The organism is Ruegeria sp. BHSB196, assembly GCF_059613135.1.
In genome coordinates this window covers 1-56,716 of record NZ_JBXWRY010000013.1, presented here as the reverse complement: position 1 = coordinate 56,716, position 56,716 = coordinate 1, and the positions used below count along the sequence as shown (strand labels likewise).

Genomic DNA, 56,716 nt, shown 5'->3' with positions numbered 1-56,716 from the left:
ATTCCGTCGACATCGCCCGCATGACGTCCGGGCTCGAAGTTTTGGGGATCGCCCCGGCCGGTATGCCGGACCGGAGTTCGAAAGCACCGGCCAGGAAACTGTTGCGAAGTCCCGGGTTTTCCTGTTGGTAGCCGATCTGCTCCAGCGCATCTGCCATCAGGTCGCGCCCCTTTTGGTTGCCCGGTTCGGCAAGAACTAGTTTGTTGAGGATTTCGACCGCCATCTTGTAGTCGCCTAAGTCATAAAGCACCTCGGCTTCGGAAATGACCTTGGCCGCGCCACCCATCATGCGCACGTAGACGGGCGCGGAGTCCTCAGGCGACGGGGGGATCAGAGTGGCGGGGTTGCAGTCCCAATAGCCCAGATAGCGTTGGATCACACCGCGGGCGTTGTGCTCCGGCGAGCCATGGTAGCCGCGGACATGCCAGTGTGACTGCAACTCATCAGGCACTGAATACACGTTGTGGATCTGGTTGATCGTCACGCCGTTGTTTGCGTGGTGCAAAACCTGATTGTGCATGTTCGCATAGATGTCGCGCTGTGCGCGCAGCACTTCCTGAATGCGGTCGTTGCCCCAGCGCGGCCAGTGATGCGCAGCAAACATCACCTCCGCCTCGCGGCCGAACCGGTACAGTGCCTCGGCAATGTATTTGGACCAATTCAGGGCGTCCCGTACGGGCGCGCCGCGCAAAGTGTAGATGTTGTGAAGGCAATGAGTCACGTTCTCAGCCATCCAAAGCGCCTTCATGCTCGGGATGTAGGTGTTCATTTCCGATGGCGCCTCCGTATCGGGCGTATTCTGGAACACCATCGGAATACCATCGACTTCAAACTCCTCGAATGCTTCGCTGACGGTTCGTGTCGGCGCGATCAATGTGACCGTGCCGCGCGAGGTGGCCTGGCCGAGGCCCTGCGTCACGTACCCGTAAGGATCGACGGGAAGGAGGATGCCATACTGATAGAACGCCCGCCGGTTCATCGCGTTTCCGGCGTAGACGTTTTCGGCCACCGTGTTTTCCATGAATCCCACCGGCGCGATGATCTCCACCTTGCCGGCACGAACGTCTTCCTCTGACACCACGCCTTTGATGCCACCCCAGTGATCGACATGGTTGTGCGAATACACCACGGCTGTGATCGGGAGATCGCCACCGACATGCTTGCGGAAGAGCTCAAGTCCGGCGCGCGCAGTCTCTGCCGAGATCAGCACGTCAAAGACGATCCAACCCGTCTTGCCGCGCACGAAGGTCATTTGAGAGAGATCGAAGCCGCGGATCTGGTAGATTCCGGGAATAACCTCGTACAAGCCGTAATCCTGGTTCAGTTTGGCCTGCCGAAGAAGCGATGGATGGATACTGTCGAACGCGTCGGATTCATCGATGAAATCGAACCTGGCCATGTCCCACGCATCGTTGCCAGCATCCGCCGGGATCTTCTTTTCATCCATTCTGGCGATCAATCCCCGCGCGCATTCCTCGAAGTCGCGCTTGTCATGGAAAGGCAGCGTGGACGCCGCGGCCTTGATCACGGCACGCGTGTGTTCTGTAGGCGTTTTGCCTTTGGGGTGAAAATGTGCTCGGTCGGTGCCATGAGAAGTGGTCGATGTCATGTGTCTGGCCCTGCAAATGAGTTTTTGTGATAGACGACAACACCGGCACTTGGGCCGATCCTCAAGTCGATCTCAGACTAGAGGCAGTATTGACGACTGTCGTTGGCGGATTGCGACGTATGGTGCAATTTCGGAGCGTTTAGGCGTTCATTTTCCGATACGCTCGCGGTTGTTCCAAAAACAAGAACAGGAGTGGCTACGGCCTTTGGAGTCTCGAGCCCCCGATCTCGGTGGCCACGTGACACTCAAAAAGAAGCCTGCACACCGATCATCGGGCCGCTTAGATCCAGGGTGACATCCCGGCCGCTGAACTCTTTCTTGATGGACAAGTGCCGGTATCCGAACTGAAGCGACCATGTGTCGTTGAACTGATACCCGGCCCCGGCATAGGCCTGCCACGAAAGGTCGGATGCGCCGCTGATGCCAAATCCGCCGACATCCGCAAAGGCGACACCGAACCAATCGTCCGAGATGTCGAACCGGACGCGAGCGCCCAGCAGCGGATCAACCCATGTATCCGAAAGCGAGAGTGTCGTTGTCGGGGCGATGTTGCCCGCAAGCAGCACGTCGATGCTTGCGTCGTTGTATCTGAATCCGACCCCTGTATCCAAGCGCAGGTCGGCTCGTTCCACGACACTGTAGGCGGCGTATGCGCTGAACAAGGTGAGACGCGTGTCAACCTCGGCTGAGCGAAACGCGACACCGAATGGTGCGTCTTGCGTTGATCCGAGATCGGTGTAGATCAGGTTTCCAATCAGCGCCCAGCGCCCGTTCCGCGCTTCGAAGCTGCCGAAAAACGCCATGTCCAGCTTGTCCCAGACTTGGGAGAAGTCCAGATCCGTTTCCACCGTACCAAATCTGGTCTCCACACTGCTTTCCAGGCCGGAAAACCATCCGGAAACGGAGGCCGTGTACTGCCACCGAGCGTCTTGGGCCGAAGCCGGCAAAGCCCCCATCGCGAAACAGATCGTAAGCGCCTTGCATTTCATGTGTCGGACCTCTTGTGGAGCGATTGATCGCGGCAATCGCGCGGGTGGAAGGAACCGGCCACCAGCAGCTGAAAAGGGCAGCCTATCGGCCATGACCACCGAACCGAGCAAAGGTGTCTGAGAGTCTTCGGGCGTGGTCGGTCACGCCGTCGGAAAAGAGCCAAGCGAAGCACGAAGGTTCAAATGCAGAAGCGATCCGGGTTCGAACGTATTGGTATGTCATCGCGAACACTTTCTTGACCGAGGCGAAGGGTTTCGAGCACCTTGAGCGTTGCGTCAATCCAACACACATCCGGCCGAAAGATTGCTGCAGACGCGACAATCTTTGGCAAATGAACCGCGCCCGTGGAATGTGATTTCACTGGCGCTGGGCCACATCGACCCACCAGGCGCAAGCCTGTTGTTTCGTGGCCAACTCGGTGAACCGCGAAACCGTGTTTGCGGTTCGGGCCAGTTTGTTCACAAGGTTTAAGAAGTGACCTGGCATCGCGGAGAGGTGATCGACAAGTTGGCAACCAGATCAGCGGCGTCGATCTTCGGTGCTCAAAGGCTCGTCCGCACTCAAGGGTTCATCAGCGCCGCTATGCTCTTCGCCTTCGTCCGATGGTGTCGCGTGCGACTTCGATCCCTCCTTCGCTACGACGCTACCGCGCGGCGGGTAGTCGAGTGTTCCTTCGAATCCATCGAGTTCTTCGGCCGAGTAGCGGGGAAACGGCAGCCTCCCGTTTTCCCGCCATTCCCTGACCACCGTTTCCGCAAGTTCCGCGCGCTCGGTGTCCACCCCTTGGTCACGGCCGAGATACAACGTCTGTGAAGGATAGGCGAAGCCAGTGCCGGCCTCGGTCACAAGGTCGTACACCCTGAGGAAGATGTCCTCTCGAACCGCAAAAAAGTCGTTCCACTCGCGGGTTTCGACATAGACCCTTACATCGATGTCCAGAGAACTCGGGCCATACCCTGCGAACCGAACGCGAACCGTTTCATTGTCTATCCGGGGATGTGCGTGGAGCATCGATCGCATCTTCGCGAGCAAGAACCGCAGTTGATCCGGAGTCGTCTCATAGCGAACACCGATGATCGTATTCAGCAGCATCAGATCGCAGTGGGCAAAGTTCACGATTTGCAGGTTTGCGAATTGGGCGTTCGGCACCGTGATGATCGTTCGGTCCAGGGCTCTCAGTTTTGTTGATCGAACCCCGATGGCCTCGATCGTGCCCATCTGGTCTCCAAATTTGCAGAAATCGCCGACACGAACCGGCCGGTCCAGGTAAAGGATTACACTTCCCACGAGGTTTTCCAGCGTAGGCTGCAGGGCGAGCGCCATGGCCAGCCCGCCGATACCCAATCCGGCAAGGATGCTGAGAATTGGCAGTCCGATCGCCTGTCCCCCAAAGGCAAGGATGACGACCGTGCCAATGACTCCAAAGACATTCGAAACCAGCCGCAACAGATTGGCATCCAGACTTGCGTCGGGAATTCGTGGTGACAGGATGATCCACTCAAACACAATCCGAATCGAAACCCAGAACAGCCAGGCATAGGCCACGTAGCTCAACATCGTGGAGACCGTGCTGACGAGGTCGGCAAACCGTCCGGAAGGGTTGATCTGAAACGTGAAGGCCGGCAGCACGATGTTTGTGACCAGCAGAATGGCAAGAGGCAAGACCGCTTGAACAAGCAGCCGACCAAATCGCGCTGTTTTGGCAATCCCGACGAGAAGGCGCTGAGCCGCGACCACGAGGAAGGCCATTGTCACCAACGCGAGCGAAACCACGAGCACCTTCCACGCGGGGGTGTCGAGCCAAAGAGTTCGCAAAGAGGGCGGTATGGCGGCGACGACTCGGGGAGGTATGAGTGGACCCGTCAGCTGCGGCCCCAAGCTGCTCAGGCTTTCGATCGGAAGATCCGTACGCAGGGGAAGTGCCTGCAACGAGCGAAAGAACCTCGGCGCGACGTTTACTGTCGAGTGGACAAACAGGTACTCGCCATAGCGCTCGGCCTCGCCTATTCGCGCGATGTAGATTGGAGTGCCCGGGATACGGGTGGTTGTTGTTCCTTCAGCTTCCAATTGAGCTGTGTCGGGAATCGTGGCTGGATCGATTGGCGGAATCCGCCCGAAGATGTCCATAAGGTAGGTCATCGTCCGAATGCCGACCTCGCGGCGAGAGGAGGCAGGCTCTGCCTCAAGATCGATCAGACTGTTCATTTGGTCGGACAAAAGAGCGAGACGCGAAACGCCCGCCAAGGTAGCGTTGGCAATGTAGTCTGACAGTGCGGTTTCCATTTCCGCACTGAGGCGCAGGAAACTCCGGAACGTTTCGCGTGGATCGTCCGTACGAACGGGGGAAACCATATTCGCCACCGACAAGTCGGAAACTTCATCGGATTGCGCGACCGCCCGCGGCGCAATGACGGCACAAAGTACGGCGACGACAAAGAAGACGGTTGCGAGCAGGTATCCGATCGAGTGCGTCGCCCTTGGTCGCTCCAAGTCGCGACCCGTAAGAAAAACCATGTGGGTCTCCTTCAGCGCATCCCTGACTTACTTTAGACGCGGTCTCGGAAACTCCATTTCTGCAGCTTCGCGTCACGGAACCCTGCTAAACTATGTAGGTACTGTCAAAGGAAACCGTCTTGTTTGGAATAGGAGGTTTTGCAACGTCAAACTGAACTGCTGCATGTGCGGTGCGCTTCTGAGCCAGCAGAAGTTTGACAAAGAAGGCGGGTTTCTCCACCCACCCGGCATTCATGGTTGTTTTCGTTTCCCAGCTGCAGCGAATGCCCAAGTCGGCGGGCCGCATCGCAACGTCCGTGTTTTGCATTGGAGCGACCGCTAGGGCCGAAGTTGGAACACTGCAAATTGCAAGGATCAGATCAATGCAGCGAACTTTTTTGAGCTGCGAACATACTGCGCGTTGCACACGGCTTTTTTTAAGTAGCTCTCTATTTTCGGTCCTGGATTGAGGTCGTTCGACAAAGGCCAAATCCTGCTCCCGCACCCAAAATCCCAAAAGAAAACAGCCGTTTGGCAGCCTCGCGAACGGGGGCACTTAGCGTCAACGACATAAGCGCGCCCGACGCGCCCGAACCGGACAGGGTGGACAAAGCCTCCGCGATGGTCGGGAAGACCATTAAGGAGGGGGGAGCGTACGCATGGCAAAAAGGATCCTTGACGGAACGGGCAACCTTGCGACACAGGCGTTGCGCGAAGCGCGGGATCTCGACAACGGACACGGCTGTACAAAGCTCCGGGCAGTGCGTTCCAGGAAGAACCGCGGGCAGAAAAAATCACCCGATCACCGGACACCCCAACGTGCGTTGCAGGGCCGCCACCAGCTCTTCCACCGTCTCGGTCGAAACATACAACCCGCCGGTCTCGTCCGAAAGGCACCGCGCCACGGTGGTCGTGTCTCGCGGATCCTGTTCGGGATTGTTCCAGGCGAAAAAGTCAACCACGGCACGGAAGCCGATCACGTGGATTGTCAGGTCTCGGGCCGTAGCGTTCAGCGCCTGCGCCATTGCGCAGGGTCGGCCGCCACAGGTCTCGTTGCCGTCGGTGACAAGCACCACGACGCCCGCGCTGTTGCGATAGTCCAATGCCTCTGCCGCCTGCCGGACGGCTTCGGTCAGCGGTGTCAGGCCATCGGGTCTGAGAGCCTCGACGGCGTCAATGACCGGACCCGCAGCATCGGCAAGCGGGCCGAAGCGCAGGTCGAGGTTCTGGCAGGCGCCTTCGGGCCCGGGGCCATAGATCAGCAACCCGACGCGCCGGAAACGCGCGATTCCAGGCATCGCGCGCCGGATCGCCTGCCGCGCTTCGACGATACGGGTATTGGGGCCGGTCTCCAGACTGATTTCGTCCATCGAAGCCGAGCCGTCGAAAACCAGCATCGCATCGACCGAGCAATCGCCGACCCGAGCCACCGGCGCACCGACGCCGATCGCAAGCGCCACGGTCGCAAGCAGCCCGGTATCAAATAGTCGTCTCATCGGGGCAGTCTGGCACCCACGGCCACACTTGTCCATTTGTGCAGGGCGACACACATGCCGCATCTTCCCCAGCCGCTGATTGCTTCTCAGCAGTTTGTGGTTTCAGACCACCCCATGTTCCACAACCTGTTCGGGATGCGAGTCCGCCCAGTCGGCAAGAAAGGCGGACATCTCGGGCGCCGTTGCAAAACGCGGGGCCTTTCTGGGCAGCGCCACGCCCTTTTCAAGCGCCATGCGCGCGCATTCAATGTGATCGCGGCGCGCTCTTTGCGGGCAGTTTTCCGACCCGTGGATGATGGTCGACAGCAGTGTGCCGCCATAGGCGTTCGTGTGATCGAGGTCCGGGTTCTGGTCCAGAAAATACGACATGACATCGGACATCCCCTCCCAGCCGGCAAGGTGGAGCGGCGGCATGCCCATTTCGTCGGCCAGGTTGGGGTCGAACCCGATCTCGACCAGGCGCTGCATGTGCGGCAGGGTGCCTTCGCGCCAGACGAGGCGGCACAGAAGGTATTTCATCTCTTCCGACAGGTCATCCATGTCTATCCGGTCACCCGGTTTGGGGTCGCCGTCCGCTGCACGTGCAAGCTGCGCCTCTGTCGGCGAAAGCTGCGTGGACGCGCCCGCCTGTTCCAGAACTGCCGCCACCTCGCGGTTTCCGAAGATGCGGGCAAAGGCATAGGGCGTGTGACCGCGGCTGACGGCGTTTGGGTTCGCGCCGTGGTCCAGCAACAGCCGGGCGATTTCGCCCGAAGCCAAGCGTCGGGCCGCCTGATGCAGGGCCGGGATCACCAACGATGGTTCGCCCGACGGGTGCGGCGCGATGCCTTCATTCGGGTCCGCGCCGTGTTCGAGCAACAGGCGAACGGCGTCCGTGCTGTCGAAATCAATTGCCCGCGGCAACGCGTTCGTGCCACGTGGATTTGCGCCATGCTCCAGCAACAACCGAAGGCCCTCGGTATGGCCGAGTTCGGTGGAATGGTAGAGGGATTCGTTGTCGTCAGGATCCGCGCCATGGTCCAACAACCATCTGGCCAATGGCATATTGTCGGCATGGCCTATGGCCCCGTAGAGCGCGGACAGACGATGCTCCCCTTCTGGGTCGAACGCAAAACTGTCATTCACGTCGGCGCCGTGCGCCACCAGCAATTCCGCCATGGCCAGCATGTCATCTCTTTTTTCGGGCGCGGCCTTGATGTGTTTCGAAAAGGCCAGATGGCACATCGGGCGCCGTGGCGGATACTCGCGCGTCGCGACGCTCGGATCCTGAGCCAGAATCCTGCGCATCGCATCGACCTCGTACAGCGCAACGAGCAGAGGAACCTGTCCCTCTGCAAGATCCGGGTCTTCCGCAAGCAGGTGCGCAACCGTTTCCGGCGAGCCGTTGTAAAGCGCCCAGCGCAGCCGCCCCTGTTTCTGCGCGCGGTCCATGCCTTGCGTTTCAACGGCCAGCTTCAGTGCGGGCCAAGAAGCATATCCCGTCTCGCGCGCGATGACATGCAGACAGTCGGCGTGTTTGTAGACCCCGTTTCTGGGCGTTGGAACTATGCCTTGGACGCGCAGTTTCGCACCTTCATCGCCCGCGGTCAGGGCTTTGCCCAGGGCCTTGGCGTCACGGCGCAGCTGGTCGAGTGATTTGGTCATCGGTCTTCCCTCCGCTGCCCGACGGTCCGCTTATTCGGGCTGAGAAACCGATGTGGTTTTCATGCATTCTCTGCGAGGCGCCGATGACAGCTTTCCACGGACCGGGTGGCCGCCTCGACCGGCCTGAGGAAAGAGTATCGCGTGCCGTTACATCTCGCAAGCGGGGCGACCGGCAGGAAGGGCCGCCGGCATCGTTTCAGCATCTGCCTGAACCGCTCAACCGGGGGCGACGACATCTCAACAGGCTTGCGCCCGGTGCGTGTGGAGGCGGGCAAAGTGCCGGTCGCCAGCGTTGCCGAGCTGGTCGGCGGCCCGTCTGGCCTCCATCCACAACGCCTCGTGCAGGGGTTCGGTCGGGGGACCGATCCGGCGTGTGGGGCGGGCGCGGTAGATCAGGCAGATCTTTTCCGCCCACAGATCGTATTCCGGCATGTAGGCGAACCGGCGAAAGGCGCCGACGCGGCGTGGCGCGGCGATCAGCCACCCGGTTTCCTCGAAAACCTCGCGGTGCAGGGCCGTGACCGGAGACTCTCCAGGGTCTATGCCGCCACCCGGAAGCTGCAGTTCCGGGCCGGGATCGAGCTGACGGGTGAGCAGCAGGTGAGGGCCCTTCGGCAGCAGGGCATAGACGCCGACGCGGCGCGTGTATGTCCGGCCCGGTTCGGGGGTTTCACCGAAACGTCGGATCATGTATGGCCCCTTTCAACGACTTCAGTTCGACCTATATGGTGGCGGTATGCCAACCCGTGGCGTTTAAGGAAACCCCATGTCTCTTGGAACGAAAATCGCGTGGGACGACGTTGTCCTGCCCTTTCAGCTTGACGTGTCGGACATGCGCGGGCGCGTGGCCCGGCTGGACGGCGTGCTCGAAGGAATCCTCAAGCAACACGACTATCCAAGGCCGGTCGAGGCGCTGGTGGCCGAGATGGCATTGCTGACCGCGCTGATCGGCCAGACGATCGCCCTGCGCTGGAAGCTGTCGCTGCAGGTGCAGTCCAAGGGTGCGGTGCGGATGATCGCGACTGACTATTTTGCGCCGAGGACCGAAGGCGAACCGGCCCAGATCCGCGCCTATGCCAGTTTCGATCGCGAGCGGCTGACCGACGGCGCACCGTTCGATCAGGTCGGTGAGGGGTATTTCGCCATTCTGATCGACCAGGGCAAGGGGACGCAGCCCTATCAGGGCATCACGCCGCTGGCGGGAGAGTCACTCAGTTCCTGTGCCGAAGCCTATTTCGCCCAGTCCGAGCAGTTGCCGACCCGGTTTTCGCTGAGCTTCGGCAAGTCCACCGAACCCGGCGTCGGGGAACACTGGCGCGCGGGCGGCATCATGCTGCAACACATGCCGAAAGCATCCCCTTTCGTGGCCACGGGCGAGGGCACCGGGGAAATCCTCACCGCGCGGGATCTCGTGGACGGCGAAGAAGGCGAGAACTGGGGCCGGGTCAACATCCTGCTCGACACGGTCGAGGATCTGGAGCTTATCGGACCGTCGGTGCAGCCCACCGAACTTCTGGTGCGCCTGTTTCACGAAGAGCAGCCGCGCGTCTATGACGCCCAGCCGGTGGAGTTCGGCTGTACCTGCTCGGAAGACCGCGTGCGGCAGAGCCTGTCGATCTATTCGGCCCAGGACATCGAAAAGATGACCACGCCCGAAGGCACCGTGACCGCCGACTGCCAGTTCTGCGGCGCGCATTACGTGCTCGACCCGAACTCGGTCGGGTTCGATGCGGATCCCCAGGACGGTGCGTGATCCGGTCGCCGAGCTGTTGGCGGCGTTGAACCGCCCCGGAAACGGGTCGAGCGATTTTGACCTCAATCCGGATGCGGTGCTGCCGCCGGGGCGCAGGTTGCGCCCGGCAGGTGTCCTTGTAGCAATCTCGCTGGCCCGCGACGCGCCCCGCGTGATCCTGACGAAACGGTCGTCGGCGCTGAAGCATCACCCCGGCCAGATCGCATTTCCCGGCGGCAAGAAGGACGAGGGCGACGCGGACGTGACCTCGGCCGCCCTGCGCGAAGCGCAGGAGGAAATCGGATTGCCGCCGGGCCACGTCCGGGTGCTGGGGCATTTGCCGGCGCATGAAACCGTGACCTCCTTTTTGGTCACGCCCGTCGTCGCGGTGTTGGAGAAGGACTTCGATCCGGTCCCCGAACCGGGCGAGGTCGACGAGGTGTTTGCGGTTCCGTTGGACCATGTGTTGAACCCGGAAAACTACCTTGTACAATCCAGACAGTGGCGGGGGCAGAGGCGGTACTATTTCACCATTCCGTTCGGTCCCTTCTATATTTGGGGTGCGACGGCCCGGATGCTGCGCGGGCTTGCGGCACGGATGAGGGAATGACACGGATAACCGACGCCTGGGTCAGCGATCCGGCGACCCAGGCTGTTTGCGAGGCGCTCACCAGGGCTGGTGCGCAGGCCCTGTTCGTCGGAGGTTGCGTGCGCAACGCCTTGCTGGGTGCGCAGGTTGCGGACATCGACATCGCCACCGACGCGCGCCCCGAAAGGGTGGTCGAACTGGCCAGGGCAGCAGGGCTCAAGGCGGTCCCGACCGGCATCGACCACGGCACGGTCACGGTGATCAGCGGCGGCGTACCGCACGAAGTCACGACCTTTCGCCGCGACGTCGAAACGGATGGCCGCCGAGCCGTCGTGGCCTATGCCGACACGGTCGAGGAAGATGCCGCGCGGCGCGATTTCACGATGAACGCGCTCTACGCGCGCCCGGATGGAACGATCCTCGACCCGCTGAACGGGCTTCCGGATCTCGAGGCGCGGCGCGTCCGCTTCATCGGCGAGGCTGAGGATCGCATTCGAGAAGATTACCTGCGGTCCCTGCGCTATTTCCGGTTTCATGCCTGGTATGGCGATGCCGCCTTGGGCTTTGATGCCGATGCGCTGTCCGCCATCGCGTCGAATCTGGATGGCTTGTCGCGCCTTTCACGCGAGCGGGTGGGGGGCGAGCTGTTGAAACTGCTCGCCGCGCCCGATCCGGCCCCGTCGGTTGCGGCCATGCGTTCGACCGGCGTCTTGGCTCAGATCCTGCCGGGTGCGGACGATCGGGCGCTGGCGCCGTTGGTCGCGCTCGAAGCGCAGGCTGGAGTGGTGCCCGACCCGATCCGCAGGCTGGCGGCCCTGGGACCGCGGGCCGAGGTATCGACGTTGCGCCTGAGCCGCACCCAGATGCAGCGCCTGACACGGTTGCTTGATGCCGCGACCGGCTCAGCCGGCGAAGCGGAACTGGGGTACCGGCACGGCGCCGATGATGGCATGAACGCCGCCTTGTTGCGCTGTGCCTTTCTGGATCGGCCATGGTCCAACACTGTCGGAGATGCCGTTTCAAAGGGCGCCAAGGCGCGTTTTCCGATCACTGCGCGGGATCTCATGCCGACCTATTCAGGCCCGGCGCTTGGCGCCAAGTTGGCGGACTTGGAGGCGCAGTGGATCGCCTCGGATTTCTCTCTCAGCCGAGCGGAACTGCTGTCCGAAATCGGGTGATCCGCAAAGGGGGTGACAGGCCGGCATCTTTCCGGCTAGGGTGCGCCTGTCACATGGACGGAGGGATGCGAATGTATTACGGGATCTGGTTCGGCTGAATCCGGAACGACCGGCCCCGTGCGGGTGGTGTTCCGGCACTGCCTTTTTCGCATTTCTGACTCTTTTCGCTCGGTTGGAGCACCGCCCATGTTTCGCTATTTCGAAAACCTCGTTGACCCCTTTGTCGCCTATCCCGAGGACGACACGCCACCGACGCGCCTCTGGCCGTTCCTGAGGGAATATGCCCAGCCCTTTCGCCGGGTGTTCATCTGGACCGCGTTGCTGTCGGTGGTGGTGGCGGCCGTCGAGATCCTTTTGATCTACTACATGGGCCGCATCGTGGACATGATGGCCGGCTCGCCCGCAGAGGTGTGGGAGGCGCATGGAACCGAACTCTTGCTGGTCGGGGCCTTCATCCTGCTGTTCCGTCCATTGCTGCACGTCGTGGATGTGCTGCTGCTGAACAACGCGATCCTGCCGAATTTCGGTACGCTGATCCGTTGGCGGGCGCACAAGCACGTGCTGCGGCAGTCCGTCGGCTGGTTCGAGAACGACTTTGCCGGGCGGATCGCCAACCGGATCATGCAGACGCCGCCGGCAGCGGGCGAAGTGATCTTTCAGGTCTTCGACGCGATCTCGTATTCCCTGGCCTATCTGATCGGGGCGGCGATCCTGCTGATGGCGGCGGATGTACGGCTGATGTTGCCGCTGCTGGTCTGGTTCGTACTGTACGGGTTCCTTGTCCGCTGGACGGTTCAACGGGTCGGACCCGCGTCGCAGGCGGCGTCGGACGCGCGCTCGACCGTGACCGGGCGTGTCGTGGACAGCTATACCAACATTCACTCGGTCAAGATGTTCGCGCATGACGATCACGAACTGGACTATGCCCGCGAGGCCATCGAGGAAACGCGCCGCACCTTCCAGGTCGAGATGCGGATCTTCACGATCATGGATGCGGTGCTGGTTACGCTGAACGGTCTTCTCATCGTCGGCGTCGTCGGTTGGGCGATCCTGCTCTGGATGCAGGGGCAGGCATCTGCAGGGGTGGTCGCGGCAGCTTCGGCTTTGACGCTCAGACTCAATGCCATGACCGGCTGGATCATGTGGGCCTTGACCAGCTTCTTTCGCCAACTCGGTGTCGTTGCCGAGGGGATGGAAACCATTGCGCAGCCCATCGCGCTGGTGGACGCGCCGGACGCCAAACCGCTGAAGCTGACCGAAGGCCGGATCGAGCTGCGTGGCCTGTCGCATCACTACGGCCGCGAAGCGGGCGGGCTGGACCGGATCAACCTGACCATAGAGCCCGGAGAAAAGATCGGCCTGATCGGCCGGTCGGGCGCCGGCAAATCGACCCTGGTCAAGCTTCTCTTGCGGTTCTACGACGCCGATCACGGCTCGGTTCTGATCGACGGTCAGGACATCTCGAAGGTCACGCAGGAAAGCCTGCGGCGCAATATCGGCATGGTGCAGCAGGACAGCGCGCTGCTGCACCGTTCGGTGCGCGACAACATCCTTTACGGCCGGCCGGATGCGACCGAGGATCAGATGATTGCCGCAGCCAAGCAGGCCGAAGCGCATGAGTTCATTCTCGATCTCGAAGATCCGCAAGGCCGCCGCGGTTATGACGCGCATGTGGGCGAACGTGGCGTCAAACTGAGCGGTGGGCAACGTCAACGGGTGGCTCTGGCGCGCGTGATCCTCAAGGACGCGCCGATTCTGCTGTTGGACGAGGCGACTTCCGCGCTAGATTCCGAAGTCGAGGCGGCCATCCAGGATACGTTGTACGGCATGATGCAGGGCAAGACAGTGATCGCGATCGCGCACAGGCTCAGCACCATTGCCCAGATGGACAGGATCCTGGTTCTGGACCGGGGACGCATCGTCGAACAGGGTGCCCATGCCGAGCTGCTGGCGCATGGCGGGCTCTATGCGCAGTTCTGGGCGCGGCAGTCGGGCGGTTTCCTGAACCCCGAGGCCGCGGAATGAGGGTTGCCGATCTGATCCACCCCTTTCGCACCGTCCAAACGCCGCCGCCGCGAACGCTGTGGGCGTTCATTCGCTGGTGCCTGACGGGGGCCTGGCCGATGCTGTTCGTCGCCGCATTCTTTTCGGCCACCGCCGGCGCGATGGAGGCGGGAACGGCGTGGATACTCGGGCGCGTCATCGATGTCGCGACGGCCAGCGGACCTGAGCGCTTCCTGTCGTCCGAAAACCTGTGGATGATCCTGGGCGCCGTGGCGTTCTTCATGCTGTTGCGTCCGATCCTGTTCGGGCTGTCATCGGTTTCGAACAACTACATCGTGATGCCGAACATTCCACCTCTGGTCCTGTCCAAGCTGAACCGCTGGACGCTGGGCCAGTCGGTGACCTATTTCGATGACGATTTTGCCGGGCGCATCGCACAGAAACAGATGCAGACCTCGAATGCGCTGACCATGGTCGTGTCGGAAACCATCAGCGCGATCGTCTTCGCCCTGGCCTCATTGGTCGGCTCGCTGGCGTTGTTAGGGTCGATCCACCCGCTGGCGATGCTGCCCTTTGCGCTGTGGTTGACGGTATATTTCGCGCTGATCCGCTGGTACCTGCCGCGAATCCGGAAAAGATCCGGGGCAAGGGCGGGCGCGCGGGCGACGGTGACGGGCCAGATCGTCGACACGATCACCAACATCAAGACGGTCAAGCTGTTCGCCCATGCCGAACACGAAGACATGGCTGCGCGCGACGCGATGGAGGAACTGCGCGAAAGATCCCTGGAATTCGGGAGCCTGTCGGCAAGTTTCCGGTTCATCCTGATGACTCTGGCCGGGGTCTTGCCGGTCCTGCTGCTGGGCGTCACCTTGCTGCTGTGGCAGTCCGGCAAGGCCAGCGCGGGCGACATCGTGGCGGCGGGAACGGTATCCATCCGCATCGCCCAGATGACGGGATGGGTCAGTTTCACGCTGATGACCATGTACGCCAATATCGGCGAAGTCGAAAACGGGATGAGGACGCTGGCCCAGCGCAAGCGGGTCGAGGACGCGCACGATGCCAGGGAACTGAAGGTGACGGGCGGGCGGATCGCGTTCGACAACGTGACCTTTGCCTATGGCCGGGAAGCGGGCGGCGTTCAGGGGCTATCGCTGATCGTCGCGCCCGGCGAAAAGCTCGGGATCGTGGGGGCGTCCGGCGCTGGGAAATCGACGCTCGTGTCGCTGCTGCTGCGGCTCTATGACAGAGAAAGCGGCACGATCCGGATCGACGGTCAGGACGTGGCGAAAGTCACGCAGGACAGCCTGCGGCGTCAGATCGGCATGGTCACGCAGGAAACCGCGATGTTCAACCGATCCGCACGCGACAACATCCTTTATGGCCGCCCGGACGCCAGCGAAGCCGAGGTGATCGCGGCGGCCCGGAAGGCCGAGGCGCACGAGTTCATCCTGGGGTTGGAGGACGCCAGGGGGCGACGCGGCTACGATGCCCATCTCGGAGAGCGCGGCGTGAAGCTCAGCGGCGGCCAGCGCCAGCGGATCGCTTTGGCCCGCGCCATTCTCAAGGATGCGCCGATCCTGGTTCTGGACGAGGCGACCAGCGCATTGGACTCCGAGGTCGAGGCGTCGATTCAGGCTGCCCTGCACCGCGTGATGGAGGGAAAGACCGTGCTCGCGATCGCCCACCGCCTTTCCACTCTCGGCGAGATGGATCGAATCATCGTCTTGGACGACGGACGGATCGTCGAGAACGGGACACACGAAGCCCTTTTGGCCAAGGGCGGGCTGTACGCCCAGTTCTGGCATCGCCAGTCCGGCGGTTTCATCCGGACCGAGGCGGCGGAATAAGGCTTTCGTCCTTTGCCCGGCCCCGGTATCAGGCCGCTCATGCGACGGGAACACACCATTCTCAGGCTCGGCCACCAAGGGGACGGAATCGCCTCGGGGCCGATCTTTGCCCCTCGAACGCTGCCCGGAGAGGTGGTCAGCGGCGTATTGGATGGCAACGCGCTGCGCGAGGTGCGGATCGAAACGCCATCGGCGCATCGCGTCAGACCGCCCTGTCCGCACTACAAATCTTGCGGTGGCTGCCAACTGCAACATGCTTCTGACGCCTTCGTGGCGGATTGGAAAGTCTCGGTGGTCGAAAACGCGCTTGCGTCACAGGGCTTGAAAGCGCCGATGCGCCCTATCCACGTTTCGCCGGAACGGTCGCGCCGGCGTGCGGTGATCGCGGTGCGGCGCACCAAGAAGGGCGCCCTGGCGGGATTCCATGGCCGCGCTTCGGAGACCATCACGGCAATCCCCGAATGCCGCCTGCTCGACCCGACCCTGATCGCTGCCATGCCCTTGGCCGAGGCGCTGGCGGTTCTTGGGGGCAGCCGCAAGGGCGTTCTGGCCGTCACCCTGACGCTGACCGAGGCGGGGTTGGATGTGGCGGTCAAAGGCGGCAAGCCGTTGGACGGGCCGCTGGAACTGGCGCTTGCGCAAGCGGCGGAAGCGCACGGGCTGGCGCGGCTGTCCTGGGAGGGCGAGACCATCGCGATGCGCGCCGAGCCGTTTCTGCGGTTTGGGCGCGCGCGGGTCGTTCCTCCGCCAGGCGCGTTCCTGCAGGCGACTCGCGACGGGGAACTGGCCCTGCTGTGCGCGGTGCAAGAGGGGGTAATGGACGCGCGGCGCGTCGTGGACCTGTTCGCGGGGTGCGGCACGTTTTCCTTGCCGCTGGCGGAGAAAGCCGAGGTTCATGCGGTCGAGGGCGAGGTCGCGATGACGCAGGCGCTGGATCGGGCATGGCGTCAGAGCAGGGGCCTGAAGCTCCTAACCGCCGAGGTGCGCGACCTGTTCCGCCGACCATTGATGCCGGACGAATTGGCCCGGTTCGATGCGGCGGTCCTGGACCCACCGCGCGCCGGGGCCGAAGCGCAGGTGGCGGAGTTGGCCCGCGCGCGCCTGCCGGTCCTGGCCTATGTCTCCTGCAACCCCGTGACCTTCGCACGGGACGCCAAAAAGCTGGTTGACGCGGGCTATGATCTTGAATGGGTACAGGTCGTTGACCAATTCAGATGGTCAACACATGTCGAGCTTGCGGCCTCATTCAAACTGGAGAAAACGGGAACATGAGCAGCGAGAGCAGCACCATTTCGGGATTCCGGCAGCAACTGGGCGCCGTTGTGGATGCGCCGGTTTTCGGCCGGTTCATCACCGGGGTGATCCTTTTCAACGCCGTTCTTCTGGGCATGGAAACTGCGCCGGCCCTGATGGAACGCTTCGGCTCGATCATCCTGTTTCTCGATGGTCTTTGCCTTGCGATCTTCGTTGCCGAGATTTCGATGAAGCTGGCGGCGCGTGGCCGCCGGTACTTTCTGAGCGGCTGGAACATCTTTGACTTCGTGATCGTCGGAATCGCCCTGATCCCTGGCGGGCAGGGTCTGTCGGTTCTGCGTGCCCTGCGAATTCTGCGGGTTCTGCGGGTGATTTCGGTCGCGCCGCGTCTGCGCCGCGTCGTCGAAGGGTTCATTCAGGCGCTGCCGGGCATGGGCAGCGTGTTCTTGTTGATGACGATTATCTTCTATATCGGCGCCGTCATCTCCACGAAACTGTTCGCAAGTTCTTTCCCAGACTGGTTCGGCGATCTGGGCCTGTCGGCCTACACGTTGTTTCAGATCATGACTCTGGAAAGCTGGTCGATGGGCATCGTTCGCCCGGTGATGGAAGTCTATCCCTATGCGTGGATGTTCTTCGTGCCTTTCATCATGGTGACGACCTTTGCGGTGGTGAACCTTTTGGTCGGTCTGATCGTCAACTCGATGCAGGACGCACACCACGCCGAGGATGAAGTCAAGACCGATGCCTATCGCGACGAGGTGCTGGAACGGCTGGAGAAGATCGAACGGCGCATCGACAAACTGTCGGACATGAAAAAGTGATTTTGGATTTCGCGTTTTCTGGCATAATGGGGGACAAAACAGGCAACAGGCAGTGAGCATCATGAACCGTCGAGCGTTCGGGCTGGGAGCATTGGCAATGTTGAGCCTATCCGCTTGCTCCACAGCGCCAAGAATCCGTCCTTACCACGGACCCGAAGTCACGTCGCTTGTCGTCAACAAGGGCACGCGCAGGTTGTACCTCTTGCACCACGACAAGGTTCTCAAGGAATACAAGGTCGATCTCGGCTTTGCCCCGGATGGGGACAAGTCGCAGAAAGGCGATGGCCGGACGCCCGAGGGCACCTATCTGATCGACCGCCGCAATCCCCGAAGCCGCTATCACTTGTCGCTCGGAATATCCTACCCCGACAAGGAGGACATCGCGGCCGCCAAGGCTGCCGGGGTGAATCCCGGCGGAGACATCTTTATCCACGGCCAACCCAACCTCCGGCGCGAGCGGCGGCGCGCGCGCAGGACCGACGACTGGACCGCCGGATGCATCGCGGTCAAGAACGACGAGATCGAGGAAATCTATTCCATGGTCAAGGACGGGACGGTCATCACCCTGCGGCCCTGATCTGCCCGCTCAGGACAGGATTTCGCGTCCGGGTTCGTCCTTCCAGGCTTCGAAGCCGAACATCAGGAAATCGCGGTGATAGACTTCGGCGGCCAATGCCTCCAATTCGTCGTCATGGATTTCGGCCAGGGCGAATGGCGTGTCATCCGCAGGCTGCGGCAAGGGCGGCGGGGTTTTGTGGCCCACGGCGCGCGCCAGCTCGGGCAACGCCCGGGCCAGTTCGTCTTCGCGCAGAACATGGTCGACCGGGGCGACATTGGCGAACCCGGCGAGAATGCTGGATTGCGTGCACCAGCTGCCGTCCACACGCAGCGCCGTCTGCCCGGCCAGATTCATCCTGAGGAAGCGCAGAAACCACTCGAACGCCGCGCGATGCCGGTCCAGAGTGTACCGCGCGCCCGGGCCATCGGCCGGGATCGGCACCTTGAAGTGCCGGCGCAGCGTATTTCGGATATGGGTATAGCTTCCCGGCCCGGTGGGTAGGATGTGATCGCAGAACGCGCGATGAGCCCGGGCCAGCGGGTGGCGCAGCACCGTGAAGCGGCGATGTCGCGGATTGGCCCGCATCCACTGGCGCAGGCCGCGTTGATTCAGGCCGGTTGTCAGGTCCGCCGGCGCCACGCCGTCCAGATCCGCGAGCCACCTTGTGACTTCTTGCTCCGGACCTCCCTTGATCGGCAGGTACATCAAGGGTGTTGCAGCGCCACCGACATAGCTCGGAACCGCCGGCCCGCGCCGCGGCTCGAAATTCGGCGTCCGGGTCAGGTTGAACAGGTCGATCTCGGCCAGCGCCTTCTGCATTTCCGAGGGATTGGCGACCTTGGCGGCGACCGGTCCGGGGTTCTGGGGTTTCAGGCTCTGATCCAAGGACTCCAGCTGCGTCGGAATGCCCAACCACCTGGCCAGACCGTTGATCGCTTGGAGGTCTTGCAGGTCTTCATAGGCCAGATAGAACGCGGTTTGTCCGCTGCGCTGCAAGCTGTTCAGCAGGAACACCTGAAACCCCTGCAACTCGTTGACATAGCCTTGGAACTCGTCCGCGTCGAACTCGGCCCTGGCATCTTTCCTTCGCTTGGGGTTCGTGAGTTTCCATTGCCCGGTTTCGCGGGCGATCTTCCACGAGATGTAGCTGTCCAGCGGGTTTCGGGTGAGAACGATTTTGGCGCAGCGCGGGTCGGGCAGCGCGATGTCCGGAATCCGCGGATCGTGGTCGTGGAAGTAGCGAAAACCGCCCAGAACACCGGGTTCAGACCGGATGGCTTGGATCAGCCGCGTTGGATCTTCGTCGCGCATGTCCTGCGTGATGCCCAAAAGATCCTCCCGGTTCGGGTAGCCGATGAAATGCGGGTTGAATGCCTCTCCAAAGCAGGCGACGCCATCGAGCGCGTTCAGATTGGCTTCGAGAAAGTTGGAGCCGGTTCGCATTTCGGCGAACACGATGAAATAGTCGAACGTCGCGGTCATGCCGGATCACTGCACCAGATAGGGTTTCTTCTTGTGTTTGGCGGACGGCGTTGGATGGGCTTCGACCGGGAAATCGCCCATCAGATAGGGATGCATGCCCTGGTTCTTCAGGTTCTGCAGGAATTGCCCAAAACCCGTGAGGTCGGTCATGGTGGGCGCCTCGGACAGGTGGCGCGGATTGGCATGTCCGATTTCGTCAATCAGGGTCTGCAACGGCTCCATCGGCGCCTCGACGAATTCCGCCATCGTCCAGATCCGCACCCTGGCCTTGGTGTCGCTGTAGCGAAGGCGCTTTATCTGTTCGCTTTCGACTTTCTGCAGGTGCGCGGAGGTCTTGCGGATGTCCTCGAAGTTGCGGTTGGAATTGAACAGGGGCACCGCCCACGCGCCCGAGATCACCGATATTCGCGCATTCTTGTCGCGCGCCATGAACGGACCGACGGCTTGGTTGTCCTGGGGTCCGTACTGAAAACACTGGTACTCGCCCCGGGTGTTCCAGATGAGGTTGGTCAGAAAGGCCGTCGGGTTGTAGTCGCGCAGCGTGGCGTTGTCCGTGAGGGCGCCGTTGAACACCGTTTCTCCACCGGCGAAGTGCACGCGATCGGGGTCGAAGAGGTGCCCATGCACCCGCGTCCCTGTGACCTTGGCCAGCCAGGTTTCGAAATCCACGAATAGTTCGGAAAACCCCTGGAAGACGGAATAGGGATGCGCGGTCAGCCCGTTTTCGTGGTTTGCACGGGGAAAGCGGCTTTGCATGTAAAGGCCGCTGCGGCCCCGTGTCCGGCGTTCCACGGCCTTGACGAAAACCCGGTCGATCTTTCCAGGGTTCGGTTCGGACGGTTTCAGGGCATCGCTCCGATCCGTCAGGAAGGCTTGATACAGACGGTCGGCGTGGGGCCAGATCTTGCGCGCGACAAAACAGTCGGATCGGCGCAGCAACTGTAGGTGATCGTCGTAGAATACGTGCGGCTTTCCCTGGTGATCGAATTTGGACAGCGTCAAAGACCGGCTTTCGATATTCGAGGAATAGACTCTTGCAAGGGTTTGAAAATAGCTCTCGTCCGGTATCCAGACCCGGCGGAAGTAGCGGTCATAGACCTTGCGCCGCGGATCCTGGAGGATCGCCGACAGGGTCTGGCGGGTCAGGCACCACCACTGGCTGCCCATATGCGGAATCAGATCGTCAGGAATCTTGCGCCGGACGCCCAGGGTGCGCTGCAACCGGACATAGGCATCGAACAACCGCCGCCGCTTTTTCCAGGAAAACGGGAAATGGAGCGTGAAGCGTTCATGTTCCAGCCCCCCCACGGTCCAGGGCACGTCCGCCGTCGTGGCGCTTTCGATGAAGTCGGTCCTGGGCCGCGCGGCGAGGTAGTCGATCAGGTCGGCGACCGGACGCAACGGCAGACAGGCACCGGAGGCAAGGTATACGTGCCGAACATCGGGATGCCGTTCCAGCATGAGTTCCGAGGCGGATTGCGAGGCGGCAACGATTCCCCAGGTGCCCCACTCGCACACGTGCCGCCTGGAAAAGGAGATTAGCGCATCGTCCGCGCAAGCCTCGCGAAACGCGGAACAGACGCGCGAGGGAACCTTGGCGTCAACGTGGATGACGACCGGGCAGCCCGAAGCCGTCCAGTGGCGAGCGATCTGTTCGGCCCGGTTCAGGTCGGCGTGAACCAACATGACGATCCCGAGCGAGCTCATGCCCAGTTCCCCTTGGACATCAGACCCAGAATCTCAAGCTGTCGCCAGTTGATGAACTTCTCCGAGCCCTTGCACCAGAATGCCGGCTGCTCCCGCATCTTCTTGGCATAGGTTCTGTATTCCGCCGACGCGGCGTAGTGCTGGCCGCGCTGCAATTCTTCCTGCGCCTTGGCGCCGAAGGTGTCGATCAGCTTGGCATGAAGCAGCGCGCCGCTCGCCTTTTCGCCTCCCCATTCGTCATAGACCTGGTTCAACCCGCGCGGCAGAAGCGAATGGGTCGAACTGACATAGACATATCGCCGGGTCCACTTGACCAGCGGAATCTTGTTCAGCGCCGGGGCCTTTTTCGGATTGTCGGCAAAGAACACGCGGCTGCGCGGACCACCCTGTATCCACAGGTTTCCGTATGTCGGGTTTCGCGAGATCGTGTAATTGCCCGGGTCGAACCAATTGGCGATGTCCAGAGGGTTCTGGCCTTCGCGATAGGGTTCCTCGTCGATTGGCCCCTTGGGATAGACGTCGATCAGCATCGCGCTGAAACTGCGGATCGCGCTGCTGTCCAGCCAGTCGGTGAGGGCGCGGATCGGCCTCGAGTCGCAAAAGGGATAGATGAAGAACTCATCCGGATCGACGGTCAGCACCCAATGGCCCTGCGCGTGGGCCCGCAACAGGTAGTTCGTCCAGTCGATGCCGAAGGTGGCCCGCTTGTAGCTGCTGGAGGTGTGCCAGACCGATATGTCGGGCTGGCCCGACAGGAACTCCCGCGTGCCGTCGTCGCTGCCGTTGTCGATGAACAAGAAATGATCGACGCCAAGGTTTCGGTAATATTTCAGGAAGTAGGGGAGGCGGATTCTCTCGTTCCGCACGGTGCTGGTCAACAGGATGTCGCCGCGACGGATGCGGGATGTGTTGTCCTGCACGGCCGAAAGTTCGCGGGACTTGCGCAGGCAGCGCAAAACACGGCGCTTGCGCCGCAATCGCATCCGGTATGAGTCCAATAAGCTCACGCGCTCGTCCAGACCTCATAAACGCGAGCATGCCCGGTATCGGCTATCACCTGAGTTGTAGCGGGCATTTGCCGTGTTATGTCACCTTTTCGTTCTTGTGACCAACGAATTTATAAATGGTTATGTCTGATCTGGCATTTCGGACACGACCGATTTTCAAAATCGCGGCTGCCGCTACCATCCGCCGGAAGACATCAGGCCCAGCCGTTCCAGTTGCCGCCAGCCCGAAAGTTGTACCGATGAGGGTGTCCACAGGTCGGGATCATCCGCGATGGCGTCGTAGTAGTTTCCGAACAGCTCCGGGCTGTGGAAGTGCTCGCCGCGCCGTTTTTCGATGGCCGACCTTTCGACGATCTCGGGCAGAAACTTGGTATGCAGCAAAACGCCCGACGGGGCATCGCCGCCGGGTCCATCGTAGGTGCGGTTCAACCGGGGCGGCAGGGCGGAATGGCAGGAGTTCACGTAAGCGTAGCGCCGTGACCAGCGCACCAGGGGGATCTTGTTCAGCGTGGGCGAGCGGCGCGGCTCCGATGCAAAGAACACCCGTTCGCGCAGTCCGCCCTGGACCCACAGGTTGCCCATCGGATGCTGGCGCTGGGCGCGATAAGGGCCGGGATCGAACCAGTCGAGAACTTCCGTCGGATCGGTTCCGGGCTGATATTGCCGCCGGCTCAGGGCGCCCTTGGGGTAAAGATCCAGCAGATGCGCGCCAAAGGCATCGCGGCCCAACGCCTCCAGCCACGCGGTCAGATCGCGCAAGGAGCGGGTTTCGTGATGGGCATATATCAGCAGCTCGTCCGCATCGACCATCAGCGTCCAGTGCCGATGCCCATGGCGCATCTGCAACCAAGTCATCCAGTCGAGGCCGAACCGCGCGCCACGGTAGCTGGCCGGAGTTCGCCACAGGGAAACATCCGGCTGATCGGCCAGGAATTCACGCGAACCATCGTCGCTGTCATTGTCGACCATCAGAAAGTGATCGACACCAAGCTTTCGGTAATGCTTGAGAAACCAGGGCAGGCGGGTCGCCTCGTTGCGCAAGGTCGTCACGGCCAGGATGTCCGATGGTCGGATGCCGGCGGTGCGGTCTTGAAGCGGGCGCAGCTGATGGCGGCTGCGGAAGGCGCGCCACAGAAGCCGCCGCCGTTTCCAGCGCAAGCGATAAGCGTCGATCAAACCGGGTCGATCGTCTGTCGATTGCGCAGCGGTCATGCCATGCTCACTGCTCGTAATGCCCATTCTGATGCCAGCGCCAGGCATCCGCGATCATCGTCTTCAACGTCGAGCGTTCGGGGTTCCAACCCAGTTCGTTCCGGGCTCTGACCGAACCGGACACCAACTTGGTGCAATCGCCGGGGCGGCGCGGACCCACCGTATATGGCACGTCCCGGTTGGTGACGGATCTGGAGTGCCGGATGACCTCCATCACGGAAAATCCGGATCCGGTGCCGAGATTGAAGACTCGGCTCCCCTTTCCCTGCTCCAGCCAGTTCAGGCCAAGCACATGGGCATCCACCAGGTCGCAGACATGGACGTAGTCGCGGATGCAGGTGCCGTCCGGCGTGTCGTAATCGGTGCCGTTGACGGTCAGCGCGGCGCGTTTGCCGTCGATGGCGTCCAGCATCAACGGCACGAGATGGGTTTCCGGGCGGTGAAACTCTCCCACTTCGGAGTCGGGGTCGGCCCCGGCCACGTTGAAATAGCGGAATATCACGTGCCGGAGGCCATGCGCCGCCTCGAAGTCGCGCAGAATCTCTTCGATCGCGCGTTTGGAGGCGCCATAGGCGTTCAGGGGTCGTTGTGGGGTGTCTTCATCAAGGACGACATTGTCGTGCTCACCATAGGTGGCGCAGGTCGAAGAAAAGACGAAGTTCAAACATCCCGCGGCCACCGCCGCCTCGATCAGGGTCAGTGAACCCGCTACGTTGTTCCGCCAGTATTTGCCGGGTTCCGACATGGCTTCGCCGACCTGGCTGAGAGCGGCGAAATGCATGACGGCGGCAGGTTCGTATTTTGCGAAAACCGCGTCCAGCTGCCGACGGTCCAGCAGATCGCCCTGTTCGAACGGGCCGAATTTCACGGCATCGCGCCAGCCGGTGATCAAGTTGTCATAGGTGACGGGTGTATGACCGGCCTTGGCTAGGGCCTTGCATGCATGAGATCCGATATATCCGGCGCCTCCGGTCACGAGAATGTTGCTCATCTTCGATCTGCTCTTGCCTTTGTGTTCGATCCACTCGATGCGCGCCCGGGTTCAATCGAGCCCCATCGCGGCCAGCATCTCCTCGATTTTCGGCACGTCCTGGGGATTGTTCAACTCCCAGAACTGACGCCCCCGGGCCTCGACCTCGACGCAGAGCACCTTGCGCCCGTTCTCCATGAAGCGCAGTTGTTCCAGGCCTTCAAGGCGCTCCAGCGGTCCGGTAGGCCAGGTCGGATAGGCCGCCAGCGCATTCGGGCGATAGGCATAGACGCCGACATGGTGGAATACCGGCGTGGCTTCCGCGTCGCCGTAGGTTGCATTCGTATACGGGATCACTTCCTTGGAGAAATAGAGCGCACTGCGGTCGGCGGCGAACACGGCGGTCGTGCCGCCCACACGTCCGTTCCTGCGGTCGTTGAGCAAGCCGTTGAGCGCGCCGCCATCGCAGCGCAAGACAGGCGTGGCAACTCCGGCCTGAGGCGCGCCGCGCAAACCGGTCACGAGATCTTCGATGAACCAGTGCGGGGTCAGGGGAGCGTCGCCCTGAAGGTTCACGACGATCTCGTAACTTCCGCCCAGCGCGGCATGCGCCTCGGCGCAGCGTTCGGTCCCGTTTGCGCAGTCGGATGACGTCATCACTACCTCGGCTCCGAAATCTTCGGATACCGCGCGAATCCGGTCGTCATCGGTCGCCACCACGACCCGGTCGACGCCCGCGACGGCCTTGGCAGCGCGCCACGACCGTTCGATCAGAGTCATGGATTTGCCGCTGGCGCCAGTCAACGCCACCAGAGGTTTGCCGGGATAGCGGGTCGAAGCGTAGCGGGCGGGTATGGCGATCAGAACCGACATCACGCCTCTTTCAGATCGACGCCCGGCGCGTAGGCGATGAAGAAGGGGTTGGCATAACCTTGCTTGCCATAGGTCAGCGGTTTGTGGTCGTCAAAGCGGATGACGTTGCCGCCCGCGCCGGTCAGAACCGCATGGCCGGCCGCGGTGTCCCATTCCATCGTCCGCCCGAGGCGGGGATACAGGTCCGCCTCTCCTGTCGCGACCAGACAGAACTTGAGCGATGACCCTGCGCTGCGGCTGTCGCGAACCTGGTACTTACCGATGTAGTCGTCCGTCGCCTGATCCCTGTGCGACTTGGACGCGACGACCATGAGCGCCGAATTGTCCGGCTTGGAGACGGAAATCGGTGCGACGTGCCCAGGCGATTGCTTGTCCAGCGCGCCGGTTTCCTCGACCGACCTGCCATCTGCCAGAGTGTAGAACATCCGCCGCTTGGCGGGAGCGTACACGACTCCACGGGTCGGAACGCCGTTCTCGACGAACGCGATGTTGACGGTGAAATCGCCGCGCCGGTTGATGAATTCCTTGGTGCCGTCCAGCGGATCCACGATCAGAAACGTGTCGCCCGTCAGCCGATGCGACGCCGCCTGCTCCTCGGTGACGAGCAATGCGTCGGGAAAAGCCTCGCGCAACCCCGAGGAAATCAGAGCATCCGCGGCTTCGTCCGCCTCGGTCACCGGGCTGGCGTCGGACTTGACCTTCACGTCGAAATCGTCGGCGTCATAGATTTCCATGATCCGGTCGCCGGCTTCGAGCGCCAGGCGCCGGATCACTGGGATGAGGTCGTCATAGGTCACAAAAAAGCTCCGATCCTGTGATTTGTTGATCTGCAATGACGGCGAACTTATGCTGTGTGAAAAACGGAACGGCAAGATTTCCTTGCCAGTATTCCGGCGTTGGAGCAGAAAAGGCGGCATCGTGTTTCGCTACAGACAGAACAAGACCCTGCTGGGCGGCGCGTTCACCATGGCCGAGCTCGTCTTTCACGGAGTCGTCCGTGAAGTGCGGTCCAAGCACAACAATGCCTTTGCCGCTCTTGGGCTGAACGTGCTGCAAGCCATGGTGTTTGTGCTTGTTTTTTATGGCATGTTCACCCTTCTTGGGGTCAAGCGCCTGGCCCTGCGTGGCGACTTTCTCCTCTTCATCATGTCGGGAATCTTCCTGTTCATGTGTCATATCAAGGCAGTTTCGGCCGTGGCCAATGCCGATGGGGCCAGCAGTGCCATCATGAAACACGCACCCATGAACACGTTGGTGGCCATCGCCTCGGCGGCGTTCGGCGCGCTCTATACCCAGTTGCTGACGTTGTTCATCATCCTGTTCGTGTACCACATGGCCTACAAGCCGATCGAGATCGCGGATCCCGCCGGCGCATTTGCAATGCTGATCCTGGCCTGGTTCACGGGCTGCGGCGTCGGCCTCGTGTTTCTGTCTCTGAAACCCTGGGCGCCCGCGGCGGTCGGCGTCATGACCACCGTTTATCAGCGCGCGAACATGATCGCTTCAGGCAAGATGTTCGTCGCGAATTCCCTGCCGCCGACGATGCTGGCGATATTCGACTGGAACCCCTTGTTTCACGCTATCGACCAATGCCGGGGCTTCGTGTTCCAGAATTACTTTCCACGCAACAGCAGTTGGGAATACGCCCTCTGGGTCGGTATCGTCCTGGTCATGCTGGGGCTTATGGGCGAGTTCTATTCTCGCCGCCACGTCTCGGCCAGCTGGTTCGCCCGCCGATAGGCGAGGGCATCCTCACGTCGCCACGCGCAGGGTCAGGTTCAGCCGTCCTCCTTTCGGCAACAACCTGGACGACCCGAAACGTATCCGGTCGATGCCATGGTATGTGAGTCGCGCAGGCCCACCCATGACCACGACATCACCGGAGTTCAGCCAAATCGACTCGGTCTTTCCCCCGCGCGTGCTATTGCCGATACGAAACAGCGCGTCGTCACCGAGCGAGATCGACGCAACAGGCCAGGAAAAGTCGGCCTCGTCCCTGTCCTGATGCAGGCCCATGCGCGCGCCTTCGCCATAGTGATTGATCAGGCAGCAGTCGGGCAGGCGCGCAACCCCCGTCACGGCCGTCCAGATCGCCAGGATCTCCTCGGGAATTGCGGGCCACGCCGACCCGTTGGGGTGCTTGTCCTGATACCGGTATCCCGCCTTGTCCGACACCCAGCCCAGTTGCCCCGCGGAGGTCATGCGCACGGACATCGCCTTGCCCGTCGGCGTGGTCGGGCGAAAAAGCGGCGCCGCCCGCAATACGGGCCGCAGAGCTTCGACCAGACGCTCCTGCGCGGCGGAATCGAGATATCCTTTTCGTATGTCGAATCCGCGCAAATTCAGCCGAGCCATGGATGGCGCCCCGTTTCTTGCCATTTCCTTTCCGAAAAAGGCCCGAAAATCCCGAAAACCTGCAATTCTCCAAGCTTGCAGGCCACATGTTCGGCCCTTATATACGCCGGGACGCGAGACGGTACAGAGCCGTCGCGCACCACAGATCGGGGCCGGGATGCCGAAACGGGTTCAGGTCTCGGGACATCGCCTTGAAGAGAAAGGGATCGAAGAATGGGAAAAGTAATCGGCATTGACCTGGGCACAACCAACTCGTGCGTGGCCATCATGGACGGCTCGCAGCCCAAGGTCATCGAAAATTCGGAAGGGGCGCGGACCACGCCCTCGATCGTCGCCTTCACCGAAGATGAGCGACTGGTCGGTCAGCCGGCGAAGCGCCAGGCGGTCACGAACCCCGACAATACGATTTTCGGTGTGAAACGCCTGATCGGCCGTCGCTATGACGACCCGGAGGTCGCGAAAGACAAGAAGATGGTGCCCTATGCCATCATCGACGGCGGCAACGGCGACGCGTGGGTCGAAGCCCGCGGTGAAAAGTACTCCCCAAGTCAGATTTCCGCCTTCACGCTCGGCAAGATGAAGGAAACCGCGGAATCCTATCTGGGTGAGGAAGTCACGCAGGCCGTCATCACTGTTCCGGCCTATTTCAACGACGCCCAGCGTCAGGCCACCAAGGATGCCGGCAAGATCGCCGGTCTGGAAGTGCTGCGGATCATCAACGAACCGACCGCCGCGGCGCTGGCCTATGGCCTGGACAAGAAAGAGTCGCAGACCATTGCGGTCTATGACCTTGGCGGCGGTACCTTTGACGTGACCATCCTGGAAATCGACGACGGCCTGTTCGAGGTCAAATCGACCAACGGCGACACCTTCCTGGGTGGTGAAGACTTTGACATGCGCATCGTCAACTACCTGGCGGAAGAGTTCAAAAAGGAACACGGCGTCGACCTGAGCCAGGACAAGATGGCGCTGCAGCGCCTGAAGGAAGCCGCAGAAAAAGCCAAGATCGAGCTCAGCTCGACTTCGCAGACCGAGATCAACCAGCCGTTCATCTCGATGGGCGCAAACGGCCAGCCGCTCCACATGGTCATGAAGCTGACCCGCGCCAAGCTGGAATCGCTGGTGGGCGACCTGATCAAGAAGTCGCTGAAGCCGTGCCAGGCCGCTCTGAAAGACGCCGGCATCTCGGCCAGCGACGTGGACGAGGTGGTTCTGGTCGGCGGTATGACCCGGATGCCCAAGGTCATCGAAGAGGTGACCAAGTTCTTCGGCAAGGAGCCGCACAAGGGCGTGAACCCGGATGAAGTGGTGGCCATGGGTGCCGCCATCCAGGCCGGTGTTCTGCAGGGCGACGTCAAGGACGTGGTTCTGCTGGACGTGACTCCGCTGAGCCTGGGCATCGAAACCCTGGGTGGCGTGTTCACTCGCCTGATCGACCGCAACACCACGATCCCGACGAAGAAGAGCCAGGTGTTCTCGACCGCCGAGGACAACCAGAACGCCGTGACCATCCGGGTGTTCCAGGGTGAGCGTGAAATGGCCGCGGACAACAAGATCCTGGGGCAGTTCAACCTTGAAGACATCCCGCCGGCCCCGCGCGGCATGCCGCAGATCGAAGTGACTTTCGACATCGATGCCAACGGCATTGTCTCGGTTTCGGCCAAGGACAAGGGCACCGGCAAGGAACAGAAGATCACCATCCAGGCCTCGGGCGGTCTGTCGGAAGAAGACATCGAGAAGATGGTCAAGGACGCCGAAGAGAACGCCGAAGCCGACAAGAAGCGCAAGGAGCTGGTCGAAGCCAAGAACCAGGCCGAAAGCCTCATCCACTCGACCGAAAAGTCGATGGAAGAGCATGGCGACAAGGTCGATCCGGCCACCATCGAGGCCATCGAACTCGCCATTGCCGCTCTGAAGGACGAGATCGAGTCGGACAATGCCGACAAGATCAAGTCCGGCATCCAGAACGTGACCGAGGCCGCCATGAAGCTGGGCGAGGCCATCTACAAGTCTCAGATGGAGGAGTCCGAGGATGAGCCGGCTGCGGCGGATGCTGGTCCGGATGCGGATGACATTGTCGACGCAGAGTTCGAGGATCTGGATGACGACAAGCGCAAATAACGGGTGAACCGGGCCAAGGCGGGCCGGTCCGGTTGCCGGGCCGGCCCGCATTCGTTGAGGCAGAAGGAAAAACCGATGTCAAAACGCGACTACTATGATGTGCTCGGCGTGTCCAAGGGCGCTTCTGCGGACGAGATCAAGAAAGCCTTTCGCAAGAAGGCCAAAGAGCTTCACCCGGATCGGAACAAGGACAATCCGAACGCCGAAGCACAATTCAAAGAGGCAAACGAAGCCTACGACGTTCTGAAGGACGCCGAAAAAAAGGCCGCCTATGACCGCTTTGGCCATGCCGCGTTCGAGAACGGCATGGGCGGCAGCGGTGCGCGTCCAGGTGGCGGCTTCGGTTCGGGCGACTTTTCCAGCGCCTTTTCGGATGTGTTCGACGATCTTTTCGGCGACTTCATGGGCAGCCGCGGTGGCGGCGGACGCCGAGCGGCGCGGGGCTCGGACCTGCGCTACAATCTGCGGGTGACGCTGGAAGAAGCCTATTCCGGGCTGCAAAAGACCATAAACGTCCCGACGGCGGTGGCCTGTTCCGCCTGCAACGGCACCGGCGCGGAAAGCGGGGTCGAACCTGCAACCTGTCCGACCTGTTCGGGCATGGGAAAGGTGCGCGCGCAACAAGGGTTCTTCACCGTCGAGCGAACCTGCCCGACCTGTTCGGGCATGGGTCAGATCATCAAGAACCCCTGCAAGTCCTGCCACGGTCAGGGCCGTGTGGAAAAGGACCGGGCATTGTCGGTCAACATCCCGGCCGGGGTGGAAACTGGCACCCGCATCCGTCTTGCCGGCGAAGGCGAGGCCGGTATGCGCGGCGGTCCGCCCGGCGATCTCTACATCTTTGTCGAGGTTGCGCCGCACCAGCTGTTCGAGAGGGACGGCTTGAACCTCTATTGCCGTGTTCCCGTCAGCATGGCCAAGGCGGCCCTGGGTGGCGCCATCGAGGTTCCGACGATCGACGGCGGCCGCGGCCGCGTGCAGATCCCGGCCGGGAGCCAGTCCGGCCGGCAGATGCGGTTGCGCGGTAAGGGGATGCCTGCCCTGCGCGGCGGCGGCGTCGGGGACATGTTCATCGAGTTGGCGGTGGAAACGCCGGTCAACCTGACCAGCCGGCAAAAGGAACTGCTGCGCGAATTCGAGGATTTGAGTGAGGACAACAACCCCGAGTCCAAAAGCTTCTTTTCGTCCGTCAAGTCGTTTTGGGACGGGATGAAAGGTTAGAAGATCCCGAATACAGATACAGGCCGGCCATGTGGGCCGGCCTTTTTTGGACCTATCAAACCGTCCCGTTTGGCCACATGTGCGACGCGATTGCCCCTTGATTCCCGGCGCCTCACCTGAGATTGTTGCTCCTACCGTTGGGGTGCCCCGTCTGGGGCTGAGAGGCGCTGTCGCGTCAACCCATCGAACCTGATCCGGGCAATACCGGCGGAGGGAACGGTCTCATCGCAAACAGACGTTTTCCAAGCCGCGTTGCCCATACGACGGAGCAACCGAATGGCACCTATCGCCCTGACAATTGCCGGGTCCGACAGTGGCGGTGGCGCCGGCATTCAGGCCGATCTCAAGGCGATGTCGGCGCTGGGCGTCTTTGGCGCGAGCGTCATCACCGCCGTGACCGCGCAGAACACCCAGGCGGTGACGGCGGTTCATGGCATTCCGGTGAACGTGATCCGGGCGCAGATCGATGCAGTGCTGTCCGATCTGGACGTGCGGGCGATCAAGATCGGAATGCTGGCGTCGCCCGAGATCATTCATGCAGTTGCCGAAGGGATTGCAGGATTCCGCGGGCCGATCGTGCTCGATCCCGTCATGATCGCAAAGTCCGGCGATGCCCTGTTGGCTGAGGAGGCGGTCCAGACCCTGCGCGAGGTTCTGCTGCCGCGGGCGACGGTGCTCACACCGAACCTGCCCGAGGCCGCGCGCCTGTTGAACTGCGCCGCGGCACGAACGCCCGCCGAGATGGCAGGGCAGGGTCAGGCGCTGCGGGGTCTCGGGGCCGGTGCGGTCCTCATGAAGGGCGGCCACGGCAATGGCGATACCTGCCACGATCTGCTCGTGACCGGCGACGCGCCCGCCGAATTCAAAGCACCCCGACAGAACACCAGGAACACCCACGGTACCGGCTGTACCCTGTCATCCGCCATTGCCGCAGGACTGGCGAAAGGACTGACCCTCGGCGACGCCGTGGCCGAAGCGCACGAATACTTGCAAGGTGCCATCGCGCGGGCCGATCTCTTGGCCATCGGGCGCGGCCACGGACCGGTTCACCACTTCCACAGGGTCTGGTCCTCATGACAAAGTTTTCGGTCATAGGCGCGGGCGTTGCCGGGCTGGCGGTCGCAACCGAACTGGTGTCACGCGGCGCGCAGGTCGATCTGTACGACCCCGGCGGTCGCCCGGGTCCGCATGGCTGTTCCTGGTGGGCGGGTGGAATGCTGGCCCCCTGGTGCGAATACGAGAACGCCGAAGAGCCGGTTTTGCGCCTCGGCCAACAGGCCATCGACTGGTGGGCGGACAAGACACGGGTCATGCGCCGTGGCACGCTGGTCGTTGCTATGACGCGCGACCTGCCCGATCTTCGCCGTTTCGCCCGCAGGACCGAAGCGTATCGGGAGGTCGAGTCCGAAGAAATAGCCGAATTGGAGCCGGATCTGGCGCGATTCACCAAGGGGCTGTTTTTTCCGAACGAGGCGCATCTGGATCCACGCAAGGCGCTTGGGGATCTGCATCGCCGTCTGACCGAGAACGGCGTGGCCTTCCATGGCCGGCCCGCGCCGCGGAACCTGGAAAACGCCATCGACTGCCGGGGATTTCACGCCCGCGACCTCCTGCGCGACCTGCGCGGCGTCAAGGGCGAGATGCTGGTCATCCGCTGTCCTGATGTCCACCTGACACGCCCGGTGCGCCTGTTGCATCCGCGAATACCGCTATATGTCGTGCCGCGCGGCAATGGCATCTACATGCTGGGCGCGACCATGATCGAGGCCGAGGACAGCAGCCGCATCACCGCCCGGTCGCTGCTCGAACTGCTGAGCGCGGCCTATGCGCTGAACCCGGCCTTCGGTGAGGCCGAGATACTGGAAACCGGCGTCGATCTGCGGCCCGCCTTTCCCGACAACCTGCCGCGGGTCCGCCGCCTGGGACGGACGATCTACGCCAATGGCCTCTATCGCCACGGCTATCTGTTGGCTCCGGCTCTGGCACGCGATGTCGCCGACCTGGCGCTGGACGGCAAACATTCGGAGATGGTCGATGAAGATCGTGCTTAACGGCGAAACCCGCGACGTGCGGGCCGGGACTCTGTCCGAACTTCTGGAGGAATGCGGAATGTCGGGCCGGGTCGCAACCGCCGTCAATGAAACGTTCATTCCGGTGCCACTGCGCGGCGGTCATCGTTTGCAGGACGGCGACCGGGTCGAGGTTCTGGCGCCGATGCAGGGGGGATGAGGATGCGGACATTCTATGGCGTCGAACTGTCCAACCCGCTAATGCTGGGAACAGCGCAATATCCCAGTCCGGCCATTCTGGAGCAGGCGTTCCGCCAAAGCGGCGCGAGTGTCGCCACGGTTTCGCTGCGACGTGAAGGGGCGGGCGGCTCAGGACAGGCGTTTTGGTCCATGATCCGCGATCTGGGAGTCCGCGTCCTGCCCAACACCGCCGGATGCCACACGGTCAAAGAGGCCGTGACCACCGCGCATATGGCGCGCGAGGTGTTCGATACGCCGTGGATCAAGCTGGAACTCATCGGACATACCGACAGCCTGCAACCCGACGTCTTTCAGTTGGTCGAGGCTGCCCGGATCCTGTCCAATGACGGCTTCCAGGTTTTTCCCTACACGACCGAAGATCTGATCGTAGCCGAACGACTGCTGGCGGCCGGCTGCGAAGTGCTCATGCCCTGGGGCGCTCCCATTGGCTCGGGACGCGGGTTGATCAACGAATATGCCCTGCGAGCCCTGCGCGCCGCTTTTCCGGATGTCCCGCTGGTCGTCGATGCCGGGATCGGCTTGCCCAGCCATGCGGCGCGCGCGATGGAACTGGGCTTTGACGCGGTGCTGCTCAACACCGCCGTGGCCCGCGCCGGTGACCCGGTCGGAATGGCCCGGGCCATGGCCTTGGCCGTCGAGGCAGGAAAAGCGGCGCATCAGGCCGACCCGATCGAGGCGCGCGACATGGCGGCGCCATCGACGCCGGTCATCGGAAAGGCGTTCCTGTCATGACGCTGGACAGATTCTATCCCATATTCGACCATCCGGACTGGCTGCGCCGGATGCTGCCCTTGGGCGTGAAGCTCGTGCAATTGCGGATCAAGGAGCAGCCTGCGGCGGTCATTCGCGCGCATGTCACCGCCTCGCGCGACCTGTGTAGGCAGCATGGTGCGGTGCTTGTCGTCAACGACCATTGGCAGGCGGCCATCGATTCAGGGGTGGAGTGGGTACACCTTGGTCAGGAAGATCTGGACGCCGCGGACATCCCGGCAATCCGGAAAGCGGGTCTGAAACTGGGTGTTTCGACCCATGACGACGACGAGTTGGAGCGTGCCCTGGCGCTGGATCCGGACTATGTGGCGCTTGGTCCGGTCTATCCGACCATCCTGAAGAAGATGAAATGGCACCAACAGGGCCTGCCCCGCGTGACCGAATGGAAGCGGCGCATCGGTTCGGTTCCACTGGTGGCGATTGGCGGCATGAGTGTCGCGCGCGCGCCGGAGGTCTTCGCGGCGGGGGCGGATGTCGTTTCGGTCGTCACCGACATCACTCTGAATACCGACCCCGAACGGCGTGTGCGGCAATGGATCGGGCTGACGCGATGACCCGCTATGCCCGTCAGATGATCCTGCCCGAGGTAGGCCCTCAAGGCCAGGCGCGGCTTGCGGCTGCGCGGGTTCTGGTCGTGGGCGCGGGCGGATTGGCCGCGCCGGTTCTTCCGCTGCTGGCGGGGGCCGGCATCGGGCATCTGACGATTGTCGATGGGGATACGGTCGAGCTTTCGAATCTGCACCGTCAAACCCTGTTCACCGAGCAGGACTGCGGCCGGCCCAAGGCGATCACGGCTGCGGCGCGGTGCCGTGCGATCAACGCGGATGTCACCGCAGAAGCGTGCGTTCAGCTTCTGAACCCGGAAAACGCTCCGGTGCTCGTGCGCGAGGCGGATCTCGTACTGGACTGTGCCGACAGTTATGCGGCGAGCTATCTGCTCAGCGATACCTGCCTTGCGCAGGGCAGACCGCTGATCAGCGCCTCGGTGCTGGGGCTGTCGGGATATGTGGGCGGGTTCTGCGGAACGGCCCCTTCGCTGCGCGCGGTATTTCCGGATGCGCCTGCCAGCATGGCCAGCTGTGCATCGGCAGGCGTTTTGGGACCGGTCGTGTCAATGATCGGTGCGCTACAGGCGCAGATGGCGCTGGGCGTGTTGCTGGGGCTTAATCCGAGCCCGCTGGGGCAAGTGGTGCGCTTCGATGCCAAGTCCCTGCACAGCAACAGTTTTCGCTTTGATTCGGCGCCGGAGCCTGAGCGCGGGTTTGCGTTTGCCGCGCGGTCTCAACTGTGCGACGCGGACGCCATATTCGAGTTGCGCGACGCGGAAGAAGCGCCGGTGCCGTTCCACCCGCGCGCCCGCCGGATTGCGTCCGGGCAACTTCCCGATCCGCTGCCCGATACCGGCACCCGGCTTGTACTGTGCTGCGCCTCCGGTTTGCGGGCGTGGAGAACGGCAGAGAAAATTCAGGAAACCTGGCCGGGCGAGATCGTTCTCGTCGCGGCCGCAACGGCATGACCAGAAGGAAACGCGACTCATGAAGAAACTATTTATTGCACTGGCCTTGCTGGCTGCAACGCCGGCCATGGCCACCGACAAGATGACCCTGCTGCTGGACTGGTTCATCAACCCGGATCACGGCCCCATCATCATCGCGGAGCAGAACGGGTATTTCGACGAACAGGGGCTCGAGATCGAAATCGTGCCACCCGCCGACCCTTCAGCACCGCCGCGTCTGGTGGCCGCGGGTCAGGCGGATCTGGCGGTGTCCTATCAGCCGCAGCTGCATCTTCAGATCCATGAAGGCCTGCCTCTGAAACGGGTGGGGACGCTTGTGGCGACGCCGCTCAATTGCCTGCTGGTTCTCAAGGACGGTCCGATCAAGACCTTGGCGGATCTCAAGGGCAAGAAGATCGGATTCTCGGTCGCCGGTGTAGAAGAGGCGATTCTGACCGCGATGCTGGGTGCGCACGGCATTTCGCTGGACGATATCGAGATGATCAACGTCAACTTCTCCCTGTCGCCGGCGCTGATGTCGGGCCAGGTGGACGCGGTGATCGGCGCATTCCGGAACTTCGAGTTGAACCAGATGGATATCGAAGGTGTTCCAGGCCGCTGCTTCTACATCGAGGAAGAAGGCGTACCGCCCTATGACGAACTGATCTATGTCGCGAATCCGGAAACCATGGATGCCGACAAGATCGCCCGCTTTCTCGCCGCCACCGAAAAGGCCACACAGTTCATCGTCAATCACCCGGTCGAAAGCTGGGAGATCTTCGCCGCAACCTCGACCGAGTTGCAGGATGAGCTGAACAAACGCGCCTGGACCGATACCCTGTCGCGCTTTGCGCTGCGTCCCGCTGCTTTTGACGCGGGCCGCTATGCCCGGTTCGAGACGTTTCTCAAGGACGCTGGCCTGATCGACAGCATAAATCCGGTTGGGGCCATCGCCGTGGATGTGACCGCGAAATGAACACTCTGGACCAAGCCGCACGCTTTGAACGGCCGAGCGATCCGGTGGCGGGCTATGGCCGGGCGTTCGGCCTGTTGCGTGCGACGACGGGCGCGGCGTGGCGGGACTATACCCATCATGCCTTCGTCGAGGGCATGAAGGATGGAACGCTGCCGCGCGCGGCGTTCCTGCATTACCTTCGGCAGGACTACGTTTTCCTGACCCACTTCTCGCGGGCCTGGGCTCTGGCGGTGGTGAAATCCGAAACGCATGAGGAAATGCTGGCGGCGGCACGCACCGTGAACGGCCTTGTCAGCGAGGAAATGAAGCTGCATATCGCGATCTGCGAAGCAGCGGGGATACCCCGCGACGAGCTGTTCGCAACTCCCGAAAGGCCGGAAAACCTTGCCTACACGCGATATGTGCTGGAGGCGGGGTACAGTGGCGATCTGCTGGACCTGCTTTGCGCCTTGGCGCCCTGCGTGATGGGCTATGGCGAAATCGGCGTTCGCTTGGCAGGTGAGGCAACTTCAGACACATATCGCGACTGGATCAAGACCTATGCCGGGGAGGACTACCAGTCTGCTTGCCGGGCCGTGGGCGAGATGCTCGATGCGGCTCTGACGCGCCGGATCGGGACCGAGTTCGCGGTTTCGCCGCGCTGGCCGCGCCTCTGCGCGACCTTTCGGACGGCTACGGCGTTGGAAGTGCAGTTCTGGCAGATGGGCCTGACTCCGTGACATCCGCACCCGGCATCACTGTCCAGGGCCATGCCACCATCGACGGCGCACCGCTCTTTGCGCCGCTGTCGTTGTCTTTGGAAGCCGGGCGCTGGACCTGCCTGCTTGGGGGTTCGGGTGTCGGAAAATCCACTGTTCTTCGGCTGATTGCCGGTCTTCAGACCGGGGCGGAGTTCGTTGGAACGGTGACGGCAAGCGACGGGGCGCAGGTGATCCCGCGCGTGGCCTACATGGCACAGGACGATCTGTTGCTGCCTTGGGCGAGCGTCCGCCGAAACATCGCCCTCGGCGCGCGCTTGCGTGGGGAAAGGACGGATGAGTCCCGTCTGGACCACCTTTTGGCCAGGGTGCGTCTGACCGAACATGCCAGCAAGAAGCCCGACGAGCTTTCCGGCGGCCAGCGGCAGCGCGTTGCGCTGGCGCGGACGTTGATGGAGGACAAACCGGTCATCCTGCTGGACGAACCCTTTTCGGCGCTCGATGCGCGAACCCGCGCGGACATGCAGGATCTGGCGGTCGAACTGCTCGACGGGCGGACGGTTCTGCTGGTAACGCACGATCCGGGCGAAGCCGCCCGTTTGGGCCATTCCATCGTGGTGATGTCCCATGACGGGCTAACGAGTTGTCAGCCTCCGTCACACCGCCCCCCGCGCCAGGTGGACGACCTTGAAACCTTGGCGACGCAGGGCGCGTTGTTGCGTCTGCTGCGCGAGGAGGTGGCATGAGATACCTTGCCGCGCTCGGCGCAACGCTATTCGCGCTCGGCCTGTGGCAGCTGATCGTCAGCCTGACGGGATTGCCGCGGTTCATCCTGCCCGGGCCATTTGTTGTCGCCGAAGCCTGGTGGGACAACAGGTGGGTAATCGCGGAACACACGATCATCACCGCACAAGAGGTTCTGATCGGCTTGGCCCTAGGCGCCCTTCTGGGGGCCGCGACCGCGCTGCAACTGGCGACTTCCCGGATCGCGCGGGCCTTGGTGCAGCCGATGCTTGTGTTCACTCAGGCCCTGCCGGTATTCGCCCTGGCGCCGATCCTGACGCTCTGGCTGGGTTATGGGCTGTGGTCCAAGGTCGCGATGGCGGTGCTGATCATCTATTTTCCCGTCACGTCCTCGTTCTTTGACGGTTTGATGCGGACGCCGCAGGGCTATCTGGATCTGGCCCAGACCATGCAGGCCAACCGGCGGGCGATCCTGTGGCACATCCGGATACCTGCGGCGCTGCCATCGCTGGCCTCGGGCCTGCGTCTGGCAGCGGTCTATGCGCCGATCGGCGCGGTGATTGGCGAATGGGTCGGATCATCGCAGGGTCTGGGGTATCTGATGCTGCTGGCCAACGGGCGAGCCAAGACGGATCTGATGTTTGCGGCCATGCTGACTCTCGGCGTCTTTTCGGTGTTGCTGCATTTCGCGATGCGCAAGGCGACGGCCCGCATGGCCGGAGAGCGGCGTTAACCACCCGGAAACCGATTCGGCCGCAGGGTCGGAGCATGAGATCCGATGCGTTTTCCGAAGCTCCCACGCTCTTTGATGCGGACGAAGCGGTTGCGGCGCCGCTGCCTTCGGGGCGGTTGCCCTCGTATATCAAGGATCACCGCAAGCGACTGCGCGAAAGGTTCATGGCAGGCGGTGCCGCGGCCATGCCGGACTACGAATTGCTGGAATTGGTGCTGTTCCGCGCGATCCCGCGCCAGGATGTGAAACCCTTGGCGCGGCGGTTGATGGATACGTTCGGCGATTTCAACCGCATACTCACCGCTCCGGTCGAAAGGTTGCGCGCGGTCAAGGGCGTCGGGGAAAGCGTGATCACCGACCTGAAGATTCTCGAAGCGTGCGCCCATCGCATGGCGCGGGCCAGAGTCATGCAGCGCCATGTGATCTCCAGTTGGGATGCGCTGCTCGATTATTGCCATACGACCATGGCCCACCGCGAGACCGAGCAGTTCCGGGTCTTTTTCCTGGACCGCAAGAACGTGCTGATCGCGGATGAAGAACAGGCGCGGGGAACGGTCGATCACGTTCCGGTCTACCCGCGCGAGGTTGCAAAGCGCGCCCTGGAGTTGAATGCGTCGGCGCTGATCCTGGTGCACAATCACCCGTCCGGTGATCCCACGCCGTCGCAATCGGACATCGACATGACCCGCCAGATCGAGAACGCCTGTTCCGCGCTGGGGCTGACTCTGCACGATCATCTGATCATCGGGAAATCGGCGGAACTGAGTTTTCGTTCCGAAGGCTATCTTTGACCAATAGTTGCGGGTCCGGTCAGCGGACCCATACTTCGACCCGGCGGTTTACCTGACGGCCCCAGTCGCTGTCGTCGCAGGCCATTGGCAGGGCCTCGCCAAAGCCTTCGACACTGATTTCGACGCTGTCGGGAAGACCGGTTTCGATAGCCGACAGGACTTCGTCGCGGACCGCTTCGGCGCGTTTTCGGGCGATCGCTGCATTTCCGGTGGCCGGACCTTCGCCGTCGCTGAATCCGACAAAGGCCAGGTGGCGGGCGTCGTAGTCGCCGGTTTCCAGAGCACGGGCCAGTTGCAAGACGTTCGAGCGGGATTGCGCATCTGGCCGCGCCGACCCGGCCTCGAAACGGAACGAGGTGGTCAGGCGTGCCATCGGTTTCAACGTCGCGATCAGACGCTGCATTTCGGCCAGACCGACCTCCTGGCCCGCCGAGGCGATGGCGTTCGCCAGGCGGTCTCCTTGAGCGCCGATCCCTATCAACTCCGGAGTCTGGTCCACGAAACCCGCCCGCCTTATGACGATCTGGGCGGCCGGGCTGCGGCTGTAGACCAGAAAATCCCTTGCAATCTTGGGCAGACGCCGCGCCGGAAGGTACAGAAACATCGGCGCGGTCAGCGGATAATCCTCGGTCTTGATGGTCCAGCGCGAGGCCGACAGGGAAAACCCACACTCGCCGGTGAGCGTCAGCGCGCGCGCAGGTCTTGTCTCGGCAAAGCTGGCAATGCCGATCCCGAAGGGATCGGCCGCCACGGCGCGCGCCAACTGGCTGGTTCGGCCATGGCGCGTGACATTGGCGGCAACGGGCAGGCCGGCCGGCTTGAGCAAACGGTCCTCGACGGCTTGCGACAGTCCGGAGCCGGAATGGGGCAGATGCAGCGCGACAGGCGCGTCCGGGCCGCCCAGATCCGCCCAGTTGGTGATCTGGCCGGCAAAAACCTGTGCAAGCTGCGGCAAAGAAATGGTTTGAACCGGGTTTGCGGACGACACTACAGGAACCATCGCGTCCAGGGCCAGCACGCGGCTGCGGTTGGGTTCGGTCATGTCACCCATTCCGGCCTCGTGCAACAACTGCCGTTCTTCGGGCCGGATTTCGCGCAGGGCCATCACGATATCCGCCTCATGCGCCAGAAGGTCGGCGAAACCCTCGTCGGTATTGCCGACCCGAAACGTGAACCGCGCCAGAGGTGCCGAGCTGCGCGTCTGGTAAAGGCTGTAGACAAAGTGCCGTTCGTCATGCGTTTCGCGCCGGGTCTGAAACCCGTGCCGCAGGGCAAATCCTTCGACGAGCGCCGGCAGCAGGACTTCGGCCATCGTCGAGGAGCCGGCGAATGTGATCTCGGCGACGTACTCGGTCAGATTCGGGCAAGCGGGGCCGTCGCAAGTCACGCCCGACCCGTCCACGGTCAGTTCGCCGAATTGCGTGTCCACCCGATAGAACTCGCCGTCAAAGCTCAGAAACGTGCCCGAGATTTCAACCTTGCCATCGCGCGATGTCAGGGTGATGTCCTGCGCCAGGGCCGAACCGATCGGGACAAGAGCGGAAAGTGCGGCGATTGCCGCCGCACGGAGCCAGTTCATGCGAAACCTGATGTTGCCTGCGTCTACCTGGCGGCGATTTTCAGGTCTTGGAACAGATTATTCAACACCAGAAATTCACCGACAGATGCACAATCCGGCATCGGCAGCACCAGATCGCGCGAGCGCAGCGCATTGTCCCGCAGAATGAAGGATTGCGCGTTTGCCGGCCGGCCGCAATTGGCCTCGGTCACTTCCGCCTCGACCGTCACTTCGATGGTGCCGCTCTTGTCCACGGATCGGGACGGGAAGGAGTAGATTTCGACCATTTGTGCGCCGGGTACGTCCTCGTTGCCAAGGTGCACGACCTGGCCCAAGCCCTTGGCACCTTGGTCGGCCCATACATGACCTTCCTCGCCATAGCTTGCGCCAAACTCCAGGGCGTGGATCTGAAACCGGGTCTTTCCGCGCCATTGCAGTGCGATCCGGTCATAGGCCTGCAGGCCCTGAACAAGCGTCGAGGCGACCGCGCCCTTGTTGTCATCGAAGGCCACGATGAAGACGGCCCTTTCGGACAGCACGGGTATGGTCAGGGCCAGCCGGCCATCGGCATCCATCGACTCGGTCAGCATGAGCCCGTTGTGATGGATGGTGACGCGCTGATCCTTGTGACACGGGGCCTCGACCGAAAGGCGGACGCTGGCCATCGGCGCGGCCTCGGCCGTTGCCTCGACCTTGCAGTTCACGTGAGTGGCGCGCGTGACCGCACCCGGCGCGGCCCGTGCGGGTTCTTCGGGCGCAGTGACCTTTTTGGACTGTTCGGATTGCACCGAGGTCAGGGTCACTTTCTTGAGCCCGGGGATCGTGATCGGCTGCGCGCCGGTTGCCTCGAACGGCAGCAGGGACGCGGATTGCGTCGCACCCTCGGAGGCATAGTCCCGCTCGGCGCTTTTTTGCATGAAGTAGCCGGTCGCCAGCGCACAGCTGACGGTTCCGCCTATCATCAATATCCGTCTCCAAAGCTCCATTGGACATCCCCTTCGTTTCCGGAGCGAAGACAAAGGTCGTAAACAAAGACGGCCAATATGTGGCCGCCCTTGGGAGTGTTTTTGTCTCTTTGAAGGCGTCGTTCAGATCAGCCGTCCGTGGCAGTGTTTGAACTTCTTTCCCGAACCGCAGGGACATCTGTCATTGCGTGACGGGTTGCCCCAGGTCGTTGGATCGTCCTCGACGAAACCGGGACGGGCATCGCCCGAGGCAGCGGCTTCGGCCACCGCTTCGGCCCGTTCGCCGGCCTGTTGCAGTTGCGCCTGTTGCGCCGCCATCTGCGCCAGCATCTGCCGCTGTTCTTCCTCGGTAAGTGGCCGGATTCGCGACAATTGCTGCGTCACGGTCTCGCGCAAGCCGTCGAGCATGGATTCGAACAGTTGAAAGGCTTCGTTCTTGTATTCGTTAAGCGGATCGCGCTGGGCATAGCCGCGGAACCCGACCACCGAACGCAGGTGTTCAAGAGTCAGAAGATGTTCGCGCCATTTGGTGTCGATGGTTTGCAGCAAGACCTGCTTTTCGATGTTGCGCATGTTCTCGGGGCCGAAATCAACGGCCTTCTTGGCCATCATCTCATCGGCCGCCTTGATCAACCGCTCACGGATTTCGTCGTCATCCACGCCGTCTTCGGCCGCCCAGTCCTGAACCGGAACGTCCACGCCCAGCTTGTCGATCACGGCTGCATGCAGCCCGTCGGTGTCCCATTGGTCGGCATAGGTCTTGGGCGGCATGTAGTGGTCGATCAGGTCGTCGATGACCTGTTCGCGCATGTCCGACACGATCTCGGACAGGTCTTCGGCCGACATGATCTCGCGGCGTTGGCTGAAGATCACCTTGCGCTGGTCGTTCATCACATCGTCGAACTTCAGCACGTTCTTTCGCATGTCAAAGTTGCGGCCCTCGACCTTGGCCTGCGCGCGTTCGAGCGACTTGTTGACCCAAGGGTGCACGATGGCTTCGCCTTCCTGCATGCCCAAGGTTGTCAGAACCTTGTCCAGCCGCTCGGACCCGAAGATGCGCATCAGATCGTCTTCGAGGCTCAGGTGGAACACCGTGCGCCCCGGATCGCCCTGACGGCCGGAACGGCCCCGCAGCTGGTTGTCGATGCGGCGGCTTTCATGCCGTTCCGAGGCCATGACGAACAGGCCCCCGGCCTCGATCACCTTTTGCTTTTCCTCGGCATGGTGCGCTTCTTCGGCGGCGCGCAGTTCGGCAGGGTCGGCATCGGGGTTCTCGGCGATCGCGGCGAGCACCTTCAACTCGACATTGCCGCCCAGCTGAATGTCCGTCCCGCGGCCGGCCATGTTGGTGGCGATGGTCACGGCCCCAAGCCGGCCGGCCTCGGCCACGATCTGCGCTTCCTTTTCGTGCTGGCGCGCGTTCAGAACATTGTGCTCGATGCCTTCCTTGGTCAGCATCTGGCTCAGCATCTCGGACTTTTCGATCGAGGTGGTGCCGACCAGCACCGGCTGGCCCTTTTCGTTCGCCTTCTTGATCTCCTTGATCATCGCCGCGTATTTCTCGGCGGTCGTGCGATAAACCTGGTCGTCCTCGTCCAGACGGGCAATCGGCATGTTGGTCGGCACTTCGACCACGCCGAGACCGTAGATCTCGCGGAATTCCTCGGCTTCTGTCAACGCTGTGCCGGTCATGCCCGACAGCTTGTCGTAGAGACGGAAGTAGTTCTGGAACGTCACGCTGGCCAGCGTCACGTTTTCAGGCTGGATCTGCACGCCTTCCTTGGCCTCGATCGCCTGGTGCAGCCCGTCCGACAGTCGCCGCCCCGGCATCATGCGGCCCGTGAATTCGTCGATCAGCACCACGTTGCCATCGCGCACGATATAGTCCTTGTCGCGCTGGAACAGTTTGTGCGCACGCAGTCCCTGATTGACGTGGTGCACGATGGTCGTGCTTTCCGGATCATAGAGCGAGTGCCCCTCAGGCAGCAGATTGCGCTCCAGCAGCAACTGCTCCAGAAACTCGTTGCCCTCGTCGGTGAAGGTCACGTTGCGGGACTTTTCGTCCAGCGAATAGTGGTCGTCCTGAAGCGACGGGATCAGTTCGTCGATGGCGGTGTAGAGGTCGGACCGGTCCTGCGACGGCCCCGAGATGATCAGCGGCGTGCGTGCCTCGTCGATCAGGATCGAGTCGACCTCGTCCACGATGGCGAAATTGTGGTGCTTTTGATAGACCTCGTTCAGGTCCGCCTTCATGTTGTCGCGCAGATAGTCAAAGCCCAGTTCGTTGTTGGTGGCATAGGTCACGTCGCTGGAATAGGCCGCCATCTTTTCGGCGTCGGGTTGACCGGACCAGATCACGCCCGTGGTCATGCCGACGGTGCCAAAAACCTTGCCCATCCATTCGGCGTCCCGCTTGGCAAGGTATTCGTTGACCGTGACGATGTGCACGCCCTTGCCGGTCAGCGCGTTGAGATAGGCCGGAAAGGTCGCGACCAGCGTCTTGCCTTCACCGGTCTTCATTTCCGAGATGTTGCCCTGATGCAGGAAGATGCCGCCCAGCAGCTGCACGTCAAAGGCCCGCAGACCCAGGGCGCGCTTGGCGGCTTCGCGCACGTTGGCGAAGGCTTCGGGCAACAGATCGTCCAGGCTTTCGCCGTCCAGCGCACGCTTGCGCAACTCTTCGGTTTTCTCTTTCAGCGCGTCATCCGACAGCTTTTCATACTCGGGCTCCAGCGCATTGATCTTTTCGACCAGCGGGCGGGTCGCCTTGATCTTGCGGTCATTCGGCGTCCCGAACACCTTTTTGGCGAGCGTTCCGAGTCCCAGCATGTTCACTCCAGCGGATCTGTTCTTGTCGAGGTTGCGACAGGCTTGCCCGCCCTGCGCGCAACCCATAGATACGGGGAGTGAAAGGCGGTCCTGTCCAAGGCTTCAAGCGATGTAAGCGGCGGGCCAAAGAGTGTCAACGCCGCGCCCGGTCGCGGCAAGAGAATAGGATGATTCCATGCCCAAAGGCCTCACAATTCTGCCATCGCTGGCGCTTGCCGCAGTCCTGGCCATGCCGCTGGCAGCCGAACCCAAGGCCGACGCCGATACGGTGGTGGCTGTCGTCAATGGCGACGAGATCACGCTGGGGCACATGATCATCGCCCGTGCGACCCTGCCGCGCCAGTATCAGGAGCTTGACGACAAGGTTCTGTATGACGCGATCCTGGACCAGCTGGTGCAGCAGACTCTGCTGAAGCAGGCGCAGGGCGGCGCCGTGCCCAAGCACGTGGCGCTGGCGCTGGAGAACGAAACCCGCTCATTGCTGGCGGCGGAAACCATCGAGGACATCTCGGAGGAGGCGCTGACGGACGACGCGATTCGGTCCGCCTATGACGAACAGTATGGCGACGGCTTCGGCGGCGACGAATACAACGCTTCCCACATCCTCGTGGAGACCGAAGAGGAGGCCAAGGCCATCAAGGCCGATCTGGATGCCGGGGCCGATTTCGCGGAAACCGCCAAGGAAAAATCGACCGGCCCGTCCGGGCCGAACGGCGGTGAACTGGGTTGGTTCGGCGCTGGCGCGATGGTGCCCGAATTCGAACAGGCGGTGGTTGCACTGGAAAAGGGCCAGATCTCCGAACCGGTGCAGACCCAGTTCGGTTGGCACATCGTGATCCTGAACGACAAGCGGCAGGCCAAGGCGCCCGAGTTCGAACAGGTGCGTGGCGAGATTGCCTCGAAGATCCAACAGGATGCGATCCAGGCGCGACTCGACACCCTCACCGATGCGGCCCAGATCGAACGCCCTCAGCTGGAAGGTGTGGGTCCGGAAATCCTGCGTCAGTTGGACCTCGTTCAGGAGTAAGGCGGCATGGCCAAGATCACCAAGGTCTCGCCGCTGGCCCCGGCCGGATTTCCCGATCTGCCGCCCATCGCGGGTGTGCGGTTTGCCTCGATCGCGGCGGGGGTTCGGTATCAAGGGCGCACGGATGTCATGTTGGCCGTCATGGATTCGGGCACCTCGGTGGCTGGCGTGTTCACACGGTCCGCGACCCGCGCGGCGCCGGTTCTGGATTGCCAGAACAAGATTGGCGGCGACAGCACCGGCCCGGCTGCGATTCTGGTGAATTCCGGCAATGCCAACGCGTTTACGGGGCATCGCGGGCAGGAATCGGTTGCGGCAGTGACACAGGCCGTGTCGGACGCGACAGGTGTACCGGCCTCGCGCGTGTTCACATCCTCGACCGGCGTCATTGGTGAGCCGCTGCCGCACGAACGTATCGTGGCGAAACTGGACGAGCTCAACGCGGCGCTGCGGCCGGATGCGCTGAAAGAGGCGGCCGAAGCCATCATGACCACCGACACCTTTCCAAAAGGTGCCAGCGCAGGAGTGGATCTGGATGGCAAGCCCGTTTCGATTGCCGGAATCGCCAAGGGATCGGGGATGATTGCCCCGGATATGGCGACGATGCTTGTCTACGTCTTCACCGATGCCAAGGTTGAACACGCCGAGTTGCAACGGCAGCTGAGCGAAATCACGGAGCGCACGTTCAACTGCATCACCGTGGACAGCGACACGTCCACCTCTGACAGCCTGTTGTTGTGTGCAACTGGCGCATCCGGTGTTGACGCGAGCGGCAGTGTCGCATTCGCGCGCGCGCTGGAGGCGGTGATGCTGGACCTGGCGCAGCAGGTCGTGAAAGACGGTGAGGGTGCGACCAAATTCGTCGAGATCCGCGTGACCGGTGCAGCCTCGGACGCCGATGCCAAGGTGCATGGGCTGTCCATCGCCAACTCGCCGCTGGTCAAGACTGCGATTGCCGGAGAAGACCCGAACTGGGGCCGAATCGTGATGGCGATCGGGAAATCCGGCGCGGCCGCGGACCGGGATCGGCTGAGCATTTCCTTCGGCGATATCCTGGTTGCCGAAAAGGGTTGGGTCAACCCGACCTATCGCGAGGCAGACGCCGCCGCGTATATGAAGGGGCAGGAATTGGTGATTGCCGTCGATCTGGGCCTGGGCCAGGGCAAGGCCACGATCTGGACCTGCGACCTGACCCATGGATATATCGAGATCAACGCGGATTACAGGTCGTGAAGACGGTTCTCGTCTCAGCCGTCGCCTTGATTGACGTGGACGGCCGGGTGCTGCTGGCGCAGCGGCCCGAGGGCAAGTCGTTGGCCGGGTTGTGGGAGTTTCCGGGTGGCAAGGTCGAAGCCGGTGAAACGCCGGAGACGGCTTTGATCCGAGAGCTTGAGGAAGAGCTCGGGATCAACACATGGGCGTCATGTCTTGCCCCGCTGACCTTTGCCAGCCACAACTATGACGACTTTCACTTGCTGATGCCGCTGTTCGCCTGCCGCAAATGGGAGGGCATTGCGCAATCGCGCGAGGGGCAGAACCTCAAATGGGTTCGCGCCAATGAACTGCGCGATTATCCGATGCCGCCGGCGGACATTCCCTTGATCCCGATCTTGCGAGAATGGTTGTAAAAAGCGCGGCCGCGCAAACGGAAGCTGCATACCAAGAGTGTGGCCGCTTTGGAATTAATCCTTCGCTCAAAGAATTAATTACAAAACTGCTTGTGTTTAGAGTATGATCGCAGCTGTCCGATTTTGTGGGGGAGGGGCGAACATGCTTCGAACCATTACTATTGGCAGTTGCGTATTCGTGCAGGGAACATTCGTCCGGTTATTGGCTGACGGGCGTATCGCGGTGCGGGATGGGAAGAAACTGTTTTTCGGTCGCCCCGTCCTTTCGGCGAAAACGAAAGAGAAAACCGGCACCACTCAGGATTGATCTGGCGGTCATGCGACCGGCCCAGAAAGCAAACGGCGGCCCGATTTGGACCGCCGCTTGGGATTCATCGGGCAAAGCCTCAGTCAAGAGTTCGCGTAACTTCCTCGCGCTCGAAAATCTCGATCACGTCGCCTGCGCGAATGTCGTCGTAGTTTTCGAACGCCATACCGCATTCCTGACCTGACTGCACTTCGGCCACTTCGTCCTTGAAACGTTTCAGGGTCTTCAGCGTGCCCTCGTGGATCACCACGTTGTCGCGCAGCAGCCGGACGCCGGCCGAGCGGCGGGCAACGCCCTCGGTGACAAGGCAGCCGGCCACCTTGCCGACGCCCGAGACCTTGAAGACTTCCTTGATCTCGGCATAGCCGATGAACTTTTCGCGGATCTCTGCGCTCAGCAGGCCGGATGCGGCGGCTTTCACGTCATCCACCAGATCGTAGATCACCGAGTAGTATCGGATTTCCACACCCTTCTGGTTCGCCGTGTTCCGGGCCGAGGCATTGGCCCGAACATTGAAGCCAAAGACCGGGGCGCCCGAGGCTTCGGCCAGGCCGATATCGGTTTCGGTGATCGCGCCGACGCCCGAATGCAAGACCCTGACGCGCACCTCGTCATTGCCGATCTTTTCCATCGCCTGCACGATGGCCTCGGCCGAGCCCTGCACGTCAGCTTTGACCAGAATCGGCAGTTCGGCCACGTTCTCGTCTTCCTTGGCCTTCTGCATGAGCTGTTCGAGGGTGGTCGCCGCGCCCGCGGCCGCACGTTTGTCCTTGGCGACCTGAGCGCGGTACTCCGCGATCTCGCGGGCCTGCGCCTCGGTGTCGGTGACGTTCAGAACGTCACCGGCCTCGGGTGTGCCATTGAGGCCAAGAACCTCGACGGGCACCGACGGGCCGGCCTCCTTGACGCGCTCGCCCTTGTCGTTGATCAGCGCGCGGACCTTGCCGTACTGCTCGCCCACGACAAAGATGTCGCCCTGGTGCAGGGTGCCGTTCTGCACCAGCACCGTCGCCACCGGGCCACGGCCCACGTCAAGCTGCGCTTCGATCACGGCGCCTTGCGCGGCGCGGTTCGGGTTTGCCTTGAGCTCCAGGATCTCGGCCTGCAGCGCGATGGCTTCCAGCAGGTCGTCCAGACCCTGGCCGGTCATCGCCGAAACCTCGACATCCTGAACGTCGCCGGACATCTTTTCGACGATCACCTCGTGCTGGAGCAGGTCGGTGCGCACCTTGTCCGGGTTGGCCTCGGGCTTGTCGATCTTGTTGATCGCCACGATCATCGGCACGTTGGCGGCCTTGGCATGGTTGATGGCCTCGATCGTCTGGGGCATCACGGCATCGTCGGCAGCCACGACCAGCACCACGATATCCGTCACTTGCGCACCGCGCGAACGCATCGAGGTAAAGGCGGCGTGGCCCGGCGTATCCAGGAAGGTCAGCGTCACGCCATCCTTGGTCTGGACCTGATAGGCGCCGATATGCTGCGTGATGCCGCCCGCTTCGCCCGCGACCACCTTGGTGTTTCGGATCGCGTCCAGCAGCGACGTCTTGCCGTGATCGACGTGACCCATGATGGTTATGACCGGCGGACGCGGCAGAAGATCTTCTTCCTTGTCCTCGATTTCCTTGATCACGTCCTCGACATCCGCGTCCGAGACGCGCACCACGTTGTGGCCGAATTCCTGAATGATCAGTTCGGCGGTGTCGGCGTCGATGGTCTGGTTCTGGGTGACCATCATGCCCATCTTCATCAGTTCCTTGACCACATCGGCCACGCGTTCGGCCATGCGGTTGGCCAGTTCCGAAACCATGATCGCTTCGGGCAACTGAACGTCTCGGATCACCTTTTCCCGTTCCACCGGGCCGCCCATGGCCTTCTGACGCGCGCGTTCCTGTTTGCGCTTCATCGCGGCCATCGAGCGTTGGCGTCCGCCTTCACCGCCAGACAGCGCCTGGTTGAGCGTCAGCTTGCCGGACCGGCGACCATCCTCGCGTCCCTTGCCGCGCGACGGACGCTGTTCGCGCTCGCGCTCGGTCTTGCGTTGCGAGTCGGGTGCGGCGGGCTTGCTGGGGGTGGCCTTGGCCTTGGGCGCTTCCTTGGCGACTGCGGCCTCAGCCGCGGCGCGCTGTTCGGCCACCTCGGCTTCTTGGCGCTTGCGTTCTTCTTCCTCGGCTTTCTGGCGCGCCTTTTCCTCGGCCTCGCGTTGTTCGCGCTCCTTGGCTTCCTGTTCGGCGCGGCGGCGGGCTCGCTCCTCTTCGCGTGCCTTTTCCTCGGCCTCGCGCTGGGCCGCCTCTGCGGCCTCGCGCGCCTTGGCAGCCTGCAAGGCTTTCAGGCGGCGCTCCATTTCGGCATCCGAGATCCCGGCAGGGCGGCGCGAAGGGTCGCTGGACGGCGTGGCGGTGCCGGCGGCGGGTTTGGACGCACCCGGCTTGGGAACCACCACGCGCTTGCGTTTGGTCTCCACCACGACATTCTTGGTCCGTCCGTGGCTGAAACTCTGTTTCACGTTTCCGGGACGAGCGCCCCCACGAAGGCCCAATGTCTTTTTGCCATCACTATCGCTCATAAAGCTACTTACCCTTCCGAGCGGCCCTTGCCGCCGTCATCCGTTTTGCGCAAGCCACGCAGGCGCTGCGCTTCCTCTACAACACGTTTGGCGAGTCCACCAGAGGACAGCGCCGCATGTATCACTGTTTGGCGGCCAAATGCCATGCCCAATTCATCCGCGGTGAGCCAGCCGATATATTTGCCAAAATGCGGCGTGCTCAGTTTCGATTTGCCCCGGCCCGACCCGTCGGCAGCCTGGATCAGCACCTGCGCCTGTTCCTTGTCGAGCCAGGTCTTGACCTTTTCGTACCCCGCCACCGCGTCGCCGGATTTGCGCGCCATGCTGATGAGCTCGACCACGCGGCGCGACAACAGGTCTTCGACCTGGTCGATCAGGGTTTCAGACGCCGTCACCGGCGCTTTCAGCCCACGGGCGAACAGGTTCTTCTTGATCGCCCGCTCCAGCGATGCGCGGTCGGCGGCGACATAGACGCCGCGCCCCGGCAGCTTGGCGGCGATATCCGGATACACCTGACCGTCCGGGCCTGCCACAAAGCGGATCAACCCATATTTAGGGTGAATATCGCCTGTGGCGATGCATTTCCGTTCGGGCGCTTCCGAACGATCCTTGTGGACGCCGCCGCGACCCATGGCCGTCTCCCGGAGCCTCGGTTCAGGCTCCGGCCTCCTCTTCCGACGGTTCCTGATCGCCGTCTTCGGCCTGGGCTTCCAGATCGGCCGGATCGACCCAGCCCAGCATGATGCGCGCGGTCATCACAAGATCCTGCGCCTCTTCAAGAGAAACGTCGAACGGTTCGAGAATGCCGTCGTCCTTGACGCGCTGCCCGTCAACGGTTGTCCAGCCGCCGGCCAGTTCCCAGTCGGCGCAGGTGGCGAAGTCTTCCAGCGTCTTCACGCCGTCCTTTGCCAGAGCCTCTACCATCTGGGGTGTCAGCCCCTCGAATTCAATGAGGCTGTCCTCGACACCCATCGCGCGGGCGTTGTCCAGCGCGGCCTTCGCTTGCGCTTCCAGGAAATCGCGCGCGCGGGCCTGCAATTCGTTGGCGGTGTCTTCGTCAACCCCGTCGATCACCAGCAATTCGTCGAGTTCGACATAGGCCACTTCTTCGAGGTTGGTGAACCCTTCCGACACCAGAAGCTGTGCAAAGAACTCGTCCAGATCCAGGCTTTCCATGAACAGCTGGGTCCGGGCTTCGAACTCCTTCTGACGGCGGGCAGATTCCTCGGCCTCGGTCATGATGTCGATATCCAGGCCGGTCAACTGGCTGGCCAGGCGCACGTTCTGACCGCGGCGGCCGATGGCGAGCGACAGCTGATCTTCGGGCACGACGACCTCGATCTTGCCGGCTTCTTCGTCCAGAACCACCTTGGAAACCTCGGCCGGTTGCAGCGCGTTCACCAGGAAGGTCGGTTGATCCTCGTTCCAGGGGATGATGTCGATCTTTTCGCCCTGCAGCTCGTTCACAACGGCCTGCACGCGGCTGCCGCGCATGCCGACGCAGGCGCCCACCGGGTCGATCGAGTTGTCATAGGAGATCACGGCGATCTTGGCGCGCGAACCGGGATCGCGGGCGACGGCCTTGACCTCGATGATGCCGTCATAGATCTCCGGCACCTCCATCTTGAACAGTTCCGCCATGAATTCCGGTGCGGTGCGGCTCAGGAAGATCTGCGGGCCACGCTGTTCGCGGCGCACGTCCTTGATGTAGCAGCGGATGCGATCATTGGGTCGATAGCTTTCGCGACCGATCTTTTCGTTGCGACGCAGAATCGCTTCGCCCGCGCCCACATCGACGATGACGTTGCCGTACTCCTCGCGTTTGACGACGCCGTTGATAATTGTGCCGGCACGGTCCTTGAATTCTTCGTACTGACGATCCCGTTCGGCCTCGCGAACCTTCTGCAGGATGACCTGCTTGGCCGACTGCGCGGCGATCCGGCCCATTTCGACCGGGGGCACTTCTTCGACGAAGGTATCGCCGACCTTGGGATCTTCCATGTACTGACGTGCCTGCTCGACGGTCATTTCCGCCTGATAGTTCTCCAATGCATCATCTTCGACAACGGTGCGCACGCGGGTAAAGGTCGCCTTGCCGGTCTTGCGGTCGATGGACACGCGAATGTCCATTTCGGCTCCGTACCGGCTCTTGGCGGCGCGGGCGAGCGATTCCTCCATCGCCTCGACCACCAGCGCCGGATCGATCATCTTTTCGCGGGCCACGGCTTCGGCCGTTTGCAACAGCTCCAGCTGGTTTGCAGAAGTGATTGCCATCAGTTTCTCTCCTCTTCGGACCCTTCGGTCACGATCTCGTCGAATACGTTTTCGTTCAACGCGCCGCTTGCCTTGCGTTGACGCAGCATTTCCTTGATCAGGTCATCGGTCAGCACCAGTTTGGCGTCACTGAGCCAGTCGAATTTCAGACCGATGGTGATCGTTTCATCCCCCTGCGGAATGTTGATCAGCACCTCGTCACCTTCGACGCCGGCCAATTGGCCCTTGAACCGGCGGCGCCCGTCGATCAGCTCGGATGTCTCGAGCTTGGCTTCGTAGCCCTCGAACATCTCGAAATCCTTGATCCGGGTCAGGGGCCGGTCGATACCGGGGCTCGACACTTCCAGCACATAGGCGTCGAGGATAGGATCCTCGACATCCAGGGACGCGCTGACCGCGTTGGAGATCTCGGCGCAGTCGTCCACTTCGATCCCGCCCTCCGGCTTGTCGGCCATGATCTGCAGGGTGGTCTGCTTGCCGCTCATGAGCCGGATTCGCACCAATTCATACCCCATGTCTTCGATGACGGGGGTCACGATTTCAGCCAGTCGCCTGTCGATCGCAGCCTTCGCTATCAGGTCGTTTGCCATAGGATCCAAACACAAAAAAACGGGCCCGCGGCCCGTCGATCATTTCCGGTGGAGCCCCGAGCCTTTGGCCCGACGCGCCGCTGTTGCAAGGCCATATAGCGAGCGGGCCGCGGGATTGCAAGTCCGCTCGCACCTGAGGCGCAAGAAAGGCGTCACTCGGAAAGCACCCACTCTCCATCGATGCAAACATAAGGGCCGACGCGCGCCCCGTCGTCATAGACCACGCCGTCAAAAATACATTCCCGGCCTTGCGCTTGTGCCGTTGCAGTCAGCGCAAGCGACCAAGCCAGGACCAAGACGCAGGCCATGATGATCGTTCGCATTTCGGCCTCCATTATTCCACGGCAGCCGCGAATCGCGCCGGTTGCGTGTTGCGCGGATAGACAATGAGTGACAACGTCCCGCGCCCGAGCAATTGCTCGGATTCGGCCACCCGCGGTGGGAAAAGCTGATCGAAGGCCGCCTGATTCAGCCCCAACTTGACCTGTGAGCCGGAGAGAAACTCGAACGGTGTCCTCGCGGTGCAGGAGTGAAACACCGGGTCTTGCCGCACAATGAACTGGCGCATGATGTTCGAAGCATTTCCCGAGGACTTGACCAGAACGGTGATACCGCGTTGCAGGAAACTGTCCGGACAGGTGTAGACCAGGGGCTTTTCCGTTTCGGAAGTCTCACGCAGCAAAACGCCTTCGGCGACGATCTCGTGCTTGAACGGGCTGAACACAGTCTCCTGCTGAATGAAGTTCGTGTACAGGGTCGCGAACAGCTGGCTGTCATCGTTGGGCTCGTCCCTGAGCCCGTCATATAGGTCGGCAATGGCGTTCCACATCCGTGAGTCCGCCCCGCGCAAGGTTCCGGGCAGCGCGAACGGACCTTCGAGATTGTAGAGCACGTTCCGCAGATGCGGCGACAGGGGATCGTCCTTGTCCAGGCCCCGGATCGCATCCGCCAGCGCGACATCTTCGATATTGTAGTAGCCACGCGCCGCAAGCGCAGACGCAAGGGCGCGTTTCTCGGTCTGTTTTCTGGCACGATCCTCGCCGGTGTCCTGCTCACCGATTTCCAGCGCGTCCAGCCCCTTGCCGATGAGTTCGGTCAAAGATTGTCCCTGTTTCGCGGCAAATTCGATTGACCCGTCCTTGCTGACCTTGACGGTGACATCGTTTCCCTGATCCAGCGCGAAGACGGCCACATAAGCCAGGACAAGGGCCAATAGTACAATAGTAACATTCTTGACAGTTTCCATTTTCATGGGAGCGCCCCCTTGGAAATCGCTACTCAAATGAAATAAGTGTAGACTATATCACAATTTTGAGCAGACTTAAAGGCGGGGCGTTCGCCTCGATCAGGCCAACCACCACCGTTCGGCAATCCGGCTGTCATCCAGTTTTGCGCGCTGCCCGACCTGTTTGGGCATACCGACCGTCGGCGCTACCGCCAGGGTCATGTCGGACTCGGAAGGGTGAAACCGCAGCCCGCGCCGTTTCCCGAGGTCGTCCGGTGAAGGCTCGGCGGCGATATCGACAAATCCGTCCCTCAAGGCTTCGGCCCGAACGCGGGCATCGGGGATCACGATGATCTCGATCGCATCGGCCCAGCCGCACGTACCTTGCTTGTAGTGGTCGGCGACCCTGCGCCCCAGGAAATGCCGCCCGTCCTGCGCCCGCTCGACCCGATAGCAGCCCGTGCCGTTGGCCTGGTGAAGCGGGGTGACGTTCTGGCCTGCGCGTGTCACCGCAAATCCTGCATCCGCCAGCAAGAAGGGGAGGCTCGGATTCGATGCAGCCAGTTCCAGATGCACCCGCTCGGCTGCCAAGGCCTCGGCCCGACCCAGTTCGGCCAGCACGGCAACCACGTCATTGACGTGAAGCGGCACGCCATCGTGAAACCTGACATCCGCGCGCAAGTCGAAGGTCCAAACCCGTGCATCGGCGTCGGTCTGCCAGCCACCCGCAAGCTCGCCGCGCAATGTTCCGTCAGGCGCAATCTCGGTCAACGTGTCGAAGACGGCGCCGCGCGCGACCTGTTCAAGGCTGTCGTCGCGTGGGACTGCCAGACGCAGAACACCGCCTTTTTTCGGTGTGTCCGCCAGTGACACGCCGGATGCGGCCAGCAAGGCAGCGGCGGCACCGGAAGCAAATAGGGCGCGGCGATCGATCCGGGTCATGCGACACCCTCCGCGATGCCGTCCATGATGCGGACGAGTTCGGCGCTGATCCCGGGTTCCGACAGGGCGTGACCGGCATTCCGGATCAGCTTCAGCTCGGCATTCGGCCATGCTTCACCGAGTTTCCAGGCAGAAACCGGCGGGCAGATCATGTCATAACGCCCCTGAACGATGTGACCGGGAATATGAGCGATCCTGTCCATGTTGGCCAGAATCTGACCGTCGCTTTCCAGAAAACCGTGGTTGAGAAAATAGTGGTTCTCAAGCCGGGCAAAGGCGCGTGCGTAGTCGCCCGGGCTTTCGCCGGTCGAACCGTTGCTGTGGATCGAAGCCAGTGCGTTTTCCCAATTCGACCACGCACGGCCATAGAGGATCTCGGTGGCACGATCACCGGAAAACAATCGCTTGTGATAGGCCCGTATCGGGTCATGCTGTTCATGGTCCGGCAACAGCGACAGGAACTTGACCCAGGGTTCGGGCCAGAACTTTCCAGCGCCACCGCCGTAGAACCAATCCAGCTCGGCTTGGGTCATCAGGAACACGCCCCGCAGGACCAGCCGGGTGACGCGATCGGGATGGGTCTGCGCATAGACCAGCGCAAGGGTGGCCCCCCAGCTGCCGCCGAATGCAATCCAGGTGTCGATGTCCAACGCGCGCCGGATACGCTCGATATCCGCGACCAGATGCCAGGTCGTGTTGTTTTCGACCGACGCGTGGGGCCGTGACCGGCCGCATCCCCTCTGATCGAAGAGAATCACCCGGTATATGAGCGGATCGAAATACCGGCGCATCGCCGGGCTGCATCCGCCGCCCGGTCCGCCATGCAACACGACGACCGGTATCCCCTTGGGATTGCCGCATTGTTCGACGTAGATGCGATGGCCGTCGCCGACATCCAGCATCCGCTGATCGAAAGGGTCGGTCGGCGGGTACAGGTATTGAACTGCGCGCTTTTGGTCCGGGTACTTGTCCATTATGGCCCTATATAGTCCTCAACGGTAAAAAGAGCATACGGAGACCAGAATGCAAGCGCATCCGAATACGGTGGACCCGTCGGAGATCGCGAAATTCGAGGCGATGGCGGCGGAATGGTGGGATCCTCATGGCAAATTCAAACCGCTCCACATGCTCAACCCGTGCCGGCTGGACTATATCAC

51 protein-coding genes, 1 pseudogene and 1 riboswitch (1 of these 53 cut by a window edge) are annotated in these 56,716 nt (G+C 62.1%); of the genes and pseudogenes, 27 read left to right on the top strand and 25 right to left on the bottom strand.

Annotated elements, in window-relative coordinates; genetic code table 11:
- From AC2FNJ_RS09235 to AC2FNJ_RS09210, 6 genes are all read right to left on the bottom strand, one after another.
- A protein-coding gene (locus AC2FNJ_RS09235) for an alkyl/aryl-sulfatase (RefSeq protein WP_496763936.1) crosses the window boundary here: on the bottom strand, window positions 1-1,609 show its 5' portion. It extends 410 nt beyond the left edge of the window; 1,609 of the gene's 2,019 nt are visible here — the first part of the coding sequence; its start codon is at window positions 1,607-1,609; its stop codon lies off the left edge, out of view.
- Between the two features lie 245 nt (window positions 1,610-1,854).
- A complete protein-coding gene (locus AC2FNJ_RS09230) occupies window positions 1,855-2,691 on the bottom strand; it encodes an outer membrane protein (RefSeq protein ID WP_496763935.1) in 837 nt (278 codons plus the stop codon).
- A 427-nt stretch (window positions 2,692-3,118) separates the two neighbouring features.
- Window positions 3,119-5,113 carry a mechanosensitive ion channel family protein gene (locus tag AC2FNJ_RS09225; protein WP_496763934.1) on the bottom strand — a complete coding sequence of 665 codons (1,995 nt, stop codon included), beginning with the start codon at window positions 5,111-5,113 and terminating at the stop codon, window positions 3,119-3,121.
- Window positions 5,114-5,886: 773 nt separating this feature from the next.
- Window positions 5,887-6,588 carry a vWA domain-containing protein gene (locus AC2FNJ_RS09220; RefSeq protein WP_496763933.1) on the bottom strand — a complete coding sequence of 234 codons (702 nt, stop codon included), beginning with the start codon at window positions 6,586-6,588 and terminating at the stop codon, window positions 5,887-5,889.
- Between the two features lie 102 nt (window positions 6,589-6,690).
- Complete coding sequence (locus AC2FNJ_RS09215) at window positions 6,691-8,232, bottom strand: ankyrin repeat domain-containing protein (protein ID WP_496763932.1); 1,542 nt, start codon at window positions 8,230-8,232, stop codon at window positions 6,691-6,693.
- Window positions 8,233-8,469: 237 nt separating this feature from the next.
- A complete protein-coding gene (locus AC2FNJ_RS09210; protein ID WP_496763931.1) occupies window positions 8,470-8,922 on the bottom strand; it encodes an NUDIX hydrolase in 453 nt (150 codons plus the stop codon).
- Window positions 8,923-8,998: 76 nt separating this feature from the next.
- Here AC2FNJ_RS09210 and hslO point away from each other — a divergent pair, with 76 nt between their 5' ends.
- From hslO to AC2FNJ_RS09170, 8 genes are all read left to right on the top strand, one after another.
- Complete coding sequence (hslO, locus tag AC2FNJ_RS09205; RefSeq protein WP_496763930.1) at window positions 8,999-9,985, top strand: Hsp33 family molecular chaperone HslO; 987 nt, start codon at window positions 8,999-9,001, stop codon at window positions 9,983-9,985.
- Window positions 9,960-10,574: a CoA pyrophosphatase gene (locus AC2FNJ_RS09200; RefSeq protein ID WP_496763929.1), complete on the top strand. Its 615-nt coding sequence runs from the start codon at window positions 9,960-9,962 to the stop codon at window positions 10,572-10,574. The genes hslO and AC2FNJ_RS09200 overlap by 26 nt, the downstream gene beginning before the upstream one ends.
- Window positions 10,571-11,731, top strand: a complete 1,161-nt coding sequence (locus AC2FNJ_RS09195) for a CCA tRNA nucleotidyltransferase (RefSeq protein WP_496763928.1) — start codon at window positions 10,571-10,573, stop codon at window positions 11,729-11,731. Before AC2FNJ_RS09200 ends, AC2FNJ_RS09195 begins: the two co-directional genes overlap by 4 nt.
- 186 nt (window positions 11,732-11,917) lie before the next feature.
- Window positions 11,918-13,756 (top strand): ABC transporter ATP-binding protein, encoded by a 1,839-nt coding sequence (locus AC2FNJ_RS09190; RefSeq protein ID WP_496763927.1) that lies wholly within the window; start codon window positions 11,918-11,920, stop codon window positions 13,754-13,756.
- Window positions 13,753-15,585, top strand: a complete 1,833-nt coding sequence (locus AC2FNJ_RS09185) for an ABC transporter ATP-binding protein (RefSeq protein WP_496763926.1) — start codon at window positions 13,753-13,755, stop codon at window positions 15,583-15,585. The genes AC2FNJ_RS09190 and AC2FNJ_RS09185 overlap by 4 nt, the downstream gene beginning before the upstream one ends.
- A 39-nt stretch (window positions 15,586-15,624) precedes the next feature.
- A complete protein-coding gene (locus AC2FNJ_RS09180) occupies window positions 15,625-16,857 on the top strand; it encodes a class I SAM-dependent RNA methyltransferase (RefSeq protein ID WP_496763925.1) in 1,233 nt (410 codons plus the stop codon).
- Window positions 16,854-17,663: an ion transporter gene (locus tag AC2FNJ_RS09175; protein ID WP_496763924.1), complete on the top strand. Its 810-nt coding sequence runs from the start codon at window positions 16,854-16,856 to the stop codon at window positions 17,661-17,663. Before AC2FNJ_RS09180 ends, AC2FNJ_RS09175 begins: the two co-directional genes overlap by 4 nt.
- 61 nt (window positions 17,664-17,724) lie before the next feature.
- Window positions 17,725-18,240, top strand: coding sequence for a L,D-transpeptidase family protein (locus tag AC2FNJ_RS09170; protein WP_496763923.1), 516 nt, complete (start codon window positions 17,725-17,727; stop codon window positions 18,238-18,240).
- A gap of 9 nt (window positions 18,241-18,249) precedes the next feature.
- Here the strand turns inward: AC2FNJ_RS09170 and AC2FNJ_RS09165 are convergent, their stop codons facing one another.
- The 7 genes from AC2FNJ_RS09165 to cysQ form a co-directional block, all read right to left on the bottom strand.
- Window positions 18,250-19,704: a nodulation protein NodH gene (locus tag AC2FNJ_RS09165; protein WP_496763922.1), complete on the bottom strand. Its 1,455-nt coding sequence runs from the start codon at window positions 19,702-19,704 to the stop codon at window positions 18,250-18,252.
- A 6-nt stretch (window positions 19,705-19,710) separates the two neighbouring features.
- Entirely contained in the window at window positions 19,711-21,411 is a 1,701-nt protein-coding gene (locus tag AC2FNJ_RS09160; RefSeq protein WP_496763921.1) for a DUF5927 domain-containing protein, read from the bottom strand.
- Window positions 21,408-22,394 (bottom strand): glycosyltransferase family 2 protein, encoded by a 987-nt coding sequence (locus AC2FNJ_RS09155; protein ID WP_496763955.1) that lies wholly within the window; start codon window positions 22,392-22,394, stop codon window positions 21,408-21,410. Before AC2FNJ_RS09155 ends, AC2FNJ_RS09160 begins: the two co-directional genes overlap by 4 nt.
- A gap of 198 nt (window positions 22,395-22,592) precedes the next feature.
- Window positions 22,593-23,630 (bottom strand): glycosyltransferase family 2 protein, encoded by a 1,038-nt coding sequence (locus AC2FNJ_RS09150; RefSeq protein WP_496763920.1) that lies wholly within the window; start codon window positions 23,628-23,630, stop codon window positions 22,593-22,595.
- Between the two features lie 7 nt (window positions 23,631-23,637).
- Complete coding sequence (gene galE, locus AC2FNJ_RS09145) at window positions 23,638-24,621, bottom strand: UDP-glucose 4-epimerase GalE (RefSeq protein ID WP_496763919.1); 984 nt, start codon at window positions 24,619-24,621, stop codon at window positions 23,638-23,640.
- Between the two features lie 51 nt (window positions 24,622-24,672).
- On the bottom strand, window positions 24,673-25,473 hold the full coding sequence (locus tag AC2FNJ_RS09140) for a 3-deoxy-manno-octulosonate cytidylyltransferase (protein ID WP_496763918.1): 801 nt from the start codon (window positions 25,471-25,473) through the stop codon (window positions 24,673-24,675).
- Entirely contained in the window at window positions 25,473-26,270 is a 798-nt protein-coding gene (gene cysQ / locus AC2FNJ_RS09135; protein ID WP_496763917.1) for a 3'(2'),5'-bisphosphate nucleotidase CysQ, read from the bottom strand. The genes AC2FNJ_RS09140 and cysQ overlap by 1 nt, the downstream gene beginning before the upstream one ends.
- Before the next feature lie 121 nt (window positions 26,271-26,391).
- On the opposite strand from cysQ, the gene AC2FNJ_RS09130 reads away from it, so the two are divergent.
- A complete protein-coding gene (locus AC2FNJ_RS09130) occupies window positions 26,392-27,213 on the top strand; it encodes an ABC transporter permease (protein WP_496763916.1) in 822 nt (273 codons plus the stop codon).
- 12 nt (window positions 27,214-27,225) lie between these two features.
- Here AC2FNJ_RS09130 and AC2FNJ_RS09125 read toward each other — a convergent pair whose 3' ends face one another.
- Window positions 27,226-27,828 (bottom strand): alpha-ketoglutarate-dependent dioxygenase AlkB family protein, encoded by a 603-nt coding sequence (locus AC2FNJ_RS09125; protein WP_496763915.1) that lies wholly within the window; start codon window positions 27,826-27,828, stop codon window positions 27,226-27,228.
- A 213-nt stretch (window positions 27,829-28,041) separates the two neighbouring features.
- Here AC2FNJ_RS09125 and dnaK point away from each other — a divergent pair, with 213 nt between their 5' ends.
- The 13 genes from dnaK (at window position 28,042) to radC (ending at window position 39,648) form a co-directional block, all read left to right on the top strand.
- Window positions 28,042-29,949, top strand: a complete 1,908-nt coding sequence (dnaK, locus tag AC2FNJ_RS09120; RefSeq protein WP_496763914.1) for a molecular chaperone DnaK — start codon at window positions 28,042-28,044, stop codon at window positions 29,947-29,949.
- Between the two features lie 75 nt (window positions 29,950-30,024).
- Entirely contained in the window at window positions 30,025-31,170 is a 1,146-nt protein-coding gene (gene dnaJ, locus AC2FNJ_RS09115; RefSeq protein WP_496763913.1) for a molecular chaperone DnaJ, read from the top strand.
- 128 nt (window positions 31,171-31,298) lie between these two features.
- Window positions 31,299-31,403: riboswitch (TPP riboswitch) on the top strand.
- Window positions 31,404-31,446: 43 nt separating this feature from the next.
- Entirely contained in the window at window positions 31,447-32,247 is an 801-nt protein-coding gene (gene thiD / locus AC2FNJ_RS09110) for a bifunctional hydroxymethylpyrimidine kinase/phosphomethylpyrimidine kinase (RefSeq protein ID WP_496763912.1), read from the top strand.
- The gene (locus AC2FNJ_RS09105; protein ID WP_496763911.1) at window positions 32,244-33,221 is read left to right on the top strand and encodes an FAD-dependent oxidoreductase; all 978 of its coding nucleotides are present in this window, start codon (window positions 32,244-32,246) and stop codon (window positions 33,219-33,221) included. The genes thiD and AC2FNJ_RS09105 overlap by 4 nt, the downstream gene beginning before the upstream one ends.
- Window positions 33,205-33,399 carry a sulfur carrier protein ThiS gene (gene thiS / locus AC2FNJ_RS09100; RefSeq protein WP_496763910.1) on the top strand — a complete coding sequence of 65 codons (195 nt, stop codon included), beginning with the start codon at window positions 33,205-33,207 and terminating at the stop codon, window positions 33,397-33,399. The genes AC2FNJ_RS09105 and thiS overlap by 17 nt, the downstream gene beginning before the upstream one ends.
- 2 nt (window positions 33,400-33,401) lie before the next feature.
- On the top strand, window positions 33,402-34,172 hold the full coding sequence (locus AC2FNJ_RS09095) for a thiazole synthase (protein WP_496763909.1): 771 nt from the start codon (window positions 33,402-33,404) through the stop codon (window positions 34,170-34,172).
- Window positions 34,169-34,765 carry a thiamine phosphate synthase gene (locus AC2FNJ_RS09090; RefSeq protein ID WP_496763908.1) on the top strand — a complete coding sequence of 199 codons (597 nt, stop codon included), beginning with the start codon at window positions 34,169-34,171 and terminating at the stop codon, window positions 34,763-34,765. Before AC2FNJ_RS09095 ends, AC2FNJ_RS09090 begins: the two co-directional genes overlap by 4 nt.
- Complete coding sequence (locus AC2FNJ_RS09085; protein ID WP_496763954.1) at window positions 34,762-35,727, top strand: HesA/MoeB/ThiF family protein; 966 nt, start codon at window positions 34,762-34,764, stop codon at window positions 35,725-35,727. The genes AC2FNJ_RS09090 and AC2FNJ_RS09085 overlap by 4 nt, the downstream gene beginning before the upstream one ends.
- Window positions 35,728-35,746: 19 nt before the next feature.
- Window positions 35,747-36,682, top strand: coding sequence for an ABC transporter substrate-binding protein (locus AC2FNJ_RS09080; RefSeq protein ID WP_496763907.1), 936 nt, complete (start codon window positions 35,747-35,749; stop codon window positions 36,680-36,682).
- On the top strand, window positions 36,679-37,401 hold the full coding sequence (tenA, locus tag AC2FNJ_RS09075; protein ID WP_496763906.1) for a thiaminase II: 723 nt from the start codon (window positions 36,679-36,681) through the stop codon (window positions 37,399-37,401). Before AC2FNJ_RS09080 ends, tenA begins: the two co-directional genes overlap by 4 nt.
- Window positions 37,398-38,126, top strand: coding sequence for an ABC transporter ATP-binding protein (locus tag AC2FNJ_RS09070; protein WP_496763905.1), 729 nt, complete (start codon window positions 37,398-37,400; stop codon window positions 38,124-38,126). Before tenA ends, AC2FNJ_RS09070 begins: the two co-directional genes overlap by 4 nt.
- A complete protein-coding gene (locus tag AC2FNJ_RS09065) occupies window positions 38,123-38,857 on the top strand; it encodes an ABC transporter permease (RefSeq protein ID WP_496763904.1) in 735 nt (244 codons plus the stop codon). The genes AC2FNJ_RS09070 and AC2FNJ_RS09065 overlap by 4 nt, the downstream gene beginning before the upstream one ends.
- Window positions 38,858-38,892: 35 nt before the next feature.
- Window positions 38,893-39,648: a RadC family protein gene (gene radC / locus AC2FNJ_RS09060; protein ID WP_496763903.1), complete on the top strand. Its 756-nt coding sequence runs from the start codon at window positions 38,893-38,895 to the stop codon at window positions 39,646-39,648.
- Between the two features lie 19 nt (window positions 39,649-39,667).
- Here radC and AC2FNJ_RS09055 read toward each other — a convergent pair whose 3' ends face one another.
- The 3 genes from AC2FNJ_RS09055 to secA form a co-directional block, all read right to left on the bottom strand.
- Window positions 39,668-41,227 carry a substrate-binding domain-containing protein gene (locus AC2FNJ_RS09055; RefSeq protein ID WP_496763902.1) on the bottom strand — a complete coding sequence of 520 codons (1,560 nt, stop codon included), beginning with the start codon at window positions 41,225-41,227 and terminating at the stop codon, window positions 39,668-39,670.
- A gap of 23 nt (window positions 41,228-41,250) precedes the next feature.
- Complete coding sequence (locus AC2FNJ_RS09050; RefSeq protein ID WP_496763901.1) at window positions 41,251-42,168, bottom strand: hypothetical protein; 918 nt, start codon at window positions 42,166-42,168, stop codon at window positions 41,251-41,253.
- A 126-nt stretch (window positions 42,169-42,294) separates the two neighbouring features.
- Window positions 42,295-45,000: a preprotein translocase subunit SecA gene (secA, locus tag AC2FNJ_RS09045; protein ID WP_496763900.1), complete on the bottom strand. Its 2,706-nt coding sequence runs from the start codon at window positions 44,998-45,000 to the stop codon at window positions 42,295-42,297.
- 175 nt (window positions 45,001-45,175) lie between these two features.
- Here secA and AC2FNJ_RS09040 point away from each other — a divergent pair, with 175 nt between their 5' ends.
- From AC2FNJ_RS09040 to AC2FNJ_RS09025, 4 genes are all read left to right on the top strand, one after another.
- The gene (locus tag AC2FNJ_RS09040; protein ID WP_496763899.1) at window positions 45,176-46,027 is read left to right on the top strand and encodes a foldase protein PrsA; all 852 of its coding nucleotides are present in this window, start codon (window positions 45,176-45,178) and stop codon (window positions 46,025-46,027) included.
- Window positions 46,028-46,033: 6 nt separating this feature from the next.
- Window positions 46,034-47,260: a bifunctional glutamate N-acetyltransferase/amino-acid acetyltransferase ArgJ gene (argJ, locus tag AC2FNJ_RS09035; protein WP_496763898.1), complete on the top strand. Its 1,227-nt coding sequence runs from the start codon at window positions 46,034-46,036 to the stop codon at window positions 47,258-47,260.
- A complete protein-coding gene (gene mutT / locus AC2FNJ_RS09030; RefSeq protein WP_496763897.1) occupies window positions 47,257-47,655 on the top strand; it encodes an 8-oxo-dGTP diphosphatase MutT in 399 nt (132 codons plus the stop codon). Before argJ ends, mutT begins: the two co-directional genes overlap by 4 nt.
- A gap of 142 nt (window positions 47,656-47,797) precedes the next feature.
- Entirely contained in the window at window positions 47,798-47,962 is a 165-nt protein-coding gene (locus tag AC2FNJ_RS09025) for a hypothetical protein (RefSeq protein ID WP_496763896.1), read from the top strand.
- A gap of 79 nt (window positions 47,963-48,041) precedes the next feature.
- On the opposite strand, the gene infB is transcribed toward AC2FNJ_RS09025, so the two are convergent.
- From infB to pip, 8 genes are all read right to left on the bottom strand, one after another.
- Window positions 48,042-50,528 (bottom strand): translation initiation factor IF-2, encoded by a 2,487-nt coding sequence (infB, locus tag AC2FNJ_RS09020; RefSeq protein ID WP_496763895.1) that lies wholly within the window; start codon window positions 50,526-50,528, stop codon window positions 48,042-48,044.
- An 8-nt stretch (window positions 50,529-50,536) separates the two neighbouring features.
- Complete coding sequence (locus AC2FNJ_RS09015) at window positions 50,537-51,160, bottom strand: RNA-binding protein (RefSeq protein WP_496763894.1); 624 nt, start codon at window positions 51,158-51,160, stop codon at window positions 50,537-50,539.
- A gap of 22 nt (window positions 51,161-51,182) precedes the next feature.
- Window positions 51,183-52,802, bottom strand: a complete 1,620-nt coding sequence (gene nusA, locus AC2FNJ_RS09010; RefSeq protein WP_496763893.1) for a transcription termination factor NusA — start codon at window positions 52,800-52,802, stop codon at window positions 51,183-51,185.
- The gene (rimP, locus tag AC2FNJ_RS09005; protein ID WP_496763892.1) at window positions 52,802-53,392 is read right to left on the bottom strand and encodes a ribosome maturation factor RimP; all 591 of its coding nucleotides are present in this window, start codon (window positions 53,390-53,392) and stop codon (window positions 52,802-52,804) included. The genes nusA and rimP overlap by 1 nt, the downstream gene beginning before the upstream one ends.
- Before the next feature lie 152 nt (window positions 53,393-53,544).
- Complete coding sequence (locus AC2FNJ_RS09000) at window positions 53,545-53,715, bottom strand: hypothetical protein (protein ID WP_496763891.1); 171 nt, start codon at window positions 53,713-53,715, stop codon at window positions 53,545-53,547.
- Window positions 53,716-53,726: 11 nt separating this feature from the next.
- Entirely contained in the window at window positions 53,727-54,644 is a 918-nt protein-coding gene (locus AC2FNJ_RS08995) for a hypothetical protein (protein WP_496763890.1), read from the bottom strand.
- A 93-nt stretch (window positions 54,645-54,737) separates the two neighbouring features.
- Entirely contained in the window at window positions 54,738-55,559 is an 822-nt protein-coding gene (locus AC2FNJ_RS08990; RefSeq protein ID WP_496763889.1) for an ABC transporter substrate-binding protein, read from the bottom strand.
- Window positions 55,556-56,533 (bottom strand): prolyl aminopeptidase, encoded by a 978-nt coding sequence (pip, locus tag AC2FNJ_RS08985; protein WP_496763888.1) that lies wholly within the window; start codon window positions 56,531-56,533, stop codon window positions 55,556-55,558. Before pip ends, AC2FNJ_RS08990 begins: the two co-directional genes overlap by 4 nt.
- A gap of 49 nt (window positions 56,534-56,582) precedes the next feature.
- On the opposite strand from pip, the pseudogene AC2FNJ_RS08980 reads away from it, so the two are divergent.
- A pseudogene (locus AC2FNJ_RS08980) lies at window positions 56,583-56,716 on the top strand (bifunctional 2-polyprenyl-6-hydroxyphenol methylase/3-demethylubiquinol 3-O-methyltransferase UbiG); the annotation flags it as partial.

Excerpts from the sequence above, each read along its gene's own strand:
- dnaK (WP_496763914.1), top strand. The coding sequence starts at position 28,042 with ATGGGAAAAGTAATCGGCATTGACCTGGGCACAACCAACTCGTGCGTG.
- AC2FNJ_RS09180 (WP_496763925.1), top strand. The coding sequence starts at position 15,625 with ATGCGACGGGAACACACCATTCTCAGGCTCGGCCACCAAGGGGACGGA.
- AC2FNJ_RS09080 (WP_496763907.1), top strand. The coding sequence starts at position 35,747 with ATGAAGAAACTATTTATTGCACTGGCCTTGCTGGCTGCAACGCCGGCC.
- AC2FNJ_RS09165 (WP_496763922.1), bottom strand. The coding sequence starts at position 19,704 with ATGACCGCGACGTTCGACTATTTCATCGTGTTCGCCGAAATGCGAACC.
- AC2FNJ_RS09050 (WP_496763901.1), bottom strand. The coding sequence starts at position 42,168 with ATGATAGGCGGAACCGTCAGCTGTGCGCTGGCGACCGGCTACTTCATG.
- AC2FNJ_RS09155 (WP_496763955.1), bottom strand. The coding sequence starts at position 22,394 with ATGCGATTGCGGCGCAAGCGCCGTGTTTTGCGCTGCCTGCGCAAGTCC.
- AC2FNJ_RS09025 (WP_496763896.1), top strand. The coding sequence starts at position 47,798 with ATGCTTCGAACCATTACTATTGGCAGTTGCGTATTCGTGCAGGGAACA.
- AC2FNJ_RS09105 (WP_496763911.1), top strand. The coding sequence starts at position 32,244 with ATGACAAAGTTTTCGGTCATAGGCGCGGGCGTTGCCGGGCTGGCGGTC.
- secA (WP_496763900.1), bottom strand. The coding sequence starts at position 45,000 with ATGCTGGGACTCGGAACGCTCGCCAAAAAGGTGTTCGGGACGCCGAAT.
- radC (WP_496763903.1), top strand. The coding sequence starts at position 38,893 with ATGAGATCCGATGCGTTTTCCGAAGCTCCCACGCTCTTTGATGCGGAC.
- galE (WP_496763919.1), bottom strand. The coding sequence starts at position 24,621 with ATGAGCAACATTCTCGTGACCGGAGGCGCCGGATATATCGGATCTCAT.
- AC2FNJ_RS09185 (WP_496763926.1), top strand. The coding sequence starts at position 13,753 with ATGAGGGTTGCCGATCTGATCCACCCCTTTCGCACCGTCCAAACGCCG.
- AC2FNJ_RS09090 (WP_496763908.1), top strand. The coding sequence starts at position 34,169 with ATGACGCTGGACAGATTCTATCCCATATTCGACCATCCGGACTGGCTG.
- rimP (WP_496763892.1), bottom strand. The coding sequence starts at position 53,392 with ATGGCAAACGACCTGATAGCGAAGGCTGCGATCGACAGGCGACTGGCT.
- AC2FNJ_RS09085 (WP_496763954.1), top strand. The coding sequence starts at position 34,762 with ATGACCCGCTATGCCCGTCAGATGATCCTGCCCGAGGTAGGCCCTCAA.
- AC2FNJ_RS09220 (WP_496763933.1), bottom strand. The coding sequence starts at position 6,588 with ATGAGACGACTATTTGATACCGGGCTGCTTGCGACCGTGGCGCTTGCG.
- hslO (WP_496763930.1), top strand. The coding sequence starts at position 8,999 with ATGTCTCTTGGAACGAAAATCGCGTGGGACGACGTTGTCCTGCCCTTT.
- AC2FNJ_RS09170 (WP_496763923.1), top strand. The coding sequence starts at position 17,725 with ATGAACCGTCGAGCGTTCGGGCTGGGAGCATTGGCAATGTTGAGCCTA.
- AC2FNJ_RS09160 (WP_496763921.1), bottom strand. The coding sequence starts at position 21,411 with ATGAGCTCGCTCGGGATCGTCATGTTGGTTCACGCCGACCTGAACCGG.
- AC2FNJ_RS09000 (WP_496763891.1), bottom strand. The coding sequence starts at position 53,715 with ATGCGAACGATCATCATGGCCTGCGTCTTGGTCCTGGCTTGGTCGCTT.
- AC2FNJ_RS09065 (WP_496763904.1), top strand. The coding sequence starts at position 38,123 with ATGAGATACCTTGCCGCGCTCGGCGCAACGCTATTCGCGCTCGGCCTG.
- AC2FNJ_RS09195 (WP_496763928.1), top strand. The coding sequence starts at position 10,571 with ATGACACGGATAACCGACGCCTGGGTCAGCGATCCGGCGACCCAGGCT.
- AC2FNJ_RS09150 (WP_496763920.1), bottom strand. The coding sequence starts at position 23,630 with ATGACCGCTGCGCAATCGACAGACGATCGACCCGGTTTGATCGACGCT.
- AC2FNJ_RS09215 (WP_496763932.1), bottom strand. The coding sequence starts at position 8,232 with ATGACCAAATCACTCGACCAGCTGCGCCGTGACGCCAAGGCCCTGGGC.
- pip (WP_496763888.1), bottom strand. The coding sequence starts at position 56,533 with ATGGACAAGTACCCGGACCAAAAGCGCGCAGTTCAATACCTGTACCCG.
- AC2FNJ_RS09175 (WP_496763924.1), top strand. The coding sequence starts at position 16,854 with ATGAGCAGCGAGAGCAGCACCATTTCGGGATTCCGGCAGCAACTGGGC.
- AC2FNJ_RS09190 (WP_496763927.1), top strand. The coding sequence starts at position 11,918 with ATGTTTCGCTATTTCGAAAACCTCGTTGACCCCTTTGTCGCCTATCCC.
- AC2FNJ_RS08995 (WP_496763890.1), bottom strand. The coding sequence starts at position 54,644 with ATGAAAATGGAAACTGTCAAGAATGTTACTATTGTACTATTGGCCCTT.
- AC2FNJ_RS09200 (WP_496763929.1), top strand. The coding sequence starts at position 9,960 with ATGCGGATCCCCAGGACGGTGCGTGATCCGGTCGCCGAGCTGTTGGCG.
- argJ (WP_496763898.1), top strand. The coding sequence starts at position 46,034 with ATGGCCAAGATCACCAAGGTCTCGCCGCTGGCCCCGGCCGGATTTCCC.
- AC2FNJ_RS09210 (WP_496763931.1), bottom strand. The coding sequence starts at position 8,922 with ATGATCCGACGTTTCGGTGAAACCCCCGAACCGGGCCGGACATACACG.
- AC2FNJ_RS09140 (WP_496763918.1), bottom strand. The coding sequence starts at position 25,473 with ATGTCGGTTCTGATCGCCATACCCGCCCGCTACGCTTCGACCCGCTAT.
- AC2FNJ_RS08990 (WP_496763889.1), bottom strand. The coding sequence starts at position 55,559 with ATGACCCGGATCGATCGCCGCGCCCTATTTGCTTCCGGTGCCGCCGCT.
- AC2FNJ_RS09125 (WP_496763915.1), bottom strand. The coding sequence starts at position 27,828 with ATGGCTCGGCTGAATTTGCGCGGATTCGACATACGAAAAGGATATCTC.
- AC2FNJ_RS09015 (WP_496763894.1), bottom strand. The coding sequence starts at position 51,160 with ATGGGTCGCGGCGGCGTCCACAAGGATCGTTCGGAAGCGCCCGAACGG.
- thiS (WP_496763910.1), top strand. The coding sequence starts at position 33,205 with ATGAAGATCGTGCTTAACGGCGAAACCCGCGACGTGCGGGCCGGGACT.
- infB (WP_496763895.1), bottom strand. The coding sequence starts at position 50,528 with ATGAGCGATAGTGATGGCAAAAAGACATTGGGCCTTCGTGGGGGCGCT.
- dnaJ (WP_496763913.1), top strand. The coding sequence starts at position 30,025 with ATGTCAAAACGCGACTACTATGATGTGCTCGGCGTGTCCAAGGGCGCT.
- AC2FNJ_RS09055 (WP_496763902.1), bottom strand. The coding sequence starts at position 41,227 with ATGAACTGGCTCCGTGCGGCGGCAATCGCCGCACTTTCCGCTCTTGTC.
- AC2FNJ_RS09230 (WP_496763935.1), bottom strand. The coding sequence starts at position 2,691 with ATGGCCGATAGGCTGCCCTTTTCAGCTGCTGGTGGCCGGTTCCTTCCA.
- AC2FNJ_RS09095 (WP_496763909.1), top strand. The coding sequence starts at position 33,402 with ATGCGGACATTCTATGGCGTCGAACTGTCCAACCCGCTAATGCTGGGA.
- tenA (WP_496763906.1), top strand. The coding sequence starts at position 36,679 with ATGAACACTCTGGACCAAGCCGCACGCTTTGAACGGCCGAGCGATCCG.
- AC2FNJ_RS09040 (WP_496763899.1), top strand. The coding sequence starts at position 45,176 with ATGCCCAAAGGCCTCACAATTCTGCCATCGCTGGCGCTTGCCGCAGTC.
- AC2FNJ_RS09225 (WP_496763934.1), bottom strand. The coding sequence starts at position 5,113 with ATGGTTTTTCTTACGGGTCGCGACTTGGAGCGACCAAGGGCGACGCAC.
- nusA (WP_496763893.1), bottom strand. The coding sequence starts at position 52,802 with ATGGCAATCACTTCTGCAAACCAGCTGGAGCTGTTGCAAACGGCCGAA.
- thiD (WP_496763912.1), top strand. The coding sequence starts at position 31,447 with ATGGCACCTATCGCCCTGACAATTGCCGGGTCCGACAGTGGCGGTGGC.